Raw genomic sequence first — 56,566 nt, forward strand, 5'->3', positions numbered from 1 at the left:
ATCCAACGAGCCGACCCAGGACCCACCGGCAAGACACGCCGGGTGGTCCCATGACTGGCAATCCAAGTGGTCCCATGAACCTGGCAGAAAACCCGCTACCCCGGTCCCATGCTCATGGCAGGCGACACCGCACGGTCTCGTCCGAAACAGATGACTGCTCGGGCCGATGAGAGACTGACCTCATGGCGGAGACCTTCGAAGAACTGCGCGAGCGCTACCGCACGTTCAACGCTGATCGTGACTGGGACCAGTTCCACGACCCGAAGTCGCTCATCCTCGCCTTGGTCGGCGAGGTGGGTGAGTTGGCCGAGCTGTTCCAGTGGGTGCCCGCTGACCTTGCCGTGCAGGCGTTCAGCGAGCCCGCCCGCCAGCAACGTGCCGCCGAGGAGATGTCGGACATCCTCATCTACTTGATGGGCCTGGCGGACGCATTGGACATCGACCTGGTCGGGGCAGCGCACTCGAAGCTGACGGGGGCTGAGACTCGGTTTCCTCCCGACCAAGTGCGGGGCGTGGCCCCGTTCAAGGCCTGATCACCAGTGGGCAAGACGGAGATCATTGAGCTCGCCTTCACGACAACCGAACTCACCTCGTTCGTCGAGGAACTGTCAGCGGCCCAAGGGATGGCCGCAGAGCGCAGGAACAAGCTTCTCCGGGAGTACCCCACGGTCTACGTGGTGCATGAGCCGGCCGACGGCCAGTACGAGGTCTACGTGGGCGAGACCACTGACATCGTCCGCCGCACCCAAACGCACCTCACAGCGGACCCCCTCACCCGCGGTGACTGGAAGAAGTTCGCCGACTCGCCGACCTCCCGCATGCTCGTCATAGGAAATGAGTACTTCAACAAGTCACTCACCTTGGACGTCGAGAATCGATTGATGCTGTATCTATCCGGCGTGGCCTCGGTGAAGACGCTCAACAACCGCCGGGCAAACCCCCAGCGCAGGTACTTCTCCCAGCAGTACTTCGACGCCGTGTTCTCGGAGATCTGGCGCAGCCTGCGCACCCATGACAAGAAGCTCTTCCCGGCCGAAGCGATCATTCGCGACTCCGCGCTCTTCAAGGCGTCGCCGTTCCACAAGCTCACCGACGAACAGGTGCAAGCGAAGGACGCGATCTATGAGGAGATCCGCAAGGCACTCCAGTCACCGCAAGAGCCCCCTTCGGAGATGGGCCACCTGATCCTCGTGGAGGGGGCGGCTGGCACCGGGAAGACCGTGCTCCTCAGTGCGCTGTTCTACGAGCTCTTCCAAGGTGGGGACTCGGAGGCCGACCCGTTCGCCTTCCAGGACCTCGACGCCCACCTGCTGGTGAACCACGACGAACAGCTGACCGTCTACACCCAGATCGCGCAGAAGTTGGGCTTGTTGCAGGGCGGGGTTGAGCGGGTCGGCAAGCCGACGCGGTTCATCAACGGCCGCCAACCCTCATTGGATGCCGATGTGCTCCTCGTCGACGAGGCGCACTTGCTGTGGACCCAAGGCAAGCAGTCCTACCGCGGCACCAACCAGCTTGAGGATCTGCTGCGGCGCGCGAAGGTGGTCGTCGCCGTGTTCGATCCCCAGCAGACCATCGCTGCCAACCAGTACTGGGAGTCCTCCCAGCGCGCTTGGCTGCGGGATCAGACGACCATCAAGCTGAACCAACAGATGCGGATCCACGCCGACCCCCAGACGTGGCAGTGGATTCGGCGGTTCGTCGACGAAGGCCAGATCGAAGCCCTGCCCACCGACGAGCGCTACGACCTCCGGGTCTTCGATTCGGCCCCCGCGCTTCACGCAGCGATCAAGCAGCGCAATGCTCAGCAGTCCCACGGGCTGTCGAGGCTCACCGCGACATTCGACTGGGCCTACGTGAGCGGCCGCGAAGCTCCGGACGGAGGAAAGTGGGAGGTCACGGTCGACGAGTGGCGCCTCCCGTGGAACCGACAGCACCGTGGCGCCCGGAGGGACCAGCGCCAACTGCGTGGCCTCTCCTGGGCCGAGCAGCCTCACACCATCGACGAGGTCGGGTCCATCTTCACTGTCCAAGGGTTCGACCTGAACTACGTCGGCGTGATCATCGGCCCGTCCGTCAAGTACCGCGACGGCCACATCGTGTTCGACAGTGAAGCCAGTGCCAATCGACACGCCACCCACAAGCGCTCCTTGCTGGACGGCAGCAAGCACGACGCTTCTGAGGAGTTGCTGCGCAACCAGCTCAACATCCTCCTGACACGGGGCGTCCACGGGCTCTACATCTTCGCCGTCGACGACGAGCTTCAGTCCGCGTTGCTCCAGGCTCAGGAACGGCGAAGCCCTCGCTAGCCGGCGGTCCGTCTGCGAGCCGTCTCACCAGCCTGCCCAGGCCACACCAAGGGCCGTGTTGCATTTTGTGTCGGCAAAGTAACCCGATGATGACCAGTTGTGCCGACACAAAATGCAACACAGGGCCAGGTCAGCCCACCCGCACAGGTGTGAACGAGGCCAACTCGGCTCCGGCGAGGGCGATCCGCTCGGCCAGCGCACCCGACGGACGCGGACCGTCCCACTCGTCCGCCGTCACGTACAGGCAGCTCGGCAGGACGATCGCGCGCTGGTAACCCAGCATCGGGCGGACCGCCTGGTCGAGGACCAGCGTGTGCCGCTGGGTCCCACCGGTCGCCGCGATCGTCACCGGGACCGAGCGCAGGGCGTCCACGGGCAGCACGTCGAGGAACGACTTCAGCAGCCCCGAGAACGACGCGTTGATGGTCGGCGTCACGACGACCAGCGCGTCCGCCGCCTGCACGGACGCCACCGCCGCGGCGAGCGCGGGCGTCCGGTCGCCCCCCAGCAGGGTGGCGGTGACGTCCAGCGCCACGCGCCGCAGCTCCACGTGATCGACGGAACCGACCCGTCCGGCCGCCCTCAACGCCGCGAGCGCGGAATCCCCCAGCAGCCCCGCGAGCCGGGCCGTGCTGGACGCGGGCGCGTGCCCGGCGCTCAGCACCACGATCCGCGCGGGCGCGACGACCACCGCGGCAGCTCCCGCGTCGACGGCCATGGCACTCACGGCCCTCCCCGCTCGTCCCGGCGCTGCCTCGGCGTGGCCAGCACCCACCGGGCGACGACGTCCAGCGCGAAACCGATGGTGCCGATCACGATGATGAGCGCCGTGACGTGGTGGAAGGCCAACTGGTCCTTCGCGTTGAGCACGGCGTAGCCCAGACCCGACGTGACACCGAGCATCTCGGCGGGGACGAGCACGACCCAGCCCAGCCCGAGCGCCAGGCGCAGCCCGGCGAGCACGTTCGGCCGGATCGCCGGGACCACCACGTGGCGGACCACCTCCCACGAGGTGGCCCCGAGGTTGCGGGCCACCTGCCGGTGGGCGGGCCGGACGCCGCGCACCCCGTCGGCCGTCGCGGTCAGGATCGGCCACACCGCGGCCGCGGCGACGAGGGCGACGACGGGGAGGGTGCCCACGCCGAAGGCGATGATCACCACCGGCGCCCACGACAGCGGCGACACCATCTTCAGGAACAGCTGCACCGGCCTCGTGGCACTCTCCAACCAGGCGAGCTGGCCCAGCGCCACTCCCCCCACGACGCCGAGGACGAACGCGACGGCCAGCCCGGCCAGCAGCCGGAGCACCGACGCGGCCGCGGCGTCCACGAGCGTGCCGGACGCCGCGAGCTCGGCCAGCCCGCGCACCGCCAGTGTCGGGGAGAACCCCGCGACCAACGGCCGCGAGGCGAACGCCACGTCGGTGAGGAGCCACCAGAATCCGGTGGCGGCGACGACCCCGGTGAGCGGGAGCCACGCGGCGGTGGCGGCGGACGGGCGCACCGACCGCCGTGAACGCAGGGCGGCGGCCCAGCGGAGGTCAAGGATCGAGGCACTCATGCGATCTGCTCCTGACGAGGGGCGATGGGGATGTTGGCCGCGGCGAGCGAGTTCCGGACGAACCGGTCGTCGACCAGCTCGGCGTGGGCCCTGGCGGCGTCTGTGGCGAGGAACGAGGTGTCCCCGTCGATGGCGGTGCCGCGCAACAGCTCGACCAGCGACGCGGTGTAGCCGGCCTGCGGGAACGCGGAGAAACCGAGCCGTTCGGGGCGCCAGTCGGGGTGCCGGTTGATGGTCGTGTACGCCTCCGGCCCGCGGGTGAAGACCTTGCTGATGGCCGGCTCCGGCTGGGGCAGGTAACCCGCCGTCGACAGCAGCGGGCCGGCGCCCGCGCGGTTGGCGTCGAGCCAGGCCTGCGCCGCGACGACCCCGTCGGTGAGGGCCTGCACCGCGCGCGGGCGGGCCTCGATGAGGTCGGCGCGGACGGTGATCGCGCAGCAGGCATGGTCGTGCCAGACATCCCCGAGGAACCGGTGGACGTGGCCCGCCCCCTTCGCCTCCGCGACCGCGCTGAAGGGGTCGGCCACCGTGAACCCGGCGATCGCCCCCGACGCCAGCGCCGGCACCATGTCCGACGGCGGCATGACGACGAGCTCGACGGTCCCCGAGGAGGCGGGACGCCCCAGCACCGGGCGCAGGCCCACCTCGGCCAGGATCCGCTGGACCAGCACCGAGTGAACGGACCACCAGGCGGGGACGGCGATCTTGGTGCCCGAGAGCTCCTCGGTGCGGGTGATGTGGCGGGCGACGGTCAGGGTCGAGCCGTTCGTGTGGCCCCACGCGACGACCTTGAGCGGCACCCGGAGTCCCAGGCGCAGCTGGAGGGCGAACGGCATGAGCAGGTGGACGGCGTCCACCTCGCCGACGACGAGTGCCTGGGCCAGGGCGTCCCAGGAGCGGAACAGGATGGGCTTGGCGGACGGCAGCCCCGCAGCGGCGAGGAATCCGCGCTCGTGGGCGACGAGCAGGGCCGAGGCGTCCGTGATGGGCAGGTAGCCGATGCGGACCTCGCGCTCCAGCGCGGGGGTGAGGGCGGCGACGGCCGGTTCGGCCGCCAGCCACGCCCCGCGGCCGGCCAGGGCGGTGAGCCCCACCGCCGCGCCGGCGCGCCCGGCGGTGCGGAGCAGGGTCCGGCGATTGAGGTCAGCCACGGCGTCCTCCGATCGGTGCGAAACCCGAGAACTCCTCGTCGCCCGTTTCGAGGGGGGCGTCGTCCGCGTCGTACCCCCGGCGCAGGACCGACCGCAGCGGGTGGACCAGCGCGGCCGTGGCGTCCGCGGCCGGGCGCGCGTTGGACCACGTGTGGCGCAGGCGTCCGTGCCGGTCGACGAGCACGATCGTGTCGCCGACGACGAGGGCCTCGTCGAGGTCGTGGGTGACGAGCACGGTGGTGAGCCCGTGCTGGGTCGCGGCGCGGCGGAGCCAGACCTGGAGCTCGTGGCGGGTCGCCGGGTCGAGCGCGCTGAACGGCTCGTCCAGGAGCAGGAGGTCCGGGTCGATGGCGAGCGCCCGGGCCAGCGACGCCCGCTGGGCCTGCCCGCCGGAGACCTCGTCCGGATAGCGGTCGACGACCCCGGTCAGGCCGAGCAGGTCGACCAACTCGTCCACCCGGGCAGGACCGGACAGGCTCCGCGAGCGGTTGGCCGCGAACCGCAGCCCGAGCGCGATGTTCTCGGCGAGGGTGAGCCAGCCGAACAGCTCCGGATCCTGGGTGACCACGCCCTCGACCACCGGCGCGGACGTGCCCGCCTCGGGGTCGATGTCGCGCCCGTCGAACGAGACCGTGCCGCGCTGGGGCTCGATCTCACGGGTCAGCAGCCGGAGCAGCGTCGACTTGCCCGCACCCGACGGGCCGAGGACCACGAGCCGCCGGCCCCGGACCACGTCGAGCGTGAGGCCGGTCAGGACCGCGCGTCCGCCGTAGCCGGCGTCGACGTCGGTCAGGCGGGCGAGGAGAGTTCCCACCGCAGGTGTCCTTCCGAGGGTGACTGGACGGGGAGGAACGCCGCCTCGCGGAACCGCCGGTTGGCGGCGTTGGCGGCGAGGTAGCCGCGCCCGCCGGCCAGCGTCAGTTCGAGGCGGGTCACGCGCTGGGCCAGGTGGCTGGCGTCCAGCCGCACCTGCAGGAAGTCGCGCACCGGATGACCGACCACGTCGGACGCCAGGGTCTGCCACCGCTCGAGGAAGTCCTCGACCTCGGCGCCCAGCACCCGCGCCTCCGCGCCGAAGACCGCGTTGTCGGCGCGGTCCAGGGCCCGCTCGATCTCGCTCCAGCTGCGGCGGATCAACCCCGCCGCGAACGAGGTCTGCAGGATGAGGAACGACGGCTTCACGGCGTGGACGAACGCGCCGAGACCGGTGCTCACCACGTGGGTGGCCGGGACGTGCACCCGGTCGAGCTTGAGCGTCCCGGACGCCGTGGCGTCGAGCGCGAGCAGCCCGGTGATGGGGCGGGCGGACAGTCCCGGGGTGCCGTGCCGGACCCAGACCACGATGCCGTCATCCACACCGCTCCCCGGGCCGGTGGAGGCCGGCAGTACCAGCACCGCCCCGTCGGTGAGGTTGCTGACCCACGCGACGAACCCGTCCAGGTACCAGCCGCCCTGGCCGTCCGGGGTGGCGTGGATGCCCAACTCACCGACACCGGCGTCCGCCTTGAGTGCCTGCGCCATGCCGGTCGCGCCGACGACCTCGCCGGTACGGAGCTGCGCGAGGGCCGCGACGGTGGCGTCCGTGCGCGGGGCGCGGGCGAGGTAGCCCTCCACGACCCGGTGGGCCCACAGTCCGAATGCGGTCGGGAGGCACTCCTCGGCCAGCGCGGCGATGGTCTCGGCGGCCGCCCGGACGTCGCGGGCCTCAGTGCGCCCGGCGAGGAGGTCCTCGACGCCCTGGTCGAGCAGGCCCGCCGCGGCGAGCGCGGGGAAGTGTGCGGTGGCCGGGGCCCCGGCGTCCACCGAGGCCGCGGCAGCGGCGACCTCGCGGGCCACGGCGTCCAGCGCGAGCGTGGCGGGCCCGGCGGTCATCGCGTGAACCCCGCGAGCGGAACCTGGACGTTCACCAGCGCGTGCAGTCGGTCGACGGGGGTGCTGACGACGTCGCGCGCGTGCTTGATGGCGGCCTCGTCCGGGCCGTTGTAGAAGCAGAGGCACTTGGCCATGTCTTCGCGGACGTAGGTGCGCAGGAACTCGACCTCGGGGACGTCCGCGTACAGCGGGGTCTTGGCCGCCTTGCGCGCGAGGTAGGTGTTCATGTCGATGTGGGCGGGGATGTCCCACTCGACGAGGTAACCGGCCTCGGGCCGGGCTGCCTTGATCTCCTCGAGGTCGGCGCCGACGAGGCGCACCTTGGCGGGCTCGGAGACCTCCGCGGCGTCGAGGCCCTCGGTGGCCTCGGTGATCTGGCCCGAGTGCTCGGCCTCGATGATCGCGAAGATCCGCGCGCCACCCTCGGCGACCTGGGCCTCGATGAGCTGGGCGCCGGCGTCCCGGACGCGGGTGTCGAGCTGGGCGAGGGTGTTCAGCGCGTTGGTGGCGTCCTGGGCGGTGGGGACGACCTCGACGAGGAAGAGCGTGGACATGGTTTCTCCTGGGTGTGGGTTGATCGTGGTTGCCGAGAGGGCAGGGGGCGCGCATCGGGGCGCGCTGAACCGGACGCCTGGGTGGCGCCGGCAATCCGGGGGTGGGTACGCGAAAGGACCGGCCCGTCAGGGCGCGGTCACGTCAGCGCAAAAAAGGGGATTGAGCGACGCGTCAGGCGTCACAACAGCCGCAGGAACGCTTCATCGCGGCGAGACCGATGCTCGCGGCGGACAGGGCCAGGGTCGCGTTGCGCGACTCGGAGACCTGCATCATGGAAGTGTCCTCACGTGGGGCCGGGCAGTTCCCCGGGCCGTGCAGTGAAGTTAATACGGCCCTGGAAGATCCTGCAAATCCGTCCTCCGGGTGACCCGGCCGCGAGACGTCGTCCTCAGCGGCGGGAGCAGGGGTCAGGCGTTCCCAACCAGGCCCCGTGCTGCATTTTGTGTCGGCAAAGTACTCCCACGATGACCAGTTCTGTCAGCACACAATGCAGCACACCCAGCGAGGACACCCTCAGCACCGGCTGGTCGGGCGTCCTGCGTCGCGCCACTGGGGATAGCCACCCTCGAGGCGAAGGGCGTGGCGGCCGGCCGCGCGGATGCGAGTGACGGCGGTGGCGGCCATCACGCAGTAGGGCCCGCGGCAGTACGCCACGACGGTGGCGTCATCCGGCAGCGCGGAGAGCCGGGTGGAGAGCTCGGCCAGCGGGATGTTCAGCGCACCATCGACGTGTCCGGTGGCGAATTCGGACGCCGGGCGCACGTCCACCAGGACCACGTCGCCCGAACGGCTGAGGGCGTCGAGTTCGTCGAACGTGATGGGACGGGTGCCGTCCGCGTGGGCGAAGAACGCCTCGCTCAGTGCCGCGACTTCAGCCACACGGGTCTCGGCGAGCCCCACCAGGGTGCGGTAGGCCGCCTCGACGCCGGGGTCGGACAGCCGGTACACCCGTGCGGTCCCCTCGATCCGGCGGTTGACCAGCCCGGCGGCGGAGAGGATCTGCAGGTGGCGGGACGTGTTCGCCATGCTCGCGGAGATCTGCTCGGCCAAGGACTCGACGTTGCGTTCCCCCTGGGCCAGGACGTCGATGATCTCGACGCGTTTGGCATGGCCGAAGGCAGCCCCCATCCGGGCGAAGTGAGAGAACACCTCGTCCTTGAACTCGCGGCCGTCCACCCCAACACCTTCCTCAACGATTCGCGTGAATAGTAGGGCCTTCCGCGCGACCCGCTGCTACCCTCCTGCTCAATGAACTCCTTGAATAGGGGGATGAGACTGAACAACCTCGACATCGATGCCCTGGGCGGCGCGGTCGAACGCGGCCGTGACGACGCGTCGGTGTTCCGGCTCCAGAAGCTCCACCGGCCCTCCACGCGCTTGTTGCACCAGGAGGGGCTGCGGTCACGGCTTCGGTGGCCCACGGGGGCACCAGCACCGACCTGCATGTCGACATCGCACCCGGGTTCGGCGGGCAGGGCGTGGCCCCCGACCCGCTGCAGTACCTGCTGGCCGGCCTGGGCGCCGGCTACGCCTCCACGGTCGTGACCGTCGCCGACGTGGACGACGCCACGCTGGCCCGCTGGCAGGAGACCGCGCGTGCCCCTTCGCCTACACGATCCCCAACCCGATCCCCCCTGTCCACCACCGTCGAACGCGCCTGAAACCTCGAAAGGACCCACCATGAAGGCCCTCATGATCATCAACGGTTCCGCCTACGGGCTGGACTCCACCTACAACGCCATTCGTCTCGCGGCGTCCATGGCCAAGCGCGACGGTGTCGACATGACCGTCTTCCTGATGGGCGACGGCGTCACCACCGCGATGGCCGGCCAGAAGACGGCGGACGGCTACTACAAGCTCGACCGCATGCTGGGCTCGGTGGTCCGCAGCGGCGGGGAGATCCTGTGCTGCGGCACCTGCATGGACGCCCGCGGCATCACCGCGGAGATGCTCGTCGACGGCGCCCGTCGCTCGACGATGGAGGAGCTCACCGACCGCACCCTCGACTCCGAGAAGGTGCTGGTCTTCTGAACGGACGCCCCGTGTTGCATTTTGTGTAGACGAACTACCCCCACGATGACCAGCTCTGTCTACACAAAATGCAGCACGGCTACCGTGGACGTATGGACCAGATCCAGACGCTCGTCATCCTCGGCGCCTCGGGCGACCTGACATCGCGACTGCTGCTGCCCGGGATCGCGACGTACCTCACCGGAGAGCCCGACCGCCGCGTGCAGGTGGTGGGCTCCTCACACAAGGACTTCCCCGGCTGGGACGCAACCGTGGCGCATGCCTTCGCCGCGGCGTCCGGGCCCGCCGCGGAGCACACCCGCTCGACCACGCGCTGGATCACCGCGGACGCCACCTCCGCCGACGACCTCGCCACGTTGCTCGCCGAGGTGGACGGCCCGACCTGCCTCTACTTCGCGCTGCCGCCGTCGGTCACCATCAAGGCCGTGGAGGCGCTGACGACCATCGACGTCCCGGACGACCTGGCGCTCGCCCTGGAGAAGCCGGTTGGCACCGACCTCGAGACCGCCCGCGCGGTCAACCGGCTGGCCGCGCGGGTCGTCCCCGAGGAGCGGACCTTCCGGGTCGATCACTTCCCCGGCATGCCGGGCGTGTTGAGCTTCGTCGGCCTGCGGTTCGCGAACCGCCTCCTCGCCCCCCTGTGGAGCGCCGAACACATCGAGAAGATCGAGATCACCTTCGATGAGACCCTCGGCCTCGAGGGCCGAGCGGCGTTCTACGACAACACCGGCGCCCTGCGGGACATGTTCCAGAGCCACCTGCTGCAGGTGATGGCGCTGGTGATGATGGATCCGCCGAGCCGCTTGGACGAGGTCGAGGTGCCGGCGGGGACCGCCCACATCCTGCGCAACGCCCACCTGTGGCGCAGCGACCCGACACAGGCCGTCCGCGGCCGGTACACCGCGGGCCATGTCGGTGGGAAGGCCCTCCCCGACTACGTCGATGAAGAGGGCGTGGACGCGTCCAAGAACACCGAGACGTTCTTCCGGGTGACCCTCGAGGTCGACTCGTGGCGGTGGGCGGGCGTGCCGGTGACACTGCGCTCCGGCAAGGCCATCGGCGACCCGCGCCAGGAGATCCTCGTCACGTTCAAGCAGCCGCCGCACACGTACGCAGGCCTGTCCCGCGACCTGCCACCCAACACGATCTGCATGGGCTTCGAGGACGAACACCTCCGGTTCGGCCTGAACGTCGGTGGCCCGTTCGACAGCCGCGGGCGCTCCCGCGTCACCGTGAGCTCGGAGATGCCGGAGGCCGCGCTCACAGCGTACGGCTCGGTGATCCGGTGGATCCTCGAGGGCGACCCCACCTTCACCGTCCGGGGCGACGGCGTCGAGGAGGGCTGGCGCATCACCGAGGAGGTCATGGACGCCTGGGCCGATCAGCCCCTGCACGACTACGCGGCGGGGTCGTCCGGGCCCGCCTGAGTCGACGGTCCGCTGCGGCCCGAGGTGGCTGAACGCCCGTCTCCGGCCGGTGGTGACGGACGGGGCCGGACGGGCCCGGAAGGTCCGGCTCGATGGCGTCGCCCGTGGGTCGGCGAGCAGGGCGTGGTCCTCGCGGACGTGCCGATGCGCCCATGACCGCCACCCTGTTGCATCGCGACCTCGGCTTGTCGCCGACGAACGACCGGGGTTAGCGTGAAACGGTCGAACGAAGGAGACGGCGATGGGGATCCCCAAGAACACGATCTGCCTGTGGTACGACAAGGACGCTGAGGGTGCGGCGAGGTTCTACGCCTCGGTGTTCCCCGACAGTCGGGTGGACGCCGTGCGCGCCGCACCCGGCGACTATCCGGACGGCAAGCAGGGCGACGTACTGACGGTCGAGTTCACGGTGTGCGGGATCCCGTGCATCGGGCTCAACGGTGGTCCGGAGTTCCGGCAGAGCGAGGCCTTCTCGTTCCAGATCCTGACCGAGGACCAGGCCGAGACCGACCGCTACTGGAATGCGATCGTCGAGAATGGCGGCCAGGAGAGCCAGTGCGGCTGGTGCAAGGACCGCTGGGGCGTCTCGTGGCAGATCACGCCGCGCGTGCTGTCCGAGGCAATGATCTCGGACGACCCCGGCGTCGCCCAGCGCGCCTTCGCGGCGATGCTGCCGATGCAGAAGATCGATGTCGACACCATCGAGAGAGCCGTCGCCGGGGTGTAGCTGGGCAGCGGCGGCCAGACCCCGTGTTGCATTTTGTGTCGGCAAAACACCCCGATGATGACCAACTTCGCCGACACAAAATGCAGCACGGCCTCAGGATTCGGCGATCAGTCGCTTCAGGGCGTCCACATCATGGGGCAGCGCCAGTACGCGCCGCGGCAGGTCCTCGATGCCGGCGAACCGCTCCGGACGCGGCACGTCGTGGCCGAGCGCCTCGACGATCGTCGCGGAGAACTTCACCGGCAGCGCCGTCTCGAGCACGATGACCGGCTGGGTCAGTCCCTCGGACACCAGCAGCTCGCGGGCCACCTTCACTCCGTCCGCGGTGTGCGGGTCGACCACGTAGCCATGGCGTCCGGCCTCGGCGGCGATCGTCGCGACCCGGTCGGCGTGCGAGCTCGAGCCGGCCACGAACCCGAACCGTTCCCGCAGCCCGGCGAACTCTGGGGTGTCGGTCAGGACGAACGATCCGGTGGCCGGCACCTCCTGTCCGAACAGTCGACGGGTCTCGTCGGCGTCCCTGCCCAGCAGGTCGAAGATGAACCGCTCGAAGTTGGACGCCTTGGAGATGTCCATGCTCGGCGAGGACGTCTCGTGCGTCTCGGCGGTCCCCCGCACGCGGTAGACGCCCGTGTGGAAGAACTCCGCGAGCACGTCGTTCTCGTTGGTGGCGAGCACGAGCGTGTCGATCGGCAGCCCCATCTCACGGGCGATGTGCCCGGCGCAGATGTTCCCGAAGTTGCCGGACGGGACGGCGAAGGTGACCCGCTGGTCGTTCGCCGTGGTCGCGTGCAGGTACAGCCCCACGTAGTAGACGACCTGCGCGACGAGGCGGGCCCAGTTGATCGAGTTGACCGCACCGATCGAGTGCTCGGCCTTGAACGCCAGGTCGGCGTTGACCTCCTTGACGAGATCCTGGCAGTCGTCGAAGACGCCGTCGAGGGCGATGTTCACGACGGCGGGGTCGTCGATGCTGAACATCTGCGCCTGCTGGAACGGGCTCATCCGTCCGGCGGGTGTCAGCATGAAGACGCGGACGCGGGCCTTGCCGAGCATCGCGTACTCGGCCGCCGAACCGGTGTCCCCCGAGGTCGCTCCGAGGATCGTCAGGGTCTGGTCGCGGCGCTCGAGCTCATACTCGAACAACTCGCCGAGCAGTTGCATCGCCATGTCCTTGAACGCGGCGGTCGGGCCGTTGCTCAGGTGGCCCAGCAGGACGCCACCGCCCAGGTCGGTCAGGCCGACGATCGCGTCCGTGCCGAACTTCTCCGCGGTGTAGGCGCGCTCACAGATGCCACGGAGGTCCTCGGTCGGGATGTCGTCCACGTACAGGCGGAGCACGGCCGCGGCCAGCGCGGCGTACCCCTCCTCGGCGAGCAGGGTCCGCCACGAGGCCAGCTGGTCGGCGTCGACGTGCGGGTAGGCGTCCGGCAGGTACAGCCCACCGTCGGGGGCGAGGCCCTCCAGCAGGATGTCGCAGAACGGGAGGCCGGGGCGTCCACTGCTGTCACGGGTCGAGAGGTACTTCACCGTGACAGCCTATCCGCAGCACCCCTCATCCCCGGTCGTTGTGCGCATCGAGGAACGCGTACACCTCGGTCTCGTCCACGCCGGGGAACGCCCCGGGCGGCAGCGCGGCCAGCAGGTGCGAGTGCGCGCGGGCGGACGGCCAGGCGCGGCCGGCCCACGTGTCCATGAGGTGCTGGGACGGCACCCGGCAGCAGTCCGGAGCCGGGCACGTCGACTTGTGCCGGTTGCGCGTCTCCCGGCCGCGGAACCACTTGGCCGAATTGAACCCCACGCCGACGGTGATGGCGTACAGCCCGCTCGACTCGTTCTCGATGTGCGCGGTGCACCAGAAGGTTCCGGCCGGCGTGTCGGTGTACTGGCGGTAGGCACTGAAGGCGTCGACCTGTTCGAAGACCTGCCGGGACGTCCAGTAGCGGCAGGCCACCTGACCCTCGATGGCGCCCGTGTGGTCGGACGGGAACGGGACGCCGTCGTTCTCGTAGGCCTTGTAGTACGTCCCGGACTGGTGGACCTTCGAGAAGTGCACCCGCAGCCCCAGGTGCTGGGTGGCCAGGTTCGTGAAGCGGTGCGCCGCCGCCTCGTACGAGACGCCGTAGGCGTCGCGGATGTCCTCGATCGAGAGGTCCTTGGCCTGCTTGGCACGCTGCAGCATCTCGACGGTCTGCCGCTCCGGCATGCTCAACGCGCCGGCGAAGTAGTTGGTCTCGACCCGCTGGCGCAGGAACTCGCCGAAGGATCGCGGGCGCGAGTGGCCGAGCACCTGGTGGCCCAGCGCCTGCAGCAGGACAGCCTTGGGGCTGTGGTCCGGCCGGCTCGAGCGGGGCAGGTAGACGCGCCGGTTCACCAGGTCGGTCACCGACCGGGTGGACGGCGGCAGGTCCGACACGTGCGCCATCGAGAAGCCGAGGTGGTCGGTGATCGCGCCGATCATCCGCTCGGACAGGGGTCCCCCGGCGTAGCCGACCCGCTGCAACAGGTCGGCGGCCGCCGCCTCGATCTCGGGGAAGTGGTTGCCACCGTCCCTCATCTCGCGGCGCAGTTCGGTGTTGGCACGGCGGGCCTCCTCCGGTGTGGCTGCCCGCTCCTCGGCCTGCCTGCGGAGTTCCCGGTGCAGGGCGGCCATCGCCTCCAGGACGTCGGTCGGCGTCCGCGGCGAGATCCGGATGGGGGGCAGGCCCGCCGCCTGCGCCAGGGGGGAGCGCATCGCCGCCTCCAACTCCACCTCGAGTTGGGTGCGGTGGCTCGGCGTGCCGGTGGTCAGGTCGTCCAGCGTCGTCCCGTACAGCGCGGCCAGCCGCTGCAGGACGCCCACGCGGGCCTCCCGCTTGCCGTTCTCGATCATGGACAGCTGGGACGGTGCGACCTCGACCTGCTCCGCCACCTGCGCGAGGGTGAGGCCGCGCTGCTTGCGGAGTGCATGGAGTCGGCGTCCGAGCCCGAAAGAGTCGAGGAAGGACTCCTGTTCCGGCGCCGGCGCCGGGGTGTGCCACGGGGTATTCGTCACAACTTCACGTTAGTGAAATTTCGCAGATTTTTCCACACATTTGTGGTGAAGAAGTGGCGGGGCGGCCCCAAGCTGGTTTCAGGACAACCCGGACCCCGAGTGCAAGGGAGCACACCATGACCGCGAACACCCAGACCCCCCTCACCGCCGACTCCCTCGAGTTCGACTGGATGACCAACCCCCGTTGGAAGAACGTCCGCCGCGACTACAGGGGCGAGGACGTCATGCGCCTCCGCGGCACCGTCCAGGAGGAGTTCACCCTCGCCAGGCGCGGCGCCGAGATCCTGTGGGAGGAGGTCTCCCGCGGCAACGGCCACTACGTGAACTCCCTCGGCGCCCTGACCGGCAACATGGCCGTCCAGCAGGTGAAGGCCGGCCTCAGGGCCATCTACCTGTCCGGGTGGCAGGTCGCCGGCGACGCCAACCTCGCGGGCCAGACCTACCCCGACCAGAGCCTCTACCCCGCGAACTCGGTGCCCGCCGTCGTCCGCCGCATCAACAATGCGCTGATGCGCGCCGACCAGATCGAGCACCTCGAGGGCATCTCCACCGTGGACAACTGGCTCGTCCCGATCGTCGCGGACGCCGAGGCCGGCTTCGGTGGCCCGCTGAACGCCTACGAGCTCATGCGGAGCATGATCGCCGCCGGCGCGGCGGGCGTGCACTGGGAGGACCAGCTCGCCAGCGAGAAGAAGTGCGGCCACCTGGGCGGCAAGGTGCTCGTCCCGACCAAGCAGCACGAGCGCACGCTGTCGGCCGCACGCCTCGCCGCGGACGTCTCCGGCGTGCCGTCGGTCATCATCGCCCGCACGGACGCCGAGGCCGCCACGCTGATGACCTCCGACGTGGACGAGCGTGACCGCCCGTTCCTGACCGGTGGCCGCACCGCCGAGGGCTTCTACGAGGTCCGCAACGGCATCGAGCCCTCGATCGCCCGCGCCAAGGCCTACGCGCAGTACGCGGACCTCATCTGGATGGAGACCGGCACCCCCGACCTCGAGCTCGCCAGGAAGTTCGCCGAGGCCGTCAAGGCCGAGCACCCCGACCAGATGCTGGCCTACAACTGCTCGCCGTCGTTCAACTGGAAGAAGCACCTCGATGACGACACGATCGCCAAGTTCCAGCGCGAGCTGGGCGCCATGGGCTACAGCTTCCAGTTCATCACTCTGGCCGGCTTCCACGCGCTCAACCACTCGATGTTCGACCTGGCCCACGGCTACGCGCGCGACGGCATGCCGGCCTACGTGAAGCTGCAGGAGGCCGAGTTCGCCTCCGAGGAGCGTGGCTACACCGCCACCAAGCACCAGCGTGAGGTCGGCACCGGCTACTTCGACGCCGTCGCCACGATCGTCAACCCCGAGAGCTCCACCACCGCGATGGCGAACTCCACCGAGGCCGGCCAGTTCCACTGACAGACACTGCACGACAAGGAGACCACCGTGAACCAGACCATGAGCCTGGCGGACCGAACCTCGAGCTTCGGCGACCCCTCCCTCAACCCGCGCTTCACCAAGAAGGCGCCGACCGTCGCACCCGGTGAGGAGCAGATCCTCACCCCGGCGGCGATCGACTTCATCGTCCAGCTCAACGACCTCGCCTCCGCGCGACGCGACGAGCTCATGGCGGCCCGCCACGCCCGCCGGGAGGCGATCGCGAACGGCGAGGACCCGCGGTTCCTGCCCGAGACCGCCCACATCCGGGCCGACGCGAGCTGGCAGGGCGCCCCGCTGGCCCCCGGCCTGGAGGACCGCCGCGTGGAGATCACCGGGCCGACCGAGCGCAAGATGACCATCAACGCGCTCAACTCCGGTGCCGCGACCTGGCTGGCCGACCTCGAGGACGCCAACCAGCCCGCCTGGGAGAACATGATCGGCGGACAGCTCAACCTGTTCGACGCCATCCGCGGCGCCATCTCGTTCACCTCGCCCGAGGGCAAGGCGTACGAGGTCACCGCTGAGCAGACCCCGACGATCATCGTCCGGCCCCGTGGCTGGCACTACGACGAGAAGCACCTCTTCGTCGACGGCAAGCCGATGGTCGCCGGCGTCGTGGACTTCGGCCTGTACTTCTTCCACAACGCCCGCGCGCTGCTGCGCCGGGGCCGGGGGCCGTACTTCTACCTGCCGAAGACCGAGTCGCACCTGGAGGCGCGCCTCTGGAACGACCTGTTCATCCGGGCGCAGGACCTCCTGGGCATCCCGCGCGGGACGATCCGTGCGACGGTGCTCATCGAGACCATCACCGCGGCGTTCGAGATGGAGGAGATCCTCTACGAACTGCGCCAGCACAGCTCCGGCCTGAACGCCGGCCGCTGGGACTACCTGTTCAGCATCATCAAGAACTACCGCGACCGTGGCTCCGACTTCGTCCTGCCGGATCGCGCCCAGGTCACGATGACGGCGCCGTTCATGCGGTCCTACACCGACCAACTCGTCCGCGCCTGCCACCGCCGTGGTGTCAGCGCGATGGGCGGCATGGCGGCGTTCATCCCGAACCGCCGCAAGCCGGAGGTCACCGAGGCTGCCCTGGCCAAGGTCCGCGCCGACAAGCGGCGGGAGGCGGATGACGGCTTCGACGGCTCCTGGGTGGCCCACCCCGACCTGGTCCCGGTCTGCCGCGAGGTCTTCGACGCCTCACTCGGGGAGCGTCCCAACCAGATCGACAAGCGCCGCTTCGACGTCATCCCGGACGACCGGGCGCTGATCGACCTGGCCATCCCCGGCGCCACGATCACGGACGCCGGCGTCCGCACCAACATCGATGTCGGCATCCGCTACATCGAGGCCTGGCTGCGGGGCAACGGGGCCGTGGCGATCCACGACCTGATGGAGGACGCGGCCACCGCCGAGATCTCCCGCTCGCAGATCTGGCAGTGGCGCAACGCGGGAGTCACCACCGTGGAGGGCAACCAGGTCACCACGGCGTGGCTCGGCCAGGTCTTCGACGAGGTGTTCGACTCGCTGGAGCGCTTCGAGGGCGATCGTTTCGACGACGCCCGCGAGCTCTTCCAGGAGGTCGCCCTGGCCGATGAGTACCCCGACTTCCTCACCCTGCCGGCGTACGAGCGGTTCGTCGCCTGACCGTGAGTCCAGAGCCTGCCTCCCCCGTGGGAGGCAGGCTCTCGGCACGTCAGAACCCCGGCGCCACCAACGGCCACGGATGCTCGGCCTCCAGGCGGGACGCCAGCCCCAGCAGGACGCCGTCACGGTCGAGGCGTCCGGTCAGCATGACGCCGATCGGGAGCTCGACACCGTCCACCGAGGTGCGCACCAACGGAAGGCTGATGCTGGGGCGTCCGGTGAGGTTGGCGACGGACGTCCACGGGGTGTACTCGATCTGGGCGGCGAAGTCCTCCGCCGGGTCGGCGTCGTTCCGCAGCTCTCCGACGAACGCCGGCGGCCGCGCGAGCGTGGGCGTGATGACCACATCGAGGTCGGCCCAGTTCTGCGCCGTCTCGTGACCGAGCAGCTGGATCGCGGCCAAAGCCTGCGCGTACTCGACCCCCGTGACCCGGCGACCGCGTCCGCGCAGCCAGGTGGTCATGGGGGTCAGCGCGTCCTCGGCCTCGGGCGGCAGCGGGATCGAGGCCGCCCCCGTCGCCCACACCGCGTCGAAGGCGGCCCACCGCTCGGCCGGGAACGGCACCGGCGCCTCCACGACCTCGTGGCCCAGGTCGGCCAACCAGCCCGCGACGACGCGTGCGGCGTCGCTGCAGGCCGGGTGCACCTCCGCGGTGTCGCTGATGACAGGGGTGGTCAGGACGCCGATGCGGAGGCGTCCGAACTCGTCGGCGGCCAGCCGCGCCACGTCGCGCCCGGGCACCAGCACGTCGAGGGCGAGCACCGTGTCGGCGACCGTCCGGGAGATCACGCCGTCACTCACCAATCCCGGTCCTGGTGCGCGGCTCGGCAGGGTCGGCACCCACCCCCGCGACGGCTTGTGCCCCACCACGCCGCAGGACGCCGCGGGGATCCGGATGCTGCCCCCGCCATCGGAGGCATGTGCGATCGGGACGATCCCCGCAGCCACCGCCGCCGCCGCGCCGCCCGAGGAGCCCCCGGCACCCCTGCGCGTGTCCCACGGCGTCACGGCGGGCGGCCGGTGGGCGGGCTCGGTGTAGGCGGGGAACCCGAACTCGGGTGCGGTGGTCGTGCCGATCGTGACCGAACCGGCGTCGAAGAGTCTCTGGACGACGATGTCGGTCGACTCGCCGATGGTGCCGCTGAGCGCAGCGGAGCCGCACTCGAACGGGAGACCCTCGACCTGGGCCAACTCCTTGATGGGCAACGGGACACCGGCCAGGGGGCCGGGATCCTCGTTCCGGGCGATCATGGCGTCGACGGCAGCGGCCTGTGCGAACGCGCGCTCGGGTGTCATGGCCGCGAAGGCCCCGAGTGCGGGCCCGTGCTCCTCGGCGGCGGCCAGGGCGACCCTCGCCACTTGGACCGCGCTCCACTCCCCCGCCCGGACGCGCTGGGCGATCTCGACGGCGGGGGCGTGGGCAGGGATGTTCATGACCCCACGCTAGCGGGGGTCAGTGCGAGCGGGACACCACTTGGTCACAGAGCGCCGACAGGGCGTCACGGGCAGGCCCCGCCGGCACGCGTGCCAGGTGACCACGCGCCACTTCGGCGCGTCGGAGCACCTCGTTGCGGGCTTGTTCCAGCACCGGGTGGGCGCGCAGTGCGGCCAGGGCCTCGGCGACCTCGTCCTCATCCGCCAGCGGGCGCGAGGTCAGGTCGAGCAGGCGGGCATCCTCGGGCCCGGCGGACTGGCGCAGCATGAGGACCGGGAGGGTCGCCACCCCCTCGCGCAGGTCGGTGCCGGGCGTCTTGCCGGACGTGTCCGACGCGATGTCGATCAGGTCGTCCGAGAGCTGGAAGACGACGCCGAGCTCCTCGCCGTACTGCGCCAGTGCGTCCAGGACATCCTGCGGCGCGCCGCTCACCATGCCCCCGAACACCGTCGAGGCGGCGATCAGCGATCCGGTCTTGTCGGCGATCACGTCCAGGTAGTGGGCCAGGTGGTCGGCGCCCTGCTCGGGGCCGCGCGTCTCGGCGATCTGGCCCTGAACGAGGCGCGCGAACGTCTCGGCCTGCAGCAGCACGTACTCGGTGCCCATCGTCGCGACCGTCTCGGACGCCCTGGCGAACAGGAAGTCACCGACCATGATGGCGACGGTGTTGTCCCACCGGGAGTTCGCCGAGGGGACGCCGCGGCGCATCTCCGCCTCGTCCATCACGTCGTCGTGGTACAGGCTCGCCACGTGCGTGAGCTCCATGACGACGGCCGCACGGTCGATCATCGACTCCTCGGCGTCGGGGTAGAGCTGCGACGCCAGGACGACCAGAAGCGGCCGGAACCGCTTGCCCCCGGCCGCCAGCAGGTGCTGCGCGGCGTCGGTGATGAAGGCCGTCTGGGCGGCCGCGGTGGTGGCGAGGCGCGTTTCCACGGCCTCGAGGCGCTCGCGGACGAGCGCCTCGAAGGCCGGGTCAACGGCGGGCTGCTGGAGCGTCACCGAAGGAAGCCACCGGCGAACGTAGCCAACTGCATCACCTGGTCGGGCACGATGCCGAGCCACAGGGTCGCGACGGTACCGACGACGACCGGGATCCACGTCCACGCGCTCGCGTTGCCGACGTAGACGCCCTTGGCAGGCTCACCGGCGAACATGACCACGACCACCCGCAGGTAGAAGTAGACCGCGGCGAGGCTGGCCAGCACCGCCACCACCACGAGCCAGCTGTAGCCGCCGCGCCAAGCGGCCGTGAACACGGCCCACTTGCCGATGAAGCCACCGGTGAGCGGGATACCCGCGAAGCTCAGCATGAACAGCGTCATGATGCCGGCCACCCACGGGCTCTTCCGGGCCAGGCCGGACCAGCCCGCGATCGTGTTCTCCTCGCCGGCCGCGTGGCGCACCATCGTGACGATCGCGAAGGCACCGATCGTCGCGAAGCCGTAGGCGACGAAGTAGAACATGATCGCCGCGGTGGACGTGGCCTGACCGGCCGGGACGACCTGCGCGGCGCCGACGACGGCGGTGAGCAGGAAGCCGGCGTGCGCGATCGACGAGTAGGCCAGCAGGCGCTTGATGTCGGACTGGGTCAGGGCGCCGATGATGCCGACGACCATCGTCAGGACGGCCAGCACCGCGAACAACGGCTGCCAGTTCCAGCGCTCCCCGTCCAGGGCCACGTAGAAGACGCGCAGCAGCGCGCCCATGGCGGCGAGCTTGGTGCAGATCGCCATGAAGCCGGTGACCGGGGTCGGGGCACCCATGTAGACGTCGGGGACCCAGTTGTGGAACGGCACGACGCCGACCTTGAACAGCAGGCCGATGGCCAGGAACGCGAGGCCGATGTAGAGCAGCCCCTGCCCGGACAGGGCGTTGCCGGCGACCGCCTCGTGGATCGCACGCAGGTCGAACGAGCCGCTGTACACGTACAGCATCGCGATGCCGAACAGGAAGAAGCCCGAGCTGAACGCTCCGAGGAGGAAGTACTTCAGCGCGGCCTCCTGGCTGAGCAGACGGCGACGGCGCGCCATGCCCGACATCAGGTAGAGCGGCAGCGAGAAGACCTCGAGCGCAACGAACATGACGAGCAGGTCGGAGCTGGCCAGGAAGACCATCATGCCGCCGAGGGCGAACAGGCCCAGCGGGAAGACCTCGGTGTGCTCGCGGCGGGCGGCCGTCGCGTCAGCCTCCTCGACCGAGCCCGGTACGGACGCGGCGGACGCGGCGAACGTGCTCACGCCCCCGTTGAGCTGGCGCTCCGAGTACACCATGAAGGCCAGCGCACCGAAGACGAGGAGTGCGGCCCACATGAAGTAGGTCGGGCCGTCCAGCATGATCGAGCCCATGGCCAGACGGCCCTGGCGCGGCGCTCGCCAGTTCATGACCAGGAAGCCCAGCGACAGGATGACGCTGGCGAAGACCAGGGTCATCTGGGCGAGGAACCGGTAGGCGCGGGGAAGGACCGCATCCAGGAGGATGCCCACGCACGCGGCCGTGAGCACCAGCAGCACCGGGGCCAGGGCGCGCCACTCGAGCGTGGGCGCCGCCATCTCCAGGGCCGGCAGGAGGATGGACGACATCACTTGGCTCCCTTCACGACCGGGGCCGGGTCGGTGGTACCGACGTGGGCCAAGGTCGCCTGTGCGGTGGGCTCAACGAGCTGGACGGCAGGCTGGGGCACGAAACCGAGGAACAGCAGCACCCCGATGATCGGCACCATGATCAGCTTCTCCAGTCCGGTGAGGTCGCGACCCGTGAAGTGGGCCGCGGTCTGGTCGGAGATCGGGCCGGTCATCGTCTTCTGGTACATCCGCAGGATGTACACGGCGGCGAGGACGACACCCAGCAACGAGAACGCGGTCACGATCGGGTAGCGGCTCCACGTGCCGGAGATGACCATGAATTCGCTGACGAACGGGCCCATGCCGGGCAGCGAGAGCGCCGCCAGCCCCGACGTGAGCAGGACGCCCGCCAGGACCGGGGCCACCTTCTGCACGCCGCCGAACGCGGTGATCTCGTAGCTGCCCGAGCGCTTGCCCAGGTAGCCGACGACGAGGAACAGGGCCGCGGTCGTGAAGCCGTGGTTCAGCATGTAGACGATCGAGCCGGCCAGCGAGGTGGTGGTGAACGCGTAGATGCCCAGCACCATGAAGCCGAAGTGGCTGACCGAGGTGTAGGCGACCAGGCGCAGCAGGTTGCGGCTGCCGATCGCACCGAGTGCACCCCAGATGATCGAGACCACGGCGAACACCACCATGAACGGGGTGATCCACAGCGACGCCTCGGGGAACAGCCCCAGGCAGAGCTTGATCATGCCGAAGGTGCCGATCTTGTCCAGCACGCCGACGAGCAGGGTCGAGGTGCCCGGAGTCGCGTGCTCCGCGGCGTCCGGCAGCCAGGTGTGGAGCGGGACCATCGGCGCCTTGATGATGAAGGCGATCAGGAAGCCCAGCATCAGCCAGCGGCCCAGGTCACCGTCGAAGCGGACGGCGGCCAGGTCGGCGATAAGGTACGACGGAGCACCCTGCGCCGCGCCGGCGACGTAGACACCGACGACCGAGGCCAGCATGACGAGGCCACCCGCGAGGCTGAACAGCAGGAACTTCACCGCGGCGTACGAGCGGCGCACCCCACCGAAACCGACGATGAGGAAGTAGGTCGGGATCAGCGTCGCCTCGAAGAAGATGTAGAAGAGCAAGACGTCGTTGGCCATGAAGACGAACAGCGACAGGCCCTCCAGCATCAGCACGAGCGCGAAGAACGCCTGGGCGCTCCAGCGGTTCGCCGGCGGCTCCCACTCGGCCAGGAGGACGAGCGGGGTCAGGATGGCGGTCATCAGGACCATCGCCAGGCCCATGCCGTCGACGTCGAGCGCCCACCACGCACCGAAGGCCCGGACCCAGGGTGCCTGGACCGCGAGGTCCGCCCCGGTCGCGTGGAGGAACGTCACACCGATGGCGACGGCGAGCGTCGACAGCGAGAAGACCAGGCCGAGCAGCCTCGCCGCACCCCTGCCCATGGGCAGGAGGAGCAGCACGCCACCGACCAACGGCAGCAGGCCGAGGAAGGTCAACCAGGGGAATGTCATGTCAACTCCTCCCTCAACCCAGCTGGTTGAGGATCAGAACGGCACCCACGAGCAGGACGCCGACCACCATGGTGAGGGCGTAGCTGCGGGCGTACCCGGTTTGCAGGCGGCGGGTCTGGGTGGACAACCCGGCGAACGCCCGTCCCGTGCCGTCGACAGCCCCGTCGATGCCCTTCGAGTCCGTCGTGTCGACGGCGGAGGCCATCACGGCGGCAGGCGACACGAACAGGAAGTCGTTCGCCTGGTCGCCGAACAGCGCGTTGCGCCCGGCGAGCGTGAACGGGTTGTTGGAGGCGGGGGCGGTCACCGGGATCGACGAGCGGCCGAAGACCAGCCAGGCCACGACGACGCCCAGGGCCACGACGGCCGTCGTCGCCAACCCGACCGGGGTCGGGATCAGGCTGACGGAGTGGACCTCGTTGCCGACGGCCGGGGACAGCCAGCCCTGGATCCAGCCGTTCATCACGAGGCCGAAGCCCACGGAGAAGACGGCGAGGACGATGAGCGGGATGGTCATCACCCTCGGCGACTCGTGCGGGTGCACCCCGGGCAGCCAGCGCTTCTCGCCGAGGAACGTCATCAACATGAGGCGCGTCATGTAGAACGCCGTGACGCCGGCGCCGATGAGCGCGCACACGCCGATGAAGACGTTGCTGTGGAACGCGGCCTCGATGATGTGGTCCTTCGAGAAGTAACCCGAGAAGAACGGGAAGCCGATGATGGCCAGGTAGCCCATGGCGAACGTCCAGAACGTGACCTTCATGGCCTTGTGCAGGGCGCCGTAGCGTCGCATGTCCACGCCGTCGTTCATGCCGTGCATGACCGATCCGGCGCCGAGGAACATGTTGGCCTTGAAGAAGCCGTGCGTCAGCAGGTGGAAGATGGCGAACGCGTAGCCGGCCGGGCCGATGCCCGCAGCGAGCATCATGTAGCCGATCTGGGACATCGTCGAGGCGGCCAGCACCTTCTTGATGTCGTCCTGGCTCGTACCGATCCAGGCGCCGACGAGCAACGTCACGGTTCCGACGATCACGACGGCCAGCTGGGCGGTCGGGGCCGCCTCGAACAGGGCGTGGCTGCGGACGACCAGATAGACGCCCGCGGTGACCATCGTCGCGGCGTGGATGAGCGCCGACACCGGGGTGGGGCCCTCCATGGCGTCCAGGAGCCAGGCCTGCAGCGGGACCTGCGCGGACTTGCCGCACGCGCCCAGCAGCAGGAACAGGCCGATGAGCGTGGCCCACAGCGGCTGCGTGGCGGCGGCGGCAGCGTTCACCTCGGTGAACTTGGAGCTGCCGAACATGGCCAGCATCGAGGAGATCGCGGCCAGCATGCCGAGGTCACCGACGCGGTTCATGACGAACGCCTTGGTCGCCGCGGCGGCGGCGGACGGCTTGTGCTGCCAGAACCCGATCAGCAGGTAGGACGCCAGGCCGACGCCCTCCCAGCCGATGAAGAGGATCAGGTAGTTGTCGGCGAGCACCAGCACCAGCATCGCGGCGATGAACAGGTTCAGGAACGCGAAGAACCGGCGGCGGCGCGGGTCGTGGCTCATGTAGCCGATCGAGTAGATGTGGATGAGGCCACCCACGCCCGTGATCAGCAGCGCGAAGAGGATCGACAGCTGGTCGACCAGGAGGCCGATCTGGAAGTTCCACTCCCCCACGCTGAACCAGGTGTAGAGGGGTGCCGACACCGCGCGCTCGTTGGCCGGGGACAGCAACTGCTCGGCGAAGAGGCAGGTGGCGATCGCGAACGACCAGACCACCGCCCCGGTCGCGAGCAGGTGCCCCCAGGCGTCCGTGAGCTTGCCGCCCAGCAGGAGAAGGGCCGCCACGAGCGCCGGTACGGCGATCATCGTCCACGCCCAGGTGAACATCCCGGTCGCTGCGACCGGTTCGGCGATGGTTCCGGCGATGGTTTCGAGAAGGATCACGTCGCCCACCTCAGAGCTTCAGCAGGTTGGCGTCGTCGACCGAGGTCGAGCGGCGCGTCTTGTAGATCGAAACGATGATGGCCAGGCCCACCACGACCTCGGCCGCGGCGACCACCATGACGAAGAACGCCGTGGTCTGTCCGTCGAGGGTCCCGGTGATGTGCGCACCGGCCACGAACGCCAGGTTGCAGGCGTTCAGCATCAACTCCACGCAGAGGAACGCGATCAGCGCGTTGCGACGGAGCATGACGCCCACGGCGCCGAGGACGAACAGCAGGGCCGCCAGAATGAGGTAGTTCTCGGGGTTCATCATGGCTCAGTCCTCCTCGTCCTCGTCGCGGATGGTCTCGATCGCGGCGAAGGTGTTGACGGTGACCTGCGTGAGCGGGGCCGGGTCGATCAGGGCGCCGCGCATCACGAGGGTCTCGCTGAGGGACTTCTCCGAGACGGTGCCGTCCGGGAGCAGAGCGCCCACGCCGATGGCGTTGCTGCCCGCGTACACGCCGGAGTTGGGCAGCGAACCGGGGTGTTCGCCCTTCATCCGGTAGGCGTGCAGGCGATCGGCCGCCATCTCGGGCTGGCCCTTCCTCGGGCGCACGCGCTCGTGGTGTGCGAGCAGCATCGCGCCGACGGCCGCGACGATCAGGACGGCCGCCGACAGCAGGAAGACGAAGACGTAGCGTCCGAACATCAGGTTCGCCAGGCCCTCGACGTTGCCACCGAACTCGGCGTTCGCCGAGGTCACCGTGGCCGGCTCGCGGTACAGCGTGCCGCCGATGGCGAAGAAGAGCAGTGCGGCGACGCCGATACCGCCCAGGATCGCCAGGAGCCGCTGGCCCTTGATGGTCTCGACCGCCGAGTCCGGGGTCACGATGCCGACCATCATCAGGACGAACAGGAACATCATCAGGACGGCGCCGGTGTAGACGATGATCTGCGTCATCGCCAGGAACGGAGCATCGAGCGACGCATAGAGGACCGCGAGGCCCACCATCGTGACGGCCACCGACAACGCCGCGTACACGGCACGACGGCTCAGGATCAGGCCGAGGGCACCGAGCACGGTGAGGGGCGCCACCACCCAGAAGGTCACCTCCGCTCCGGTGACGAGGGGAAGCAGGGTGTTCACGAAGCGACCTCCTCGGTCTCGACGGGACCGGTGCGCGTGTCCGGGACGCCCGTCGCGGGCAGGCCGAGGAAGTAGGCCTTCTCGTCGTTGCCGAGGCGTCGGGGATGGGGCGGCTCCTCCATGCCCGGCAGCAGCGGGGCGAGGAGGCGGTCCTTGGTGTAGATCATCTTCTCGCGCGACGTGTCGGCGAGCTTGAAGTCGTTGGTCATCGTCAGCGCGCGCGTCGGGCACGCCTCGATGCACATCCCACACAGGATGCAGCGCAGGTAGTTGATCTGGTACACCGAGCCGTAGCGCTCACCCGGCGAGTACCGGGCGTCCTCGGTGTTGTTCGCACCCTCGACGTAGATGGCGTCGGCCGGGCACGCCCAGGCGCACAGCTCACAGCCCACGCACTTCTCCAGTCCGTCCGGCCAGCGGTTCAGCTGGTGCCGGCCGTGGAAGCGCGGAGCGGTGATCTTCTCCTGCCCCTTCTCGGGGTACCCCTGCGTGAAGGTTCGCCGGAACATCGTCCGGAACGTGACGCCGAAACCGGCCCAGGCATCAAGGAGCCCCATGGTTACGCGTCCTTCCTGTCGTCATCGGACGCCGCGGAGGCGGCCTGGTCGGTGTCGGTGCTGGAGCCCGCGACCACGTCGGCGAACTCCGGCAGGGTCTGGCCCGGCAGCGGCGGGACGGGGTACCCGCCCGCGAAGGCGTCGAAGGCGACCAACTCGAGGGGTTCCCCCTGGTCCTTCTTCTCGTCGCCACCCAGGAACAGCACGGCGAGGAGCGCGAGCACGACCACCCCGATGAGGATCCACAGGACCGGGCCCTGCAGCAGGCCGTGGTTGGTCAGGCCGCGCAGGAGCGCGATGACCATGACCCAGCCGAGCGAGATCGGGATCAGCCACTTCCAGCCCAGGCCCATGAACTGGTCGTACCGGAAGCGCGGGAGCGAGGCACGGACCCAGACGAAGAAGAAGATGAACGCCTGGACCTTGAGGAGGAACCAGAGCAGGCCCCAGTAGCCGGTGTCCGGGATGATGAGGCCCAGCGGCCAGATGGCCTTGTAGCCACCCATGAACAGGGTCACGACGATCGCCGATAGCGTCGTCATGTTGATGTACTCGGTGAGGTAGAAGATCGCGTATCGGAAGCCGGTGTACTCGGTGATGTGACCCGACACCAGCTCCGACTCGCACTCGGGGAGGTCGAACGGCACACGGTTGGACTCACCCAGCATCGAGATCACGTAGATCGCGAAGGAGGGCAGGAGCAGCAGCCAGTACCACTGCTGCAGGCCGAGCGGGTTGGCGCCGAACAGGGCCTGGCCCTGCGCCTCGACGATCGAGCCCGTCGACATGGAGCCGGCGTACAGGAAGACGGCCACGTAGCTCAGGCCCATCGAGATCTCGTAGGAGATCATCTGGGCGCTGGCACGCATCGAGCCGAGCAGCGAGTACGGGGACTGCGAGGAGTAACCGGCCAGCACGAAGCCGTAGACGGCGGTGGACGCCGCGGCCAGCAGGACCAGCGCCGAGACCGGCAGGTCGGCGACCTGCAGGCGGGTCTCCACACCGAACATGGTGACCTGCCCGCCCAGCGGGATGACCGACCAGGCGGTGAAGGCCGACACGCCGGCGAGCAGCGGAGCGAGGGTGTAGAGCACCTTGTCGACCATGCCGGGGGCGAAGTCCTCCTTCAGGAGGAACTTCAGGCCGTCACCGACGGTCTGGCCGAGGCCGAACGGACCGTTCATGATGGGGCCCTTGCGCTGCTGCATCTTGCCCAGCACGCGGCGCTCGAACCACACATTGATGATCTGCCAGGTCAGGACCAGCAGGACGATGCCCACGGCCTTGATCAACACGATCCACCACGGATCGTTCATGACGAACGGTTCTGGGGTCATGCCGCACCTCCGGTGACAGTGACGTACTCGCCCGCGGCGACGCGGAGCTCGCCGAGCCCCTCGCCACGGCGGTTGCCCGGGATCCAGACGACCCCGTCGACCATGGAATCCTCGACGAACAACGTGAGGTCGGTGGAACCGCCGGCGCTCGCCACGGTCACGGTGTCCCCCTCGGTCAGGCCGAGGTCGGACGCCGTGGTCGGGCTGACGCGCGCGACGACCGGCTTGGCCGTGGCCAGCAGCGCGGTCGCGCCGTCGTTCGCGGCGGAGCCGTCGATGAGCTGGCGCCAGGAGGCCAGGACGAGGCCCTCGCCTTCGCCGACGACCTGGAAGTCCTCGCGCGGGGCAGCCGGACGCTCCCCCTCCCAAGCGCCCAGCTCGGTGAGCTCGGCCTTGGCACTCTTGATCGTCCGGACGCCGAGGTCCGCGCCCAGCGCGTCCGCCAGCATGGCGAGCGCACGGAGGTCGGTCATCGGGCTGGGGGTCTGCTTGTTGACGCGGTTGACGCGCCCCTCGCGGTGCTCCCAGTTCAGGAACGTGCCGGACTGGTCCTCGATCAGGTCGATCGGCAGGACGACGTTCGCGCGCTCAGTGACCTCGCTGATGCGGCTCTCCAGGCTGAGGAGGAAGCCGACCTTCTCCAGCGCCTCCCGTGCGATGACCGCGTCCGGCAGGTCGGTGAGCTGGACGCCCGCGACCACCAGGGCCTTCAGGTCACCGCCGGCTGCGGCGTGCAGCATGGCACCGAGGTCGAGTCCGGGCTGGGACGGCAACGACGGGACGCCCCAGGCAGCCTGCAGGTCGACGCGAGCCGCGGCGTCCGCCACGGAGCGACCGCCCGGCAGGAGGTTCGGCAGGCAGCCGGCCTCGATGGCGCCACGGTCGCCGGCGCGGCGCGGGATCCAGGCGAGGCGCGCACCCGTGCGACCGGCAAGGTCGACGGCTGCGGTCAGGGTGCCGAGCGCACCGGCGGCACGCTCACCCACGAGGACGATCGTGTCGGCGTCGGCGTCGAGCTTGGAGACGACCTCGGCCTCCGTGCCGGGCACGGTCGGGACCAGGACGGCGCCGAGCTTGGCGGCACCGTTGGACAGGTACGGCGCGACGGTCAGGACCTTCAGCTTCTTCTTGCGGACCGCCTTGCGGAGTCGCAGGAAGACGATGGGGCTCTCCTCCTCCGCCTCGAAGGCCACGAGGATGACCTGCTTGGCGTTCTCGAGGTCGGCGTAGGTGACACCCTCCCCGACGGTCCGGCCGGCCACGGCGTGGGCGAGGAAGTCACCCTCCTCCACCGTGTGCTGGCGGGCGCGGAAGTCCACGTTGTTGGTGCCGAGCACCGCGCGGGCGAACTTGGCGTAGCCGTAGGCGTTCTCCAGGGTCAGGCGACCACCGGTGAGAACACCCACGTCGGTGCCGGCGGCCTTCAGCCCGGCGACGGCCACGTCGATCGCCTCGGGCCAGGACGCCGGACGCAGCGCGTCGCCCTCACGGACGAGCGGACCGCGCAGGCGGTCGCCGCCGTGGCCGGAGCGGAAGGCGAAGCGACCGCGGTCGCAGTTCCACTCCTCGTTGACCTCGGGGGCGTTGCCGGCGAGTCGGCGCTTGACCTGGTAGTGGCGGTGGTCCGAACGCAGCTGGCAGCCGGCCGCGCAGACCTCGCAGGTGACCGGCGTGGACACGAGGTCGAACGGACGGGCCTGGAAGCGGTAGTCGGCGCTGGTCAGGGCGCCCACCGGGCAGATCTGGACGACGTTGCCGGAGAAGTAGCTGTCGTACGGGTCGGTCTCGTAGGTGCCGACCTGCTGCAGCGCACCGCGCTCGACCAGCGCGATGAACGGGTCGCCGGAGATCTGCTCGGAGAACCGGGTGCAGCGCGCACACAGCACGCAGCGCTCGCGATCCAGCAGGATCTGCGCCGACACGGACACCGGCTTGGGGAACGTGCGCTTCACGCCGTCGTAGCGGGACTCGGCGTGGCCGTGGCTCATCGCCTGGTTCTGCAGGGGGCACTCGCCGCCCTTGTCGCAGATCGGGCAGTCGAGCGGGTGGTTGATCAGCAGGAACTCGAGCATGCCCTTCTGCGCCTTGCCGGCGACGGGCGAGCTGACCTGCGTCTTGATCTGCATGTTCGGGGCGACCTCGAGCGTGCAGGACGCCTGGGGCTTGGGCATGCCGCGCCCGTTGCCCATGTCGGGCACCTCGACCATGCACTGGCGGCAGGCACCCATGGGCTCGAGCAGCGGATGGTCACAGAACCGTGGAATGTCGATACCGATCATCTCGGCCGCACGGATGGCCAGCGTGCCCTTCGGCACCTGCACCTCGGTGCCGTCGATGAAGACCGAGATCAGGTCCGACTTCTCGACGGCGCCGGCCTTGGCGTCGACGCTCATGCGTGGCCTCCTGCCTGCTTGACCGGGAACAGGGCGCTCTTGCCGTACGGGAACAGCTCCCACGCCGGCGTGTGGTAGCCGGCCTCGAACTCGGAACGGAACTCCTTGACCGCCGAGGTGACGCACGCGACGGCGCCGTCGGCGAGTGCGCAGAACGAGCGACCACCGATGTTCTCGGCCACGTCGAGCATCTTCTCGATGTCGCCCTCCTGGGCCTGGCCGGCCTCGAACTTGCGCAGCATCTGCACCAGCCACCAGTTGCCCTCGCGGCACGGGGTGCACTTGCCACAGGACTCGTGCTTGTAGAACTCGATCCAGCGCAGCGTCGTCCGAACCACCGAGGTGGTCTCGTCGAAGATCTGCAGGGCGCGGGTGCCGAGGAGCGAACCCGCGGCGGCGACCGCCTCGAAGTCCAGCGGCATGTCCAGCGCGTCCTGGGTCAGGATCTGCGTGGACGACCCGCCCGGGGTGAAGAACTTCAGCTCGTGGCCGTTGCGCATGCCACCGGCCAGGTCGATGAGCTGGCGCAGCGTGATGCCCATGGGGGCCTCGAACTGGCCCGGGTTCGCGACGTGGCCCGAGAGGGAGAAGATGCCGTGGCCCTTGCTCTTCTCGGTCCCCATCGACGAGAACCACGACGCGCCCTTGTTGATGATGGCGGGCACCGAGGCGATCGACTCGACGTTGTTGACCACCGTCGGGCTGGCGTACAGGCCGGCCACGGCGGGGAACGGCGGGCGGAGGCGTGGCTGGCCGCGGCGCCCCTCGAGCGAGTCGAGCAGCGCCGTCTCCTCACCGCAGATGTAGGCACCGGCGCCGGCGTGGACGATGACGTCGAGGTCGTAGCCCGTGCCGAGGACGTTCTTGCCGAGGTAGCCGGCCGAGTACGCCTCGCGGACGGCCTGCTGCAGGCGGCGGATCACGTGCAGGACCTCGCCGCGCACGTAGATGAACGCGAAGTTGGAGCGGATCGCGTACGACGCGATCGCCACGCCCTCCACGAGCACGTGCGGGTTGGCCATCATCAGGGGGATGTCCTTGCAGGTGCCCGGCTCCGACTCGTCGGCGTTGACGACGAGGTACTTCGGGTTCGGGTTGTCCTGCGGGACGAAGCTCCACTTCATGCCGGTCGGGAAGCCGGCGCCACCGCGTCCGCGGAGGCCGGACTCCTTGACCTCACCGATGACCGCGTCCGGCTCCATGGCCAGGGCCTTCTTCAGGCCCTTGTAGCCACCGGTGCGCTCGTAGTTGGCGAGCTTCCAGGCGCGATCGTCGGCCCAGCTGGCCGACAGGACCGGGGTGAGCACGTCGGTCACTTCTGCTCCTCCTGGTTCGTCGCGGCCGCGGTCTGCTGAGGCGCCGCCCAACCGCGCTCCTTGGCGATGTTCAGGCCGACCAGCGAGGCGCTGCCGGCGGTGGGGCCCTCGTCGGCCCGGCCGTCGGGGAAGCCGGCGATCACGCGCTCGGCCTCCTTCCAGCTGGTCAGGGTCGCACCGCGGGTGGACTGGACGGCCTTGCCCGCGGCCAGGTCGTCCAGCAGCTGGTCGGCCTTGTCGGGATCCATGTTGTCCATGAACTCCCAGTTGACCATCATGACCGGCGCGAAGTCGCAGGCCGCGTTGCACTCGAGTCGCTCGAGGCTGAACGTGCCGTCGGCGGTGGTCTCGCCCTCGCCGATGCCGAGCTTGTCGGAGACGTGGTCGAGCAGGGCGTCACCGCCCATGACCGCGCACAGCGCCGTGGTGCAGACACCCACGTGGTGGTGGCCGGCCGGACGCCGCTTGTACATCGTGTAGAAGGTCGCCACGCCGGTGACCTGGGCGGTCGAGATGCCCAGGATGTCGGCGCAGGCCTCGATGCCGCGGGGGGAGACGCGGCCGTCCACCGACTGCACCAGGTGCAGCATCGGGATCAGGGCCGAGCGCGGCTGCGGGTAGCGGCCCGCCAACTCGCGCAGCTCCGACAGCGTCTGCTCATCGATGTTGGTCGACTCGTCGGTCATGTCGACCGATCCCGAGTCGGGGAACCAGCTCTGGAACTCGTGACCGCTCACCGGTCAACACCTCCCATGACGGGGTCGATCGAAGCCAGGGCCATGATCACGTCGGAGATCATGCCGCCCTCGCACTGCAACGGGATGGACTGGAGGTGGTTGAACCCTGGGTCGCGCATGTGGGCGCGGTACGGACGGGTGCCACCGTCGGAGACCACGTGGCACCCGATCTCGCCCTTGGGGCCCTCGATCGGCACGTACGCCTGACCGGGCGGGACGCGGAAGCCCTCGGTGACGACCTTGAAGTGGTGGATCAGCGCCTCCATGGACTCGCCCATGATGTGCTTGATGTGCTCGTGGCTGTTGCCCTGGCCGTCCGGCCCGACCTTGAGGTCGGCGGGCGTGCTGATCTTCGCGTCGGTGTACATGACCGGCTGGCCGATGGACGCCTCGAGGCGGTCCGCGACCTGCTTCACGATCTTCAGCGACTCCCACATCTCCTTGTAGCGGATGAGGAAGCGTCCGTAGCAGTCGGCGGTGTCCTCGACCGGGATGTCGAAGTCGTAGGTCTCGTAACCGCAGTAGGGCTGGGCCTTGCGCAGGTCCCATCCGTAGCCGGCCGAGCGCAGGAGCGGCCCGGTGACGCCGAGCGCCATGCAGGCCGACAGGTCCTGGACGCCGACGTTGACGGTGCGGCCCTTGAAGATCGGGTTCTGCTCGACGAGCTGCGAGATCTCCGGGATGTGCTTCTCCAGCCAGGCGATCAGGTCGCGCAGCTGGGCGATGGCGTTCTCCGGCAGGTCCACGGCGACGCCGCCGGGGCGGATGTAGGCGTGGTTCATGCGGACGCCCGTGACGGCCTCGAAGAAGTCGAGGATCATCTCGCGCTCACGGAACCCGGCCATCATGACGGAGGTGGCGCCCAGCTCGTTGCCCGTGGTGCCGATGGCGACCAGGTGGTTGCTGATGCGGTTGAGCTCCATCATGAGCACGCGGATCTGGGTGGCGCGCTCGGGGATCCTGTCCTCGATGTCGAGCAGCCGCTCGACCGAGAGGCAGTAGGCCATCTCGTTGAAGATCGGGGCGACGTAGTCCATGCGGGTCACGAACGTCGAGCCCTGGGCCCAGTTGCGGAACTCCATGTTCTTCTCGATGCCCGTGTGCAGGAAGCCGATGCCGGGACGGATGCTCTTCACCGTCTCGCCCTCGGTCTCCAGGATCAGGCGGAGGACGCCGTGGGTCGCCGGGTGCTGCGGGCCCATGTTGATGACGAGGGTCTCGTCACCGCGCTCGGCCTGCTCCTGGGCGATGTCGGCCCAGTCTCCGCCCATGGGCATGTAGACCGTGCCGGTCGCCTCCTCGGAGCCCTGCGCGTAGTAGTCGTGTTCCTGGCTCACCGGTAGTTCCTCCGCTGGTCCGGGGGCGGCACAACGGCGCCCTTGTACTCGACGGGGATGCCGCCGAGGGGGTAGTCCTTCCGCTGGGGGTGTCCGACCCAGTCATCCGGCATCAGGATGCGGGTGAGGGCCGGGTGCCCGTCGAAGATGACGCCGAACATGTCCCACGCCTCGCGCTCGTGCCAGTCGGCGGCCGGGTAGGTCGCGACGACGCTGGGGATGTGCGGGTCCGATTCCGGTGCGGTGACCTCCAGGCGCACGCGACGGTTGTGCGTGTAGGAGAGCAGGTGGTAGACGACGTGCAACTCGGCGCCGGTGTCCGTCGGGTAGTGCACGCCGGAGACGCTCATGCAGCCCTCGAAGCGCAGGTGTGCGTCGTCGCGCATCGCCTTCGCGACCTCGGCCAGCTTCTCTCGCGGCACGAAGATCGTCAGCTCGCCACGGTCGAACAGGACGTGCGAGACGGCCCCCTCGACGAGCTGCTCGAGGCGGACGACCATCCGCTCCTGGTCATCGGCGAGCGGGCGCTCGGTGACCTGGTGCGGCAGGTACGCGCGGACGATGCCGCCGTAGCCGGAGGTGTCCGGGGTGCCGTCCGACCACATGCCGGCGCGGGTCACGAGCGGGGAGGGCTGGGCGTCCTCACGCTCGAGACCGGCCGCGGGCGCGGAGTCCTGACCGGTGACACGGGTGTCGATGGTCTTCTCCTCACCCGGGAGCTTCTTGTCCTCGCTCATCGCATGAGGCCCTTCATCTCGATGGTCGGGGTCGCAGCGAGCTGGAGCTCCTCCAGGTCCTCCAGGACCTTGGCCCGGTGGGCACCCATGGGGTCGCGCATGACGATCTCACGCAGCTTGAACATGCCGTCGATGAACATGTCCGGACGCGGCGGGCAGCCGGGGACGTACACGTCGACGGGGACGATGTGGTCACCGCCCTGGACGATGGCGTAGTTGTTGAACATGCCGCCCGAGCTGGCGCACACGCCCATCGCCATGACCCACTTCGGGCCAGGCATCTGGTCGTACACCTGGCGCATGACGGGGGCCATCTTCTGGCTCACACGCCCGGAGATGATGAGCAGGTCGGCGTGGCGCGGCGAGGCGCGGAACGCGACCTGACCCCAGCGGTCGGCGTCGTAACGCGCACAACCGAAGGCCATCATCTCGATGGCGCAGCAGGCGAGGCCGAACGTCGCAGGCATGATCGAGGCGCGGCGCATCCAGCCGGCGATGCCCTCGATCGTGGTGGTCAGGATTCCCGACTCGGGGAGTGCGTCTTCGATACCCATTTTCAGATTCCCTTTCCTACCGGGTTCAGTCCCACTCCATGCCGCCGCGCTTGTACTCGTAGTAGTACGCGAAGCCGAGCAGCACGAGGAACACGATCATGGAGAGCACGACGAACATGCTCAGCTGGTCGAACGCCACAACCCAGGGGTAGAGGAAGGCGATCTCGATGTCGAAGACGAGGAACATCATCGCGGTGATGTAGTACTTCACCGGGAAGCGCCCTCCGCCCGCCGCCTTGGGCGTCGGGTCGATGCCGCACTCGTACGGCATGTACTTGACCTTGTTGTAGCGTTTCGGGCCGATGACCAGAGAGGCCACGATCATCACGGCCAACAGGATGGCTGAGAAGAACAGCACCCCGAGAATCGGAACGTAGGGGCTCATCGCACCCTTCCCTTCTGGCGGAGCGTCATGCGGACGGCACCGCCTTCGTCAACGCTGTGATGGTCTTGTCCATCCAGTCACCATCAGTGGTGTCGTACAGGTGGGCAAGGAGTTTCATCGTGAACTTCATCAGTGTCGGTCTTGGCAAACCGTATCGCGTGCAGAGGCGCATGATCTCCGGACGCTCGATCAGGGACACGAAGATCTGTCCGAGGCGGTAGTAGCCGCCCCACTCGGATTCCAGACGGGTGCGGTACCCCTCCAGCGCACGCTCCGCCTGAGGCGTGCCGAAGCCGCGGGCCTTGGCGTCCGCGATCGCGTCGGCGGCGAAGTCGGCGGCCTCCATGGCGTAGGGGATGCCCTCACCGTTGAAGGGGCTGACCATGCCCGCGGCGTCCCCGACCAGGACCAGGCCCCGGTGGTAGGCGGGCTTGCGGTTGAAGCTCATGGGGAGCGCGGCGGAACCGATGCTGCCCACCATGTTCTCCTTGGTGAGGCCCCACTCCTCGGGCGTGTTCGCCAGCCACTTCCACATCAGGTCGCGGAAGTTCATCTTCTGGCTGGCGGCCGAACTGCTCACCGTGCCGAGGCCGACGTTCACCGTCCCGTCACCCATGGCGAAGATCCAGCCGTAGCCCGGCAGGAGATTGGACTCCCCGGGCTTGCCGTCCCACAACTCCAGCCAGCTCTCCATGAACGGGTCGTCGGTGCGGACGGGGCTCTTGAAGTACGCGCGCGCCGCGACCCCCATGGGCCGCTTGCGGTTCTTCTCCAGGCCCATCGCGATGGCCAGGCGGCTGGAGTTGCCGTCAGCCGCGATGGTGATGGGAGCGCGGTACTCGGCGCCATCCTTGGTGCGGACGCCCACGATGCGGTCGCTGTGGGGGTCGATGATCGGCTCGGAGACGTTGGCGTTCTGGTGCAGCGTGGCGCCGGCGGTCACCGCCAACTGGGCGAGCAGGTGGTCGAACTCGGACCGCGCACGGGTGAGCCCGTAGTTCGGGAACTGGGACAGTTCGGGCCACCAGAACTCGAAGGGTTCCTTGCGTCCCCCGTACGTGCGCAGGCCCCGGTTGTGGATCCAGCCGGCTTCCTCGGACACGTCGACACCCAGACGGATGAGCTGCTTGGTCGCACGCGGCGTGAGGCCATCACCACACACCTTGTCGCGCGGGAAGGTGGACTTCTCCAGCAGCGTCACCGCGAGGCCCTTGTCGGCCAACCACTTCGCGGCGGTGGACCCGCCCGGGCCAGCACCGACGACGATGACGTCCGATTCGACCACCGGCTGCGCTGCGCGCTCCTCGGCCATCGAATCACACCCCTCACCGGCACCCGGCGGCGCCCATCACCCGGTCAGTCTAGGGAACGAATCCGCTAAGTGCCATTTCGGTCCAGCAGGCGTGAAACTGCTTGTCAGGACAATGTTTTGGCGATTCAATAGGCAAGGTTTCCGTGACGAAAATGTCTTTCGGGTGCCATTCGGGGGCCAACCCCTACGTCCTGTAGGACTCGCGCGGGGCCATCGGCCGGAGAGGGCCGGTTCCGGCTCCCCCGGGCGGTGTTCCCTTGGGGACCCGTCCGCCGCCACGGGCCGACCCCGCTCAACCGCCGCGACCCACGCGTCGGTCTGCCACACCTGGGCGGGTTCGCCACGCGCTCAGGTGTGGCAGACCTGAGTGTCGGGGCTCCCACCCGGCCTCGGCACCAGCACCGAACACCAGCACCGGGCACCAGCCGTCAGCGACGCGAACGCTCGGACTCCAACTGCTTCTGCTGCTCCTTGGCCTGCTCCTGCATCTCCTCCAGGTTGAAGCCCACCCGCAGGATGAACAGCAACGCGGCACCGATGCCGATGGACCACAGTGGTGCGACGTTCAGCAGGATCGGCGCGACGACCAGCGCCGCGACGTCGAAGCCCCGGATCAGGTTGAAGATCAGGGTGGGGGGAACGGCACCGGCCCCGGTGGACATCATCGGTACGGCGAAGTTCACCGGCTTGGCGGTCTGCCACCGGACGGCGCCCAACAGGCCCGCCAGCCCGCACGCGACGGTCACGAGCACTGCGTCGCCCGGGGTCCGGGGCAGTCCACCCGTGGCGCCCAGGAACGCCGGGACGGCCCCGATCGTCCAGATCGCCGCCAGGATCGCCGGCACCACGAAGCTCGCGCTGCGGAGGTCGGCCGTCGAGAACGGCAACGTACGGGCGAGTCCCGTCGACCGGGAGAGCACCCGGAGGGCACCCAGCGTCGGGATCAGCGCGAACATCAGCGCCACCGCCGACACGAAGGGCGTGAGCAGCGCCAACCCGATCGCGTCCGAGGCGTACGGCACCAGGACCGCCCCGGCCAGGCCCAGCAGCGGGCGCGGGAAACGGATCAGCCGCTGGATGTCGCGCCACACCAGAGCGCCGAGGCCGCTCCAGCGCCCGGGGGCGGGGCGCACGTGGCCCCGTTCGATGGCCTCCCTGTCCACGAGGATGTCCCGGGCCAGGCCGAGGTCCAGGCCGAACATGGCGCCCTGGAGTCCCGAGACCAACGAGCCCCCGCTGGTGAGGCGTCCGCGGGCGAAGTTCTCCAGGCGCCAGTGGGCGGCGACCCCGAAGAACACCGAGGCCACGGTGCCCACGGCGGCCAGCACCCAGGGCACCCGGTCCAGCCAGGAGGGCGGCTCGACGTGGATCCAGCCGGCAGCGACGGAGACCATCGTCGTCAGGACCAGGGCGGCGACGGCGGTGAACAGCGCCTGCGCCACCCGGAGCGGGCGTACGCGTCCGAAGCTCTGCTCCCAGGCGGCCCACGCGACCAGTCCCGATCCGACGAGCCCGGACGCCGCGGCCCACGCGGCGACGACGAGGGGGGACTCCCCCGCGATGGCGGCCACGCCTGCGGAGACGGCCGCCGCGGCCACCGCGGCGCCCCCGATGATCGCCCAGAGCCGTCCGCGCAGGATGCGGCCGCGCCCGATCGGCGCCTCCATCAGCCAGAACCCCTCGGCCGCCGAGGCCAGGACCGGCCCGAACAGCCGGGCGGACGACAGCACCAGGGCGCCGAGGGCGAAGAACATGCCCCACGGCACCAGCAGGCGCCCGTTCAGGCAGGCGGCGGCATCACACGACGCCGAAGCGGTCTGGCTGCCGATGATGACGTTGACGATCATCGCGCCGATCATCAGCACGCTGAAGATCGCGATGTAGGCGTCCGAGAAGACCTCGCCCAACGAGCGGGTCGCGCGTCCGTGGCGCCACGACTTCACCAGGTCGTGGAGGGCCTTCTCGTCGACGACCTCCGGTTCGACGTCCGGCAACCAGGCGAAGTCCCACTCCCGGGCCTCGTACTCGGCGTACGGGTCGGACGGGATGTCGATGACGAACTGCTCCGGCGGGATCGACTTCGGCTCGGCCGGCTTGTTGGTGCGCTTGCGGCGTGCGCGGGCCATCAGGCGCCGTCCCCACCCAGCGTGGAATCCGCGCCCGTGACGTCCGCCTCGCCCCCTCCGGGCGGCTGGACGGCGACGATGCGGGTGGCGACCTCCTTGACGAGGTAGGGCTCGTGCGAGGCGAACACCACGGCGAGGCCTCGGGCGCGCTCGGCCTTCAGACGGGCGGCGAGCCACGCCACACCCTCCACGTCGAGGCGCTGCTCGGGCTCGTCCAGCACGAGCAGGCGGCGGGGGCGGACGAAGGCCGTACCGAGGGCGAGGCGGCGACGCTGGCCGGACGACAGCGTGCCGGGCAACTGACCCGACTGCGGGACCAACTGCACCTCGGCGAGCACCTCGTCGACGATCGCCTCCGGGTCCGGGACACCGTGGGCCCTGGCCAGCAGGTCGAGGTGCTCCACGACGGAGAGGTCGGGGAAGAAGTCCAGGTCGTCGATGACGGACGCCATGCCCTTGCGGATCTCGGGGTTCGTCTCGCTCATCCGGAGGCCGTCGAACTCGACGCGGCCCTCGTCGGGGCGAACGGCCCCCACGAGCATGCGGAGGATCGTCGACTTGCCGGCGCCGTTGCGGCCCGTGAGGGCCACGGCCTCGCCCGCAGAGACGGTCAGCGAGAAGTCCTCCACGATGCGCGAGGGGCCATAGGACTTGCTGAGGTTGGTCGCGGTCAGGACCGGTGCGCGGGACGCCATGTCCCCAAGCATGGCAGGATCATCAAGTGCAGAAGTTCGATGCCCGCGCCACCCTCGCCAAGCGACGTGCCGATGTGGCGACCATGTTCGACGGGGTGGCGGGACGCTACGACATCATGAACGACCTGTTGTCGCTGGGGCAGGTCCACCGGTGGCGCGCCGAGACGGTGCGCGCGGTCGACCCGCGCCCCGGGCAGCGCATCCTCGATCTGGCGGCCGGCACCGGCACCTCCTCACGCTCCTTCGCGGACGCGGGCGCCCTCGTCATCCCGGTCGACCTGAGCCTCGGCATGGTGACCGAGGGCAAGAAGCGCCAGCCCGACCTCGGCTTCGTGAACGCCGACGGCCTGCAACTGCCCTTCGCCGATGACACCTTCGATGCCGTGACGATCTCCTACGGCCTCCGCAACGTCGAGGACACCCTCGCCGCACTGACCGAGATGCGCCGCGTGACCGCGCCCCGCGGCGTCGTCGTGATCGCCGAGTTCTCCACCCCGACGTGGAAGCCGTTCCGCGAGGTGTACCGGCGCTACCTCGTCCGGATGCTGCCGGTGGTGTCGGGCATCCTGTCGTCCAACCCGCGGGCGTACGACTACCTGGCCGAGTCGATCCTGGCCTGGCCCGACCAGCCGACCCTGGCCGACCTGCTGCGCGAGGCGGGTTGGCGCCACGTCGAGTGGAAGAACCTGTCCGGCGGAATCGTCGCCCTGCACCGGGCGGTGGCCTAGCACTCGGCCCCCGTCCATGAGCTTCGTCCTCGACGCCTACGCGGCGCGCAGTTGCCCCCTGAAGACCGTCAACTCGTTCACCCCGAACCTGGTCGCCCCCAGCCTGGAGCGCCCCGACCCGCCGTTCTTCCGGGACGCCGGCGCCATCGAGGCCTCGGTGTTCGCGGCCCTGGCCGGTGGGACCGCGCGGATCGCAGACCTGCGCCCACTCCGGCACGGGCCCCGCGCCGAGGCGGAGGAGGCCTGCCTCGCCGCTCTGGCGGACGGGGCGGACGTGGTCATCGGCGGCCTCCTGCCCAGCGACGAGGAGAACCACCGCACCGGACGACCGACCCTGCTGGTCCGCTGCCCCGAGGGTGGCTACCACCCCGTGCACGTGAAGTTCCACCGCGTGCTGGAATCCAGTGGCGCGGACCCCACGCCGCTGCCCGTCTCCCGGCTCGGTTCCCCCAACGACAGCGTCGCGGTGACGGGGCGCCGTTTCCGGTGGGGGAACCGTCTCAACGCCGCCCTGCAGGTGGCCCACTACTGGCGCCTGTTGCAGGCGGCCGGCCACGCGGCCGCCGAGCCGTGGGCCGGCCTGATCGGCGTCGACAAGATCGTCGTCGACCCCGAGAACGCCCCCTCGGTGGCCGAACAGGTCATCACGTGGCTGGACCTGGCCGCCGAGGTCGTCCCGCCGGACCCGCGCACCCTGGAGCGTCCCGAGGACGCCGCGCCCATCTCGACACTCGAGCGCTACGACGCCGAGCACCGCTACCGGGTCGAACTGGCCGAGAGGGCCTTGGTGTCGTCGGGTCAGGACCGGCTGCTGACCCCGATCATCTCCGCCGAGTGCCGCGGCTGCATCTGGCAGGAACACTGCCAGGCCCAGTTGGACGCCGACGACCTGTCCCTGCGCATCACCAAGGCGCCCCTGGACGTCCACGAGGTGCGGACGCTCCGGCGGCTGGGCATCAACACCGTCGCCGAACTGGCGCACGCCGACCTCGACGACCTGCTCGAGCGGTACCTGCCACGGGCCAGCCACCGGATCGGCAGCGAGGATCGCCTGCGCCGCGCCCACCGTCGTGCCCAGCTGATGGCCGCCGGCGTCGAACTCGAGCGGCAGACCCAGGGCCCGCTGGCCCTCCCCCGGCACGACCTGGAGATCGACGTCGACATCGAGACCTCGGCGGACGACCGCGTCTACCTGTGGGGCTTCTGGGTGGACGACCCGACGCGCGGGCAGCCCTACTGCCGCCAGTTCGCGGCCTTCTCCGACCTGGACGACGCCGCCGAGGCCGATCTCGCCGCGCACGCCCTGGGCTGGCTGCGCCAGATCGTGGACGGGCGGGACGCCGCCGTCTACCACTACTCCGACTACGAGGTGGTCCGACTGCACAAGCTGGTCCCGCGCCTCGGCGAGGTCGGGGCGTGGGCGGCCGGTTGGGCGCGCGAGGGCTTCGTCGACCTGTTCGGCATGGTCCGGGAGAACTTCTTCGGCGCCAACGGGCTGGGCCTGAAGGTGGTCACCGCCGCTGTCACCGGGTTCACCTGGCGGGACGAGGACCCCGGCGGCCTCAACTCCCAACGCTGGTTCGCCCAGGCGGTCGGTGACCCGGACGAACAGGTCCGCGACATGTCACGGGTCCGGGTGCTGGAGTACAACGAGGACGACGTCCGCGCCACCTGGCACCTGCGGCGCTGGTTGCGCGAGCAGACCTAGTCGGCCGGGGAGATGGACAGGCCGAGGCGGGCGAACTGCTCGGCCGGGCGGTGGTAGCCGCGCTCCAGGTGCTGGATGCCGCCGATCCGTGACGGCGAGTCGGCGATGGCGGCGGCGATGACGGAGGAGAACCCGGCACGCACGTCCGGGACCTCGACCTCGGCGCCCCGTAGGCGCGACACACCGCGCACGACCGCCGAGTGCACCGCGTTGGTGTCGTGGAAGCGGCAGGACTCGCCGCCCAGGCACGTCGAGAACAGCTCGATCTCGGCGCCCATCTGCTGCAGCGCGGGAACGTAGACCAGCCGGTCCTCGTAGACGGTCTCGTGCAGCACCGACATGCCGGCGGCCTGGGTGAACAGCACCATGAGCGGCGTCTGCCAGTCGGTCATGAAGCCCGGGTGTGTGTCGGTCTGCACGGCGGCGGGGCGCAGGCCGTCCGGTGCGGTGGCGGTGATGTAGTCGTCCTTGATGTCGAACTGCGCGCCCATCCCCCGCAGGGTCGTCAGGGCGGTGATGAGGCGGTCCTGCCGGCAGCCGTGCACCCGCACCTCGCCGCCGGTCAGCAGGCCGGCCACGAGGTAGCTGAATGCCTCGTTGCGGTCCCCCTCGAGCCGGACCTGGGCGCCGCGGAGCCGGTCCACGCCGTCGATGGTCCACTTGCGGCCCGGCGACAGCACGATCCGCGCACCCATGCGCTGCAGGAAGAGGGCGAGCTCGATGACCTCGGGCTCGGTCGCGGCGTTGCGCAGCACCGTCCGTCCCTCGGCCAGGGCCGCGGTCAGCAGGACGGTCTCGGTGGCGCCGACGCTGGGATAGGGCAGCGAGAACCGGGTCCCGCGCAGGCGGGTGGCCCGGGCCCTGATGCCCTCAGGGGTCTGCTCGACCTCGGCGCCGAACGCCCTGAGCGCCTCGATGTGGAAGTCGACCGGACGGCGTCCGATCGGGTCCCCACCGACCAGCGGCACGAAGACCTCGCCGGCCAGGTGCAGCAGCGGGCCGAGCAGCAGGATCGGGATGCGGTTCAGACCCGTGAACGACAGCGGCACCTCGGCCACGATGTCCTGGCCGGGCGTGATCGTGAGGACACCGTCAGCCTCGTCGTGCTGGACGTCCACGCCCAGCGCGCGCAGCATGTCGCGCGTGATCGCCACGTCCCCGACCTGCGGCGCGTTGTGGATGTGGCTGGGCCCCTCACCCAAGAGGGCGGCGACCATGTGCTTGGTCACGCCGTTCTTCGAGCCGCGGACGTGCACGTCCCCCCGAAGGGGACCGGACGGGGTCACTGACCAAGCGGTCGTCATGCCCTCAGGCTACGTCACGTCACGCCGCGCGTCGCCCCACTCCCCCGCGAGGTTCCCGGACCGTGACGGTCTCGACGTCGGCGACCAGGGCGACCTTCTCGGCCAGGTTGCGGGCGTGGCCCTCCGGACCGCCGAACCAGGCCAACCCTTCCAGGGGGACCTCGTCGAGTGCGCGACCGCGCCGAACCACGACGTAGGGCACGGTGAGGAGTCCGGGCTGCACCTGGACGGCGTCCACGTCAGCCCACGGCACCCTGCCGTGGTGCGGCAGCGTGATGCCGTGGTCGTCGTAGGGGATCCGCAGCGACAGGGCCAGCCAGCTCGTGGCCAGGCCGCCCACGACCCCGAGCACGCCCAGGATCACACCCCCGGGCCACGACAACCCCAGAACCGACAACACGCCCAGCACGAACCAGCCGAGCGCGACCAGCCAGGTCACGACGAACATCGGGCCGGTGAACGAGCGCGCGGATTCCTGGTCCATCAGGACAGCCCCACCCCGATCAGGACGCCGACCAGGACGCCGAGCGAGACCAGGACCTCGGCGATGCCGGTCAGCTTGAGGACCCTGATCAACGCAGGTCCGTCCGCCCCGCCCAGCACGCCCTGCACGGGGCGGACGAGGACGCCCACGCCGAGGAGACCCAGCAGCGCCCACCACGTGGTGCCGGCGGCGAGGGCGATGGTGGCGACGACGCCCAGCACAACGAGGCCGAGGTAGAACAGGCGGGTCCCGCGGTCCCCCAGGCGGACGGCCAGCGTCCTCTTGCCGGCCACTTCGTCCCCGAGCCGGTCGCGGAGGTTGTTGGCCACCAGGATGGCGGAGGCGAGCGCGCCCGTGGCGATGCCACCGGCGAGGGCCGCCGCCGGGAAGGTGAGGGTCTGGACGTAGGTGGTGCCGATCGTGGCGACCAGCCCGAAGAAGATGAAGACGAACAGTTCGCCGAGCCCCGCGTAGCCGTAGGGGCGCTCGCCGCCGGTGTAGTACCAGGCGGCGAGGACGCAGATGACGCCGATCGGCAGGAGCCACCACTGCTCGGTGAGCAGGATCAGGGCCATCCCGGCGACCCCCGCGGCGCCGAAGCACGCGAACGCGGCCGTCCTCACCTGCTTCGGTGTGGCCACGCCGGAGCCGACCAGGCGCATCGGGCCGACCCGCTGGTCGTCCGTGCCGCGGATGCCGTCGGAGTAGTCGTTGGCGAAGTTGACGCCCAGTTGCAGGGAGAGCGCCACCACTGCGGCGAACAGGGCCCGCACCGCATCCCCGCTCCCCACGTGGATCGCGACGGCCGTTCCCACCACCACGGGTGCCACCGCTGCCGGCAGGGTGCGCGTCCGCGCCCCCTCGACCCATTCGGCCACTGTCGCCACTACGTCTCCTCCTCCGGCCGGCGCCCCGGCCCTGCGCGCCGGTCATCCGGCCGGACCATCCTCGCACGCACGTCCCGGTAGACTGGAACGCATGCCTCGCGTCCTGCTGGTCCTCGTCATCGTCGCCGTCACGGTGTACGCGTTGGTCGAGGCCGCGCAGGCCCACCCCAACCGCACCCGTACCCTCCCGCGCTGGCTCTGGTTCGTCGCGATCATCGCCGTGCCGGTGCTCGGCCCGGTGGGCTGGTTCGCACTGGGTCGGCCGCTCCCGCCCGCCCCTCGCCCGCCGATCGCCCCGGACGACGACCCGGACTTCCTGCGCAAGCTCTGATCAGCCCCTACCCGACCCAGTCGACCAGCGCGTCCGCGTCGTGGGTGCCGCCCGGCCACACCGCCCGGACGATCCCCGCCGCCGCCAGCGCCTTGCGGCAGCCCGGGCACGGCGGATCCGTGATGTAGGCGGTCGCCCCCTTGGTGTCGCGGGTCGCGAAGAGCAGCGCGTTCACCTCGGCGTGGATCGCGATGCAGAACCCCGGCGTCCCGGGGCGGTCGTAGTCGCCCAGCCCCGGCACCTCCTCGTAACCCAGGCGGCCACGCGGGCAGGCGCCCTCCAGGCAGTCCGGACGCCCCGGAGCGGCCCCGTTGTAGCCGGTCGCGATGATGCGCCGCTCGTGGACGAGCACCGCACCGACCCTGCGCCGGGTGCACTTGGCGCGTCGGGCCACCGCGTCGGCGATGCCGAGGAAGTAGTCGTCCCAGCCCGGGACCTCGTGGGCCCCGGCATCCGTCACCTCAGCCATCTGTCCCTCACCCCAGGTGGTCGTTGGTCATGGCCTGGTCGGCCGGTACGTCGGTCTTGATCAGGCCCGCCTCGCGCATGAAGGCCGACATGTCGTTCCACGCCTTCTCGTCCATCTGTCCGGTCACCCGACCCGACGTGGGCCTCCACAGCGGGATCGTGGCATCCAGGGTCGCGCGGGCGGACGCCTCGGCCCCGACCTGGTCCAGGGTCGGGACGTGCGTGCGGGAGGCCTCCATGGCGGACACCGGGGAGGAGACGACCTTCTCGATGCCGGCGACCATCGACTTCGCCACCTTGCGGGCGGTCTCCGGATTGCGGGTGAGGTTCTCCCGCGTGGTCGCGAGCACGATGGAGACCAGCGGGACGCCGCCCTCGGCCAGCGGGATCGTCCTGGTCGGGATGCCGGCCAGCTGGAACTGGACCGCGTCGTTGTTGGAGAAGCCGACGACGGCGTCCACCTTGCCGGTGGTGAGCGCGGCCTGGCCGGTGTAGCCGATCTCGACGACCTCGACGTCGTCCTCGGTCAGCCCGGCCTCGTGCAGGGCGGCCTTGAGGCCGAACCACGACTCTCCGTAGCGGCCAGGGAGGCCGATCCGCTGGCCGGCGAGGTCAGCGACGGACCGCGCGGACGAGGCGTCCGGAACGATGAGCACGACCGGGTAGGAGTGGTAGTACTGCCCGATCGCGACGAGGTCCATGCCCTCGGCGCGGGCCTGGACGACCTCGTCGCCCCCGGCGATGACGTACTGCTCCTGCCCTGCGACGAGCGCGGTGAACAGCCCCTCCTGGGCGCCGTGGTGCCGCAGGGTCGCCTCGAGGCCGTTGGCGGTGAAGATGCCCTCGGCGTCGGCCACGTAGAACGGCGCGAACTGGACGTCGGGGATGTAGGTCAGGCCGATGGTCGTCCGGGCCGGCCCCGAGGACTGCTGCGCGGGTGGCGTCCGGGCGCAGCCTGTCAGCACGAGGGCGACGACGGCCAGCAGGGCCAGTCCGGCGCGGAACATGCGGGTCATGGTGTTTCCTTTCGACGGGGGTCAGGCTGGGGTGCGGAGCAGCGAGGCCACGGTGCGGGAGCGCCGCTCGACGAGGTGGATCAGGACGTACAGGCCGGACGCCATGGCACACAGCACGGCGATCGTGGCGACCATGCCCGCAGTGTCGACGGAGTCGCGTTGCACGGTGAGGAGTTGCCCCAGGCCGTCGCCGCCCATCACCATCTCGCCCACGACGGCGCCCGTGACGGACAGGGCGAAGCCGTTGCGGAGGCCGGCCAGGATGTTCGGCAGCGCCAGGGGGAGCTCGACGTGGCGCAGCAGCGCGAGCGAGCCTGCGCCGTCCATGCGGGCGGCGTCCACGACGAGGTGGTCGACGTGGCGCAGGCCCACCACCGACGAGACCAGGATCGGGAAGAAGACCATCAACGCGCAGAGCAGGATGATGGGGCCGATGCCGTAGCCGACCCAGATCGCGAGCAGGGGCGCCAGCGCGATCGCCGGGATCGCCTGCGTCGCGCCGAGGAACGGGGTGATGGCGGCGTTGAGCAGGCGGCTGCGGTGGATCCCGATGGCCAACGGCAGCGCGACGGCCGCCCCGAGGGCGCTGCCCCCGACGGCCTCACCGAAGGTCGACCAGGTCGCCCCGAGGAAGCGCTGGCTGCCGGCTCCGGCGACCAGGCGGTCCAGGACGGCCCCCGGCGCGGGCAGCAGATACGCCGGCGGCGCGGCGAGGGCGACGACCAGACCCCAGCCGACGAGCAGGAGCCCGGCGAACAGCCACGGCGCGGCGGCGTACAGGCCGGTCGGCCTGACCCGGACGCGTTCGCGTGGTGAGCTGCTGGACATCGTTCCCCCCATGCCTCGGCACCCGGGGCATGGGTCGGGAGGAGACCGCGTCCCCAGCTGCGCGAGCGGTCCGCCCGTGTGCGCGTACGCCGAAGACGCTCGTGCATCCTCCCATCCGGACTCTGACCGTCGGTCCCGGAGTTCCACCGGGTCAGCCAGGGCCCGAGGGCCACTGGGTCGCGGACTGTCACCGCCGGTTCGGATTTTCACCGACCCCGGAGCACGTGTGTGTTCGGGGCCACCCTAGCGCAGGGGGGCTGAAGCCCACGAGACGAGCTGGTCGCGGGAGCCGAAGAACACGTTGCGGTCGAGGTTGTCGACCACGCCGCGCTGCCAGAGGGTCGGTCGCTCCCACCCGACGGGGAGCCGGCCGGGGGCGTCCGCGTGGTCGAACAACCACAGCGGGTGGTTCTTGAAGGAGGTGTCGCCGCCGGTGCAGGTGTCCCACACCTCGGCCTTGGTGTAGATGACCGGGACCCGGCCCGAGAGGCGGCGGTACTCGTCCGAGAACTCGCGCACCCACGTCCGCATCTCGTCCTGCCCCAGCCCGTGGCACTGCGGACCGCGCTCGGCGAACTCCAGGTCGAGGGCACCGGGCAGGGTGCGGCCATCGGCGGACCACGAGCCGCCCGCGGAGTGGAAGAAGCGCGCCTGCAGCGTGCCCGAGGACTGCCCCGGGCGCGCGTAGTGGTAGGCGCCCTGGACGAGACCCGCCTTGCGCGCGGCGACGCGCTGGTCGTCGTGGGTGGGGCTGCGGTGGTCGGTGCCCTCGGTCGCCTTCACGTAGACGAAGGCGTGTCCCGACTGCGCCAGGCCGACCCAGTCGACGTTGGCCTGGTAGCGGGACACGTCGAAGCCCGCGATCCCCTCCCCCTGACGCCACGGGGCGAACTGCCGCGTGGCCGCGGACGTGGCGGGTTCGAGGGCCGAGGCGGCAAGGTCGGCCGGCACCGTCGACACGCCGGCGTCCGGGGCGGACGTCGCGGCGGGCCCGGCAGCGGCGATCTCGGACGCCGGGGCCGTGGAGGTGGACACCCGGGCGGGCGGCTGCGGGCCCGGCAGCACGGCGGGGGCGACGCACCCGGCCGTGGCAAGACCCACGGCCAGGACGGCCCAGCGTCCGCGCATTCCCAGCACTCTCACCACCGTTCCACCCTAACTCGACATCCGACGTCGCCCGAAAGCGATCCATGACGGCGTTTCAGCCGAAGTCGACCCCTTGGGCCAGCTGGACCGATCCGGAGTGGTTGATCGTGTTGGTCGCCCGGCGCATGTACGCGCGCCAGGCGTCCGACCCCGACTCGCGACCGCCGCCGGTCTCCTTCTCCCCGCCGAACGCGCCACCGATCTCCGCCCCGGACGTCCCCGCGTTGATGTTCGCGATGCCCGTGTCCGCGCCGGCGGGTCCCAGGTAGCGTTCCGCCTCGAGCACGTCGTTGCTGAACAGGCCGCTCGAGAGACCCTGCGGGACCGCGTTGTGCAGCGCCAGTGCCTCGTCGAACTCGTCGAAGGTCAGGACGTACAGGATCGGCGCGAACGTCTCGGTGAGCACGACGCCTTCCTGCGCAGGCATGCGCACCAGCGCCGGGCGCACCCAGAAGCCACCCTCGTGGGCCCCCTCCCCCTCGAACGTCGCGCGCTCACCGCCGGTGACGACCTCGCCGCCCTGGGCGCGGGCCGCGCTCAGGGCGTCCTGCATCGCGGTGAAGGCCTTCTCGTCGAGCAGGGGGCCCAGCAGGACGCCGTCCGTGAACGGGTCGCCGGCCCGCAGCGACTCGAAGGCACGGGCGACGCGGGCGACGACCTCGTCGGCGATCGAGCGGTGCACCAGGAGGCGCCGCGTCGAGGTGCAGCGCTGCCCGGCCGTCCCGGCGGCACCGAACACGATCGAGCTGACGGCCTGGTCGAGGTTGGCCGACGGGGTGACGATGACGGCGTTGTTGCCCCCGAGTTCCAGCAGGGAGCGGCCGAACCGGGCCGCCACGCGCGGGCCCACCTCGCGGCCCATGCGCGTGGAGCCGGTGGCCGACAGCAGCGCGACGCGGGGATCGTCCACGAGCGCCGCGCCGATCGTCCGGTCGCCGATGAGGACGGCGTGCAGGCCCTCGGGGGCGCCGACCTCGGCCATGGCGCGGCGGAGCAGGGCATCACAGCCGAGCGCGCACAGGGGCGTCGCCTCGGACGGCTTCCAGACGACGGGGTCACCGCACACGAGTGCGATCGCGGTGTTCCACGACCACACCGCCACCGGGAAGTTGAACGCCGAGATGACCCCGACCACCCCCAGCGGCTGCCAGGTCTCCCGCAGGTGGTGCCCGACGCGCTCGCTCGGCATCGTCCGGCCGTACAGCTGGCGGGACAGGCCGACGGCGAAGTCGCAGATGTCGATCATCTCCTGGACCTCGCCGAGCGCCTCGGTGTGGATCTTGCCGGCCTCGATCGTGACGAGCGCGGCGAGGTCCTCCTTGTGCTGGCCGATCAGCTCACCCAAACGCTTCACCAGCCGGCCGCGAACCGGCCCCGGAACCTCGCGCCAGACCCGGAAGGCGTCGGCGGCACGGCCCACGGCGTCCGCCACGTCGTCGGCGGTGTGGGTGCGGACGCCGGTCAGGTCGGCCCCGGTCATCGGGGTGCGGGCGCGCACGGCCCCCTCGCCGGTGAGCCAGGCGTCCTGGTCGACGCCCAGCGCGTCCAGTGCCGCGAACGCGCGGTCGCGGAGTTCGGCGGTCTTCATCATCGCTCCCCCTTCCCGGCATCCCGGGAGGCCTCCTGCTGGGCCGCGTACAGCTCCATCGGGTCGTGCACCGTTCTGCCCATCGCCTCGGCGAGCCAGCGCTCGTCCCGGTGCGAGCCCTCGCGGGTGGTGTCCCGGCTACCGGCGTTGTCGAGGTTCGAGGCGAAGATGCCCGCCGCCGAACGCGGCAGGAAGTCCTCGTAGACGATCGGCGTGCGGACGCCGTCGACCCACTCGAAGAAAGCCAGGCCCTGCTCGGCGAGGCCATCCTCGTCGACGGGCCAGTGCGCCCGCCAGACGTCGACCTTGACCCCGTCGCGTTCGGCCGCGGACAGCCCCGCCGCCCGCTGGTCGATCTCGACGATGAGCCGGTCGTACAGGTCGCGTCCCTTCGGCGTGAGGGCGATGCCGCGCTGCTCCACCTCCCCGAAACGCACCGACAGCGTCCCGTCGACGACGGAGCCGTCCGCCTCGCGGAACCGGCGGCGCTCGGCGAGCGCCTTGAACGAGGTCTGGCGCAGCAGGACGTCCGGACCCTCCCAGCGCGGCGGGCCCTGGATCTCGTCGATCATGGTGATCCCCAGCGCGCTCATGCGGGCGTAGAGGTCGTCGATGTCGAGCACGCGCGGGGTGAGGTGGTTGATGTGCGTGCTCGTCACGCCGCCGATGTCGGCCGCCACCCCCGAGATCCGCGACAGCCGCTCGTACCAGGAGCGGTCGACGGGCTCGTCCGACAGTTCGAAGCAGGCGGTGGCGCCACGCAGGAACTCCACCGCCTCGGCCTCGGCGAGCCCGCCCTCGCGTTCGGCCCTGGCGGCCAGCTCGACGACGGCGTCGCCGAACAGTTCGCGACCGGTCAGGAAGGCGTCGAGCTCCGCCTGCGTGGCCTCGTCGAAGTAGCGGCGGTCGTCGGTGACCAGCACCGAGCAGAACACACGGAACGGGTTGATCGCCAGAGCCTCCCTGGTGGTCGGCCGGAAGGCGGTCGACACGATCGGGAGGGACGTCGCGGCGTCTCCGCGCAGGTCGTAGAACCCCACCGGTTCCATGCCCAGCGCGGCGAAGATCTGCGCGACGCGCGCCAACTCGCGCGCGGTGCCCACGCGGATGGCCCCGTGCCGCTCGGCGGTGACGCGGTCGATGCTGCCCAGCCGCTCGGCCCGCTCGGGGTGGGCCCGGACGTAGTCGGTGTTCACCGCCGTCGAGACGTCCACGAGCGTGTTGTAGGCCGGCACCTCCGTTCCGTACATCGTCGACAGGGACCGGGCGAAGTCAGCTCGCAACTGATGCGTGTCGCGCATCATGCCTCCAGGGTGGTGAGGACGCGGTCGAGTGCGTCGACCGCCCGGTCGAGGACGCCGCGGGTCACCGTCAGCGGCGGGCGCAGGCGCAGCGACCGGACGCCGCAACCCAGCATGAGGACGCGCTCCTCGTCGGCGAGGCGGCGGATCACCTCGTTGCGGATGGCTCGGTCGGGCAGCGAGATCGCGCACATCAGGCCGATGCCGCGCGGGTTGCCGACGAGTGCGTGGCGCTCGGCCAGGTCACGCAGGCGTCCCAGCAGGTACTCACCCTCGGTGCGGGCGTTGGCCATCAGGCCCTCGGCCTCGATGATCTCGAGGATGCGGCGCGAGCGGACCATGTCGGTCAGGTTGCCGCCCCACGTGGAGTTGATGCGACTGGAGGTCTCGAAGACGTTGCCGCGCACCTCGTCGACGCGACCGCCGGCGGTGATGCCACACACCTGCAGCTTCTTGCCGAAGGCCATCACGTCCGGCGCGACGCCGTGGTGCTGCCAGGCCCACGGCGTACCGGTCATCCCCCCGCCGGTCTGCACCTCGTCGAGGAGGAACAGCGCGTCGTGGTGGTGGACGAGCTCCTTCATCTCCCGCAGGAAGCTGGAGCGGAAGGCATGGTCGCCCCCCTCGCCCTGGATGGGCTCCATGATGAAGGCCGCGATGTCGTGGGGGTGGGCCTCGAACGCGGCGGTTGCCTGGCCGAGCGCGTGCTTCTCGACGGCGTCCATGTCGCGCTCGCTGGCCCAGTACGGGGAGTCGATGCGCGGCCACGTGAACTTCGGGAAGCGCGCCACCTTGTTCGGGTCGGTGTTGGTGAGGCTCATCGTGTAGCCCGAGCGGCCGTGGAAGGCGTCGGTGAGGTGCATGACCTGGGTGCCGAGCTCCGGGTTGCGACCCTCCCGCTCGTTGAGGCGGGACTTCCAGTCGAACGCCGTCTTGAGTGCGTTCTCGACAGCGAGGGCACCGCCCTCGATGAAGAAGTAGTGCGGGAGCTCAGGTGCCCCCATGACGCGGGCGAAGGTGTCGACGAAGCGGGCCATCGCCACGGTGTAGATGTCGGAGTTGGACGGCTTGTTCATCGCCGCCTCAAGGAGTTCGGCCTTGAACTCCTCGTCGTCGGTGAGGCCCGGGTGGTTCATGCCCAGGGCGTTGGAGGCGAAGAACGTGAACATGTCGAGGTACTCGTCCCCGGTCGCCTCGTCGACGAGGGTCGTGCCCCGGGAACGCTTGAGGTCCAGGACGAGGGGCATGCCATCAACGAGGAGATGACGGCGCAGGCTGTCGAAGACCTCGGCGGGGCGGATCGAACTGGTCGCGGCGGACGAGAGCGCTTCAATCATTACGAGAGAATACGGGCGCGTGCTCCGCAAAATCTACGCTTATCTCCTGAGAATCCTTCAAACCTTCACATAGCGGCGGCTCCGCCTCCGATGTGGGAGGGAGAATTCTCGGCGCCCGGCCCTGACACCACGACACCCCGGGTCCGGCTCCACAGGGAGCCGCACCCGGGGTGTCGCGCTTCTCAGGCCTGGTCGCCGTACATCTTCGCCCAGGTGCTGATCTTGTCGAGGTGGTGGTGGGCCTCGACCCACCGCACCGTGCCGGACGCCGAGCGCATGACGACCGAGTGCGTGCGCGCACCGCCGCCGGGGAGGTAGCGGACGCCGTCGACCAGGTCACCGTCGGTGATGCCGGTGGCCACGAACAGGGTCTTGTCGGAGGAGACGAGGTCGTTGGTGTCCAGCACCTTGTCGACGACGAAGCCGGCCTCCGCGGTGCGGCGGCGCTCCTCGTCGGTGGTGGGGTGCAGGCGGGCCAGGATGCGGCCGCCCAGGCACTTCATGGCGCAGGCGGTCACGACGCCCTCGGGGCTGCCTCCGATCCCGGCCAGCATGTCGATCTTGACGCCGTCGGTCGCAGCGGCGACGGCCGCGGCGACGTCACCGTCGGTGAACATGCGGGTGGCGGCGCCGGCCTCGCGGATCTGGCGGACCAGGTCGTTGTGGCGTTCGCGGTTGAGGACGCCGATGACGATCTCGGAGACGTCCTTGCCCTTCGCCCTCGCGACCTTGGCGATGTTGTCGCCGATCGGGGCGTCGAGGTCGATGACGTCGGCGGCGTCGGCGCCGACCACGAGCTTCTCCATGTAGAAGCACATGTGCGGGTCGTACATCGTGCCGCCCTCGGCAGCCGCGAGCACGGCGATCGAGTTGCGCATGCCCCACGCCAGCAGGCGGGTGCCGTCGACCGGGTCGACCGCGATGTCGATCTTGTCGCCCTTGCCGGTGCCGACCTTCTCGCCGTTGGCGAGCATGGGCGCCTCGTCCTTCTCGCCCTCGCCGATGACGATCGTGCCGTCCATGTCGACGTGATTCAGGATCGACCGCATCGCGTCCACCGCGGCCTTGTCGCCCGACTCCTTGTCACCGCGGCCGGCCCACTTCCCCGCGGCCAGCGCCGCGGCCTCGGTCGCGCGCATCAGATCCAGCCCCAGGTTGTGACCCTCCAGCATGACCCGTCCCATGAAACCCCAGACCTCCTCGTCGTCGGCCCGACCCGGATCGGCCGGCCGTGTCCTGTTTCATCGTCCCCCATGGGCCCGGATCGTGCACACAGGGCCGCCCCGCGGCCCACCTTCGGGCAGACAGCCCGCGGGCGGGACGCGGCCCGGGGCGATCAGGTGGTCGACGCGGCGTAGATGCTGGCGACGGATTCGTCCAGTGCCGCATCGAACTCCTCCGCCGAGAGGTCCACGCGCAGCCCCTCGGTCAGGGCGCGGGAGAAGCTGGCCGTCATGCCGTGCTGGCGGGTCAGGCGCTCGTTGGCCTCCGCCCGCGTGTAGCCGCCCGACAGCGCGAACACGCGCAGCACCTTGTCGTGCTCGATCAGGTCGCGGTACAGGTCGTCCTTCTCGGGGAGCGTCAGCTTGAGCATGACCACCTCGCCGTCGCCCAGCGCGTCCACCCCCGCCAGGAGTGCGTCGTGAAGCTGCTCCTCGGCCTCCGCCTTCAGGGGGCTCTTGATGTCCACCTCGGGCTCGAGGATGGGCACCAGACCGGAGGTCAGGATGTGGCGTCCGATGTCGAACTGCTGGGCGACCACCGCGGCGAGCCCCGCGCCGGGCTCCTCGATGAGCGCGCGCATCTTCGTGCCGAACACGCCCTGGTCGCGGGCCGCCGCCAGCACCGCGTCCAGATCGGGCATGGGCTTCATCAGGCGAGCCCCCGATTCGTGCTCCAAAAGGCCCTTGTCGACCTTGAGGATCGGCACGATGCGCTTGACGTCCCACAGGTAGTCGGGCGTGGGCCGGCCCCCGACCTCGCGGCGGAGCGTGTCCTCGAACAGGATGGTGCCGAGGATGCGGTCACCGTCGAAGCTCGGGCTGGTCATGATCCGCGCGCGCATCTCGTGCACGCGGTCGAACATCTCGGCGTCATCGGCCCAGCTCTCGACGCCGTACAACCGCAGCGCCTTGGGCGTGCTGCCGCCGCTCTGGTCCAGCGCCGCGATGAACCCCGGCGCATCCTTCATCTTGGCGAACATCTGCTCGTTCATGGCACCTCCCGGGACCAGGGGTCCGAGCGGGCCGGCGGGTCCGGGACGCCCGGTCTCCCCCTTCCATTGTGACCCTTCCGGGAGCGCCGGAGGCGTGAACGGACCGGGTGGCCGGAACCGATCGGCCGGCCGTGCAGGAGACGGTGCCCCGGGTCCTCACGCGTCCGTCCCACCCACCTCAGCAGCTCGGACCCCGGCGAGTGCGTAGGCTCAGAGCATGACCTCCCAGCCCGCGACCAACCGTCCAGACACAATCGAACTGGAGCGCCTGCGGGCGTCCTTGGCCGCCCCCGGGCGGCGCACCATGACCCGCGCAGAGGCGCTGGACTGGAACAGCCACTGGTCGGACGCCGACAACCAGGTCCTGGTGCGACACCTCGCCCGCGTCGGAGCCACCCGGTTCAGCCGCACCGCAGATGATGCCTACGTCCGCTGCGTCGACGCCCAGGACCGCACCGTCATGGTCATCGCGCCCGGGTACCTCACGTTCCCCAAGCCGTGGGTGAACGAGGAGTGCGCACCCGATTGGCCCGGCATCACGCTGTCCACGTTCGGGCTCCGGCCTCCGGCCCCGCGGACCTCCGGCACCCGGACCACCGGCACCCGGGCGCCCGCCGCCAGAACCCCCCGAACGCCCGCTGCGAAGACGCCCGCTCGCGTGGAGCGCGTTCCCAAGTACTGCCCGCGCTGCTTCCTGGAGCTGACGACCACCGGCGTGTGCGGCAACTGCGACTGACGCCCGGACGATCCTCAGGGGCGGCGCTCGATCTTGGCGACGGCGACGTCGGCCAACTCGGCGCCGGCACCGGCGAAGACGTTGACCACGGCGTGCGCGCCCGCCGCGATGGCCTCGTCGGCGTCCTCCTCGTAGCGCGCGACGACCGCGACGACCCCCCCGAACGGGGTCGCGTGCACGAGCCTGAGCGCCTCGAGGTTGGAACTCTGGGCGGGCATGGCGAGGACGATCACGCGCAGGCTGCCCATGTCCTTGATCCGATGCCAGAACTCGGCGTCGCTGGCGTCGCCCTCGATGACGTGACGCCCGGACTCCTGCAGCCTCGGGACGCGCACCGGGTCGAACTCGATCCCCATGGTCGGCAGCTGGTGCTCGGCGACGAGCCGGTCGTAGGCGGCCGCCCCGATGCGGCCCATGCCCAGCACGATCGCCTGGGCGTTGCCCACGTCGATGTGCCGGTCCTCGACGTGCAGCACCGCCTCGGGTCGATCGGGCAGCAGGTCCGACAGCCGCCGGACGAGTGCGGGTCGGTGTCCGTTCACCACCGCGCCCAACACGAAGCTGAGCGCGACCGCCAGCGAGATGGTGACCAGCCAGTCGTCGCGCAGGATGCCGGTGGACACCGCGACCGCCGCGACGATGATGCCGAACTCCGAGTAGTTGGCC

At 70.1% G+C, this 56,566-nt stretch carries 53 protein-coding genes and 1 riboswitch (1 of these 54 cut by a window edge); of the genes, 12 read left to right on the forward strand and 41 right to left on the reverse strand.

Features of this window, described 5'->3' with window-relative positions; genetic code table 11:
* The first annotated feature begins 182 nt into the window (after positions 1-182).
* Positions 183-533, forward strand: a complete 351-nt coding sequence (locus AC5YDA_RS12930) for a nucleotide pyrophosphohydrolase (protein ID WP_496193047.1) — start codon at positions 183-185, stop codon at positions 531-533.
* A 6-nt stretch (positions 534-539) separates the two neighbouring features.
* Positions 540-2,309, forward strand: a complete 1,770-nt coding sequence (locus tag AC5YDA_RS12935; RefSeq protein ID WP_496193048.1) for a DUF2075 domain-containing protein — start codon at positions 540-542, stop codon at positions 2,307-2,309.
* A gap of 130 nt (positions 2,310-2,439) precedes the next feature.
* On the opposite strand, the gene AC5YDA_RS12940 is transcribed toward AC5YDA_RS12935, so the two are convergent.
* The 7 genes from AC5YDA_RS12940 to AC5YDA_RS12970 all read right to left on the reverse strand — a co-directional run bounded on the left by AC5YDA_RS12940 (position 2,440) and on the right by AC5YDA_RS12970 (position 8,623).
* The gene (locus AC5YDA_RS12940; RefSeq protein WP_496193104.1) at positions 2,440-3,027 is read right to left on the reverse strand and encodes an NAD(P)H-dependent oxidoreductase; all 588 of its coding nucleotides are present in this window, start codon (positions 3,025-3,027) and stop codon (positions 2,440-2,442) included.
* A gap of 5 nt (positions 3,028-3,032) precedes the next feature.
* Positions 3,033-3,869 carry an ABC transporter permease gene (locus AC5YDA_RS12945; protein ID WP_496193049.1) on the reverse strand — a complete coding sequence of 279 codons (837 nt, stop codon included), beginning with the start codon at positions 3,867-3,869 and terminating at the stop codon, positions 3,033-3,035.
* Positions 3,866-5,020 carry an ABC transporter substrate-binding protein gene (locus tag AC5YDA_RS12950; protein ID WP_496193050.1) on the reverse strand — a complete coding sequence of 385 codons (1,155 nt, stop codon included), beginning with the start codon at positions 5,018-5,020 and terminating at the stop codon, positions 3,866-3,868. The genes AC5YDA_RS12945 and AC5YDA_RS12950 overlap by 4 nt, the downstream gene beginning before the upstream one ends.
* A complete protein-coding gene (locus tag AC5YDA_RS12955; protein WP_496193051.1) occupies positions 5,013-5,834 on the reverse strand; it encodes an ATP-binding cassette domain-containing protein in 822 nt (273 codons plus the stop codon). Before AC5YDA_RS12955 ends, AC5YDA_RS12950 begins: the two co-directional genes overlap by 8 nt.
* A complete protein-coding gene (locus AC5YDA_RS12960; protein WP_496193052.1) occupies positions 5,810-6,892 on the reverse strand; it encodes an acyl-CoA dehydrogenase family protein in 1,083 nt (360 codons plus the stop codon). Before AC5YDA_RS12960 ends, AC5YDA_RS12955 begins: the two co-directional genes overlap by 25 nt.
* On the reverse strand, positions 6,889-7,446 hold the full coding sequence (locus tag AC5YDA_RS12965; RefSeq protein WP_496193053.1) for a DUF4242 domain-containing protein: 558 nt from the start codon (positions 7,444-7,446) through the stop codon (positions 6,889-6,891). The genes AC5YDA_RS12960 and AC5YDA_RS12965 overlap by 4 nt, the downstream gene beginning before the upstream one ends.
* A 514-nt stretch (positions 7,447-7,960) precedes the next feature.
* Entirely contained in the window at positions 7,961-8,623 is a 663-nt protein-coding gene (locus AC5YDA_RS12970) for a metalloregulator ArsR/SmtB family transcription factor (protein WP_496193054.1), read from the reverse strand.
* 236 nt (positions 8,624-8,859) lie between these two features.
* Between AC5YDA_RS12970 and AC5YDA_RS12975 the strand changes: the two genes are divergently transcribed.
* The 4 genes from AC5YDA_RS12975 to AC5YDA_RS12990 all read left to right on the forward strand — a co-directional run bounded on the left by AC5YDA_RS12975 (position 8,860) and on the right by AC5YDA_RS12990 (position 11,632).
* The gene (locus AC5YDA_RS12975; RefSeq protein ID WP_496193055.1) at positions 8,860-9,108 is read left to right on the forward strand and encodes an OsmC family protein; all 249 of its coding nucleotides are present in this window, start codon (positions 8,860-8,862) and stop codon (positions 9,106-9,108) included.
* Between the two features lie 19 nt (positions 9,109-9,127).
* Positions 9,128-9,478: a DsrE/DsrF/TusD sulfur relay family protein gene (locus AC5YDA_RS12980; RefSeq protein WP_496193056.1), complete on the forward strand. Its 351-nt coding sequence runs from the start codon at positions 9,128-9,130 to the stop codon at positions 9,476-9,478.
* Positions 9,479-9,570: 92 nt separating this feature from the next.
* Complete coding sequence (locus AC5YDA_RS12985) at positions 9,571-10,905, forward strand: glucose-6-phosphate dehydrogenase (protein ID WP_496193057.1); 1,335 nt, start codon at positions 9,571-9,573, stop codon at positions 10,903-10,905.
* A gap of 241 nt (positions 10,906-11,146) precedes the next feature.
* Positions 11,147-11,632, forward strand: a complete 486-nt coding sequence (locus AC5YDA_RS12990) for a VOC family protein (protein ID WP_496193058.1) — start codon at positions 11,147-11,149, stop codon at positions 11,630-11,632.
* Between the two features lie 93 nt (positions 11,633-11,725).
* Here AC5YDA_RS12990 and thrC read toward each other — a convergent pair whose 3' ends face one another.
* Together thrC and AC5YDA_RS13000 are read right to left on the reverse strand one after the other, a co-directional pair.
* On the reverse strand, positions 11,726-13,162 hold the full coding sequence (thrC, locus tag AC5YDA_RS12995; protein WP_496193059.1) for a threonine synthase: 1,437 nt from the start codon (positions 13,160-13,162) through the stop codon (positions 11,726-11,728).
* A gap of 25 nt (positions 13,163-13,187) precedes the next feature.
* A complete protein-coding gene (locus AC5YDA_RS13000) occupies positions 13,188-14,666 on the reverse strand; it encodes a helix-turn-helix domain-containing protein (RefSeq protein WP_496193060.1) in 1,479 nt (492 codons plus the stop codon).
* 116 nt (positions 14,667-14,782) lie between these two features.
* On the opposite strand from AC5YDA_RS13000, the gene aceA reads away from it, so the two are divergent.
* Positions 14,783-16,078: an isocitrate lyase gene (gene aceA, locus AC5YDA_RS13005; RefSeq protein WP_496193061.1), complete on the forward strand. Its 1,296-nt coding sequence runs from the start codon at positions 14,783-14,785 to the stop codon at positions 16,076-16,078.
* Positions 16,079-16,105: 27 nt separating this feature from the next.
* The gene (gene aceB / locus AC5YDA_RS13010) at positions 16,106-17,746 is read left to right on the forward strand and encodes a malate synthase A (protein ID WP_496193062.1); all 1,641 of its coding nucleotides are present in this window, start codon (positions 16,106-16,108) and stop codon (positions 17,744-17,746) included.
* 49 nt (positions 17,747-17,795) lie between these two features.
* Here the strand turns inward: aceB and AC5YDA_RS13015 are convergent, their stop codons facing one another.
* From AC5YDA_RS13015 to AC5YDA_RS13105, 19 genes are all read right to left on the reverse strand, one after another.
* Positions 17,796-19,181 carry an amidase gene (locus AC5YDA_RS13015; RefSeq protein ID WP_496193063.1) on the reverse strand — a complete coding sequence of 462 codons (1,386 nt, stop codon included), beginning with the start codon at positions 19,179-19,181 and terminating at the stop codon, positions 17,796-17,798.
* A gap of 19 nt (positions 19,182-19,200) precedes the next feature.
* Positions 19,201-20,184 carry a polyprenyl synthetase family protein gene (locus AC5YDA_RS13020; protein ID WP_496193064.1) on the reverse strand — a complete coding sequence of 328 codons (984 nt, stop codon included), beginning with the start codon at positions 20,182-20,184 and terminating at the stop codon, positions 19,201-19,203.
* A complete protein-coding gene (gene nuoN, locus AC5YDA_RS13025) occupies positions 20,181-21,764 on the reverse strand; it encodes an NADH-quinone oxidoreductase subunit NuoN (protein ID WP_496193065.1) in 1,584 nt (527 codons plus the stop codon). Before nuoN ends, AC5YDA_RS13020 begins: the two co-directional genes overlap by 4 nt.
* On the reverse strand, positions 21,764-23,272 hold the full coding sequence (locus AC5YDA_RS13030; RefSeq protein ID WP_496193066.1) for an NADH-quinone oxidoreductase subunit M: 1,509 nt from the start codon (positions 23,270-23,272) through the stop codon (positions 21,764-21,766). Before AC5YDA_RS13030 ends, nuoN begins: the two co-directional genes overlap by 1 nt.
* Before the next feature lie 13 nt (positions 23,273-23,285).
* Positions 23,286-25,151: an NADH-quinone oxidoreductase subunit L gene (gene nuoL, locus AC5YDA_RS13035; RefSeq protein ID WP_496193105.1), complete on the reverse strand. Its 1,866-nt coding sequence runs from the start codon at positions 25,149-25,151 to the stop codon at positions 23,286-23,288.
* A 67-nt stretch (positions 25,152-25,218) separates the two neighbouring features.
* Positions 25,219-25,518, reverse strand: coding sequence for an NADH-quinone oxidoreductase subunit NuoK (gene nuoK / locus AC5YDA_RS13040; RefSeq protein ID WP_496193106.1), 300 nt, complete (start codon positions 25,516-25,518; stop codon positions 25,219-25,221).
* Between the two features lie 6 nt (positions 25,519-25,524).
* Positions 25,525-26,337 carry an NADH-quinone oxidoreductase subunit J gene (locus AC5YDA_RS13045; RefSeq protein ID WP_496193067.1) on the reverse strand — a complete coding sequence of 271 codons (813 nt, stop codon included), beginning with the start codon at positions 26,335-26,337 and terminating at the stop codon, positions 25,525-25,527.
* Positions 26,334-26,894, reverse strand: a complete 561-nt coding sequence (nuoI, locus tag AC5YDA_RS13050) for an NADH-quinone oxidoreductase subunit NuoI (RefSeq protein ID WP_496193068.1) — start codon at positions 26,892-26,894, stop codon at positions 26,334-26,336. Before nuoI ends, AC5YDA_RS13045 begins: the two co-directional genes overlap by 4 nt.
* A 2-nt stretch (positions 26,895-26,896) precedes the next feature.
* Complete coding sequence (gene nuoH / locus AC5YDA_RS13055; RefSeq protein ID WP_496193069.1) at positions 26,897-28,231, reverse strand: NADH-quinone oxidoreductase subunit NuoH; 1,335 nt, start codon at positions 28,229-28,231, stop codon at positions 26,897-26,899.
* Entirely contained in the window at positions 28,228-30,624 is a 2,397-nt protein-coding gene (locus AC5YDA_RS13060) for an NADH-quinone oxidoreductase subunit G (protein ID WP_496193070.1), read from the reverse strand. Before AC5YDA_RS13060 ends, nuoH begins: the two co-directional genes overlap by 4 nt.
* Positions 30,621-31,940: an NADH-quinone oxidoreductase subunit NuoF gene (gene nuoF / locus AC5YDA_RS13065; protein WP_496193071.1), complete on the reverse strand. Its 1,320-nt coding sequence runs from the start codon at positions 31,938-31,940 to the stop codon at positions 30,621-30,623. The genes AC5YDA_RS13060 and nuoF overlap by 4 nt, the downstream gene beginning before the upstream one ends.
* Entirely contained in the window at positions 31,937-32,626 is a 690-nt protein-coding gene (gene nuoE / locus AC5YDA_RS13070; RefSeq protein WP_496193107.1) for an NADH-quinone oxidoreductase subunit NuoE, read from the reverse strand. The genes nuoF and nuoE overlap by 4 nt, the downstream gene beginning before the upstream one ends.
* 47 nt (positions 32,627-32,673) lie before the next feature.
* Positions 32,674-33,954, reverse strand: a complete 1,281-nt coding sequence (locus tag AC5YDA_RS13075; RefSeq protein WP_496193108.1) for an NADH-quinone oxidoreductase subunit D — start codon at positions 33,952-33,954, stop codon at positions 32,674-32,676.
* A gap of 56 nt (positions 33,955-34,010) precedes the next feature.
* Positions 34,011-34,751 (reverse strand): NADH-quinone oxidoreductase subunit C, encoded by a 741-nt coding sequence (locus AC5YDA_RS13080; RefSeq protein ID WP_496193072.1) that lies wholly within the window; start codon positions 34,749-34,751, stop codon positions 34,011-34,013.
* On the reverse strand, positions 34,748-35,305 hold the full coding sequence (locus tag AC5YDA_RS13085) for an NADH-quinone oxidoreductase subunit B (protein WP_496193073.1): 558 nt from the start codon (positions 35,303-35,305) through the stop codon (positions 34,748-34,750). The genes AC5YDA_RS13080 and AC5YDA_RS13085 overlap by 4 nt, the downstream gene beginning before the upstream one ends.
* Before the next feature lie 25 nt (positions 35,306-35,330).
* The gene (locus AC5YDA_RS13090; RefSeq protein WP_496193074.1) at positions 35,331-35,690 is read right to left on the reverse strand and encodes an NADH-quinone oxidoreductase subunit A; all 360 of its coding nucleotides are present in this window, start codon (positions 35,688-35,690) and stop codon (positions 35,331-35,333) included.
* A 25-nt stretch (positions 35,691-35,715) separates the two neighbouring features.
* On the reverse strand, positions 35,716-37,002 hold the full coding sequence (locus AC5YDA_RS13095; protein WP_496193075.1) for a geranylgeranyl reductase family protein: 1,287 nt from the start codon (positions 37,000-37,002) through the stop codon (positions 35,716-35,718).
* Between the two features lie 428 nt (positions 37,003-37,430).
* A complete protein-coding gene (locus tag AC5YDA_RS13100; RefSeq protein ID WP_496193076.1) occupies positions 37,431-39,128 on the reverse strand; it encodes a DUF6297 family protein in 1,698 nt (565 codons plus the stop codon).
* Positions 39,128-39,823, reverse strand: coding sequence for an ABC transporter ATP-binding protein (locus AC5YDA_RS13105; protein WP_496193077.1), 696 nt, complete (start codon positions 39,821-39,823; stop codon positions 39,128-39,130). Before AC5YDA_RS13105 ends, AC5YDA_RS13100 begins: the two co-directional genes overlap by 1 nt.
* A 26-nt stretch (positions 39,824-39,849) precedes the next feature.
* Between AC5YDA_RS13105 and AC5YDA_RS13110 the strand changes: the two genes are divergently transcribed.
* The gene (locus AC5YDA_RS13110) at positions 39,850-40,551 is read left to right on the forward strand and encodes a demethylmenaquinone methyltransferase (protein ID WP_496193078.1); all 702 of its coding nucleotides are present in this window, start codon (positions 39,850-39,852) and stop codon (positions 40,549-40,551) included.
* Between the two features lie 16 nt (positions 40,552-40,567).
* Positions 40,568-42,259 (forward strand): TM0106 family RecB-like putative nuclease, encoded by a 1,692-nt coding sequence (locus AC5YDA_RS13115; protein ID WP_496193079.1) that lies wholly within the window; start codon positions 40,568-40,570, stop codon positions 42,257-42,259.
* Here AC5YDA_RS13115 and murA read toward each other — a convergent pair.
* The 3 genes from murA to AC5YDA_RS13130 are packed head-to-tail and all read right to left on the reverse strand — an operon-like array spanning position 42,256 to position 44,934.
* Positions 42,256-43,563 (reverse strand): UDP-N-acetylglucosamine 1-carboxyvinyltransferase, encoded by a 1,308-nt coding sequence (gene murA, locus AC5YDA_RS13120; RefSeq protein ID WP_496193080.1) that lies wholly within the window; start codon positions 43,561-43,563, stop codon positions 42,256-42,258. The genes AC5YDA_RS13115 and murA overlap by 4 nt on opposite strands.
* A gap of 19 nt (positions 43,564-43,582) precedes the next feature.
* Entirely contained in the window at positions 43,583-44,047 is a 465-nt protein-coding gene (locus tag AC5YDA_RS13125; RefSeq protein ID WP_496193081.1) for a hypothetical protein, read from the reverse strand.
* Positions 44,047-44,934, reverse strand: coding sequence for a 1,4-dihydroxy-2-naphthoate polyprenyltransferase (locus AC5YDA_RS13130; RefSeq protein WP_496193082.1), 888 nt, complete (start codon positions 44,932-44,934; stop codon positions 44,047-44,049). The genes AC5YDA_RS13125 and AC5YDA_RS13130 overlap by 1 nt, the downstream gene beginning before the upstream one ends.
* Before the next feature lie 91 nt (positions 44,935-45,025).
* Between AC5YDA_RS13130 and AC5YDA_RS13135 the strand changes: the two genes are divergently transcribed.
* Positions 45,026-45,265, forward strand: a complete 240-nt coding sequence (locus tag AC5YDA_RS13135) for a PLDc N-terminal domain-containing protein (protein WP_496193083.1) — start codon at positions 45,026-45,028, stop codon at positions 45,263-45,265.
* 7 nt (positions 45,266-45,272) lie between these two features.
* Here AC5YDA_RS13135 and AC5YDA_RS13140 read toward each other — a convergent pair whose 3' ends face one another.
* The 9 genes from AC5YDA_RS13140 to AC5YDA_RS13180 all read right to left on the reverse strand — a co-directional run bounded on the left by AC5YDA_RS13140 (position 45,273) and on the right by AC5YDA_RS13180 (position 55,164).
* The gene (locus AC5YDA_RS13140; protein ID WP_496193084.1) at positions 45,273-45,734 is read right to left on the reverse strand and encodes a deoxycytidylate deaminase; all 462 of its coding nucleotides are present in this window, start codon (positions 45,732-45,734) and stop codon (positions 45,273-45,275) included.
* Between the two features lie 7 nt (positions 45,735-45,741).
* On the reverse strand, positions 45,742-46,749 hold the full coding sequence (locus tag AC5YDA_RS13145) for an ABC transporter substrate-binding protein (protein ID WP_496193085.1): 1,008 nt from the start codon (positions 46,747-46,749) through the stop codon (positions 45,742-45,744).
* A gap of 21 nt (positions 46,750-46,770) precedes the next feature.
* Positions 46,771-47,577, reverse strand: coding sequence for an ABC transporter permease (locus AC5YDA_RS13150; protein WP_496193086.1), 807 nt, complete (start codon positions 47,575-47,577; stop codon positions 46,771-46,773).
* Positions 47,578-47,675: 98 nt separating this feature from the next.
* Positions 47,676-47,804: riboswitch (FMN riboswitch) on the reverse strand.
* A 16-nt stretch (positions 47,805-47,820) separates the two neighbouring features.
* The gene (locus tag AC5YDA_RS13155) at positions 47,821-48,705 is read right to left on the reverse strand and encodes a GH25 family lysozyme (protein ID WP_496193087.1); all 885 of its coding nucleotides are present in this window, start codon (positions 48,703-48,705) and stop codon (positions 47,821-47,823) included.
* A gap of 73 nt (positions 48,706-48,778) precedes the next feature.
* Positions 48,779-50,314, reverse strand: coding sequence for an L-piperidine-6-carboxylate dehydrogenase (amaB, locus tag AC5YDA_RS13160; RefSeq protein ID WP_496193088.1), 1,536 nt, complete (start codon positions 50,312-50,314; stop codon positions 48,779-48,781).
* Positions 50,311-51,615 carry a 2-oxoadipate dioxygenase/decarboxylase gene (gene hglS, locus AC5YDA_RS13165; protein ID WP_496193089.1) on the reverse strand — a complete coding sequence of 435 codons (1,305 nt, stop codon included), beginning with the start codon at positions 51,613-51,615 and terminating at the stop codon, positions 50,311-50,313. Before hglS ends, amaB begins: the two co-directional genes overlap by 4 nt.
* On the reverse strand, positions 51,612-52,949 hold the full coding sequence (lat, locus tag AC5YDA_RS13170; protein ID WP_496193090.1) for an L-lysine 6-transaminase: 1,338 nt from the start codon (positions 52,947-52,949) through the stop codon (positions 51,612-51,614). Before lat ends, hglS begins: the two co-directional genes overlap by 4 nt.
* Positions 52,950-53,131: 182 nt before the next feature.
* Positions 53,132-54,133 (reverse strand): class II fructose-bisphosphatase, encoded by a 1,002-nt coding sequence (gene glpX / locus AC5YDA_RS13175; RefSeq protein WP_496193091.1) that lies wholly within the window; start codon positions 54,131-54,133, stop codon positions 53,132-53,134.
* Between the two features lie 152 nt (positions 54,134-54,285).
* A complete protein-coding gene (locus tag AC5YDA_RS13180) occupies positions 54,286-55,164 on the reverse strand; it encodes a fructose bisphosphate aldolase (RefSeq protein ID WP_496193092.1) in 879 nt (292 codons plus the stop codon).
* Positions 55,165-55,381: 217 nt separating this feature from the next.
* Here AC5YDA_RS13180 and AC5YDA_RS13185 point away from each other — a divergent pair, with 217 nt between their 5' ends.
* Positions 55,382-55,900 (forward strand): hypothetical protein, encoded by a 519-nt coding sequence (locus AC5YDA_RS13185; RefSeq protein ID WP_496193093.1) that lies wholly within the window; start codon positions 55,382-55,384, stop codon positions 55,898-55,900.
* Positions 55,901-55,914: 14 nt separating this feature from the next.
* Here the strand turns inward: AC5YDA_RS13185 and AC5YDA_RS13190 are convergent, their stop codons facing one another.
* On the reverse strand, positions 55,915-56,566 hold the end of the coding sequence (locus AC5YDA_RS13190; RefSeq protein WP_496193094.1) for a cation:proton antiporter domain-containing protein. The gene runs 926 nt beyond the window's last position; only the last 652 of its 1,578 coding nucleotides appear in the window; its start codon lies beyond the right edge, outside the window — the gene reads right to left on this strand; it ends in the stop codon at positions 55,915-55,917.

It is taken from the genome of Propioniciclava sp. LT294 (genome assembly GCF_059516005.1).

What these genes read in the sequence shown, in the direction of transcription:
- aceA (WP_496193061.1), top strand. Translation starts at nt 14,783, where the DNA reads ATGACCGCGAACACCCAGACCCCCCTCACCGCCGACTCCCTCGAGTTC.
- glpX (WP_496193091.1), bottom strand. Translation starts at nt 54,133, where the DNA reads ATGGGACGGGTCATGCTGGAGGGTCACAACCTGGGGCTGGATCTGATG.
- AC5YDA_RS12980 (WP_496193056.1), top strand. Translation starts at nt 9,128, where the DNA reads ATGAAGGCCCTCATGATCATCAACGGTTCCGCCTACGGGCTGGACTCC.
- lat (WP_496193090.1), bottom strand. Translation starts at nt 52,949, where the DNA reads ATGATTGAAGCGCTCTCGTCCGCCGCGACCAGTTCGATCCGCCCCGCC.
- AC5YDA_RS13155 (WP_496193087.1), bottom strand. Translation starts at nt 48,705, where the DNA reads ATGCGCGGACGCTGGGCCGTCCTGGCCGTGGGTCTTGCCACGGCCGGG.
- AC5YDA_RS13095 (WP_496193075.1), bottom strand. Translation starts at nt 37,002, where the DNA reads ATGGCCGAGGAGCGCGCAGCGCAGCCGGTGGTCGAATCGGACGTCATC.
- AC5YDA_RS13180 (WP_496193092.1), bottom strand. Translation starts at nt 55,164, where the DNA reads ATGAACGAGCAGATGTTCGCCAAGATGAAGGATGCGCCGGGGTTCATC.
- nuoE (WP_496193107.1), bottom strand. Translation starts at nt 32,626, where the DNA reads ATGACCGACGAGTCGACCAACATCGATGAGCAGACGCTGTCGGAGCTG.
- AC5YDA_RS13135 (WP_496193083.1), top strand. Translation starts at nt 45,026, where the DNA reads ATGCCTCGCGTCCTGCTGGTCCTCGTCATCGTCGCCGTCACGGTGTAC.
- AC5YDA_RS13140 (WP_496193084.1), bottom strand. Translation starts at nt 45,734, where the DNA reads ATGGCTGAGGTGACGGATGCCGGGGCCCACGAGGTCCCGGGCTGGGAC.
- AC5YDA_RS13125 (WP_496193081.1), bottom strand. Translation starts at nt 44,047, where the DNA reads ATGGACCAGGAATCCGCGCGCTCGTTCACCGGCCCGATGTTCGTCGTG.
- AC5YDA_RS13015 (WP_496193063.1), bottom strand. Translation starts at nt 19,181, where the DNA reads ATGAACATCCCTGCCCACGCCCCCGCCGTCGAGATCGCCCAGCGCGTC.
- nuoL (WP_496193105.1), bottom strand. Translation starts at nt 25,151, where the DNA reads ATGTTCACCTGGGCGTGGACGATGATCGCCGTACCGGCGCTCGTGGCG.
- AC5YDA_RS13150 (WP_496193086.1), bottom strand. Translation starts at nt 47,577, where the DNA reads ATGTCCAGCAGCTCACCACGCGAACGCGTCCGGGTCAGGCCGACCGGC.
- AC5YDA_RS13085 (WP_496193073.1), bottom strand. Translation starts at nt 35,305, where the DNA reads ATGGGTATCGAAGACGCACTCCCCGAGTCGGGAATCCTGACCACCACG.
- murA (WP_496193080.1), bottom strand. Translation starts at nt 43,563, where the DNA reads ATGACGACCGCTTGGTCAGTGACCCCGTCCGGTCCCCTTCGGGGGGAC.
- AC5YDA_RS13145 (WP_496193085.1), bottom strand. Translation starts at nt 46,749, where the DNA reads ATGACCCGCATGTTCCGCGCCGGACTGGCCCTGCTGGCCGTCGTCGCC.
- nuoK (WP_496193106.1), bottom strand. Translation starts at nt 25,518, where the DNA reads ATGAACCCCGAGAACTACCTCATTCTGGCGGCCCTGCTGTTCGTCCTC.
- AC5YDA_RS13185 (WP_496193093.1), top strand. Translation starts at nt 55,382, where the DNA reads ATGACCTCCCAGCCCGCGACCAACCGTCCAGACACAATCGAACTGGAG.
- AC5YDA_RS13030 (WP_496193066.1), bottom strand. Translation starts at nt 23,272, where the DNA reads ATGACATTCCCCTGGTTGACCTTCCTCGGCCTGCTGCCGTTGGTCGGT.
- AC5YDA_RS12985 (WP_496193057.1), top strand. Translation starts at nt 9,571, where the DNA reads ATGGACCAGATCCAGACGCTCGTCATCCTCGGCGCCTCGGGCGACCTG.
- AC5YDA_RS13105 (WP_496193077.1), bottom strand. Translation starts at nt 39,823, where the DNA reads ATGGCGTCCCGCGCACCGGTCCTGACCGCGACCAACCTCAGCAAGTCC.
- AC5YDA_RS12990 (WP_496193058.1), top strand. Translation starts at nt 11,147, where the DNA reads ATGGGGATCCCCAAGAACACGATCTGCCTGTGGTACGACAAGGACGCT.
- amaB (WP_496193088.1), bottom strand. Translation starts at nt 50,314, where the DNA reads ATGATGAAGACCGCCGAACTCCGCGACCGCGCGTTCGCGGCACTGGAC.
- AC5YDA_RS13100 (WP_496193076.1), bottom strand. Translation starts at nt 39,128, where the DNA reads ATGGCCCGCGCACGCCGCAAGCGCACCAACAAGCCGGCCGAGCCGAAG.
- nuoN (WP_496193065.1), bottom strand. Translation starts at nt 21,764, where the DNA reads ATGTCGTCCATCCTCCTGCCGGCCCTGGAGATGGCGGCGCCCACGCTC.
- AC5YDA_RS13090 (WP_496193074.1), bottom strand. Translation starts at nt 35,690, where the DNA reads ATGAGCCCCTACGTTCCGATTCTCGGGGTGCTGTTCTTCTCAGCCATC.
- AC5YDA_RS12940 (WP_496193104.1), bottom strand. Translation starts at nt 3,027, where the DNA reads ATGGCCGTCGACGCGGGAGCTGCCGCGGTGGTCGTCGCGCCCGCGCGG.
- AC5YDA_RS12930 (WP_496193047.1), top strand. Translation starts at nt 183, where the DNA reads ATGGCGGAGACCTTCGAAGAACTGCGCGAGCGCTACCGCACGTTCAAC.
- AC5YDA_RS12960 (WP_496193052.1), bottom strand. Translation starts at nt 6,892, where the DNA reads ATGACCGCCGGGCCCGCCACGCTCGCGCTGGACGCCGTGGCCCGCGAG.
- AC5YDA_RS13080 (WP_496193072.1), bottom strand. Translation starts at nt 34,751, where the DNA reads ATGAGCGAGGACAAGAAGCTCCCGGGTGAGGAGAAGACCATCGACACC.
- AC5YDA_RS12965 (WP_496193053.1), bottom strand. Translation starts at nt 7,446, where the DNA reads ATGTCCACGCTCTTCCTCGTCGAGGTCGTCCCCACCGCCCAGGACGCC.
- AC5YDA_RS12945 (WP_496193049.1), bottom strand. Translation starts at nt 3,869, where the DNA reads ATGAGTGCCTCGATCCTTGACCTCCGCTGGGCCGCCGCCCTGCGTTCA.
- AC5YDA_RS13075 (WP_496193108.1), bottom strand. Translation starts at nt 33,954, where the DNA reads ATGCCCATGGGCGGAGACTGGGCCGACATCGCCCAGGAGCAGGCCGAG.
- nuoH (WP_496193069.1), bottom strand. Translation starts at nt 28,231, where the DNA reads ATGACCCCAGAACCGTTCGTCATGAACGATCCGTGGTGGATCGTGTTG.
- nuoI (WP_496193068.1), bottom strand. Translation starts at nt 26,894, where the DNA reads ATGGGGCTCCTTGATGCCTGGGCCGGTTTCGGCGTCACGTTCCGGACG.
- hglS (WP_496193089.1), bottom strand. Translation starts at nt 51,615, where the DNA reads ATGATGCGCGACACGCATCAGTTGCGAGCTGACTTCGCCCGGTCCCTG.
- AC5YDA_RS13115 (WP_496193079.1), top strand. Translation starts at nt 40,568, where the DNA reads ATGAGCTTCGTCCTCGACGCCTACGCGGCGCGCAGTTGCCCCCTGAAG.
- AC5YDA_RS13060 (WP_496193070.1), bottom strand. Translation starts at nt 30,624, where the DNA reads ATGAGCGTCGACGCCAAGGCCGGCGCCGTCGAGAAGTCGGACCTGATC.